General features: G+C 70.9%; 49 protein-coding genes, 1 tRNA gene and 2 pseudogenes (1 of these 52 only partly in view). 24 read left to right on the top strand and 28 right to left on the bottom strand.

What is annotated here, in order from left to right:
- A partial coding sequence (locus tag C3488_RS13395; protein WP_181139002.1) for a uridine kinase occupies nucleotides 1–464 on the bottom strand: 464 nt, incomplete at its 3' end.
- Nucleotides 465–655: 191 nt separating this feature from the next.
- Between C3488_RS13395 and C3488_RS13400 the strand changes: the two genes are divergently transcribed.
- From C3488_RS13400 to C3488_RS13410, 3 genes are all read left to right on the top strand, one after another.
- Nucleotides 656–1,345, top strand: coding sequence for a DUF2293 domain-containing protein (locus tag C3488_RS13400; RefSeq protein WP_103839621.1), 690 nt, complete (start codon nucleotides 656–658; stop codon nucleotides 1,343–1,345).
- A 43-nt stretch (nucleotides 1,346–1,388) separates the two neighbouring features.
- Complete coding sequence (locus tag C3488_RS13405; RefSeq protein WP_103839622.1) at nucleotides 1,389–1,868, top strand: DUF1772 domain-containing protein; 480 nt, start codon at nucleotides 1,389–1,391, stop codon at nucleotides 1,866–1,868.
- Between the two features lie 98 nt (nucleotides 1,869–1,966).
- A complete protein-coding gene (locus C3488_RS13410) occupies nucleotides 1,967–3,457 on the top strand; it encodes a glutamate synthase subunit beta (protein ID WP_103839623.1) in 1,491 nt (496 codons plus the stop codon).
- A gap of 99 nt (nucleotides 3,458–3,556) precedes the next feature.
- Here C3488_RS13410 and C3488_RS13415 read toward each other — a convergent pair whose 3' ends face one another.
- From C3488_RS13415 to C3488_RS13425, 3 genes are all read right to left on the bottom strand, one after another.
- Entirely contained in the window at nucleotides 3,557–4,372 is an 816-nt protein-coding gene (locus tag C3488_RS13415; protein WP_103839624.1) for an SAM-dependent methyltransferase, read from the bottom strand.
- A gap of 87 nt (nucleotides 4,373–4,459) precedes the next feature.
- Nucleotides 4,460–4,714 (bottom strand): DUF397 domain-containing protein, encoded by a 255-nt coding sequence (locus C3488_RS13420; RefSeq protein ID WP_103839625.1) that lies wholly within the window; start codon nucleotides 4,712–4,714, stop codon nucleotides 4,460–4,462.
- Nucleotides 4,715–5,575: a helix-turn-helix transcriptional regulator gene (locus C3488_RS13425; protein ID WP_103839626.1), complete on the bottom strand. Its 861-nt coding sequence runs from the start codon at nucleotides 5,573–5,575 to the stop codon at nucleotides 4,715–4,717.
- A 268-nt stretch (nucleotides 5,576–5,843) separates the two neighbouring features.
- Between C3488_RS13425 and C3488_RS13430 the strand changes: the two genes are divergently transcribed.
- Both C3488_RS13430 and C3488_RS13435 read left to right on the top strand, forming a co-directional pair.
- Nucleotides 5,844–6,593, top strand: coding sequence for an ATP-binding protein (locus C3488_RS13430; RefSeq protein ID WP_374955416.1), 750 nt, complete (start codon nucleotides 5,844–5,846; stop codon nucleotides 6,591–6,593).
- The gene (locus C3488_RS13435) at nucleotides 6,584–7,030 is read left to right on the top strand and encodes a hypothetical protein (RefSeq protein ID WP_103839628.1); all 447 of its coding nucleotides are present in this window, start codon (nucleotides 6,584–6,586) and stop codon (nucleotides 7,028–7,030) included. The genes C3488_RS13430 and C3488_RS13435 overlap by 10 nt, the downstream gene beginning before the upstream one ends.
- A 215-nt stretch (nucleotides 7,031–7,245) precedes the next feature.
- Here C3488_RS13435 and C3488_RS40485 read toward each other — a convergent pair whose 3' ends face one another.
- The 5 genes and pseudogenes from C3488_RS40485 to C3488_RS13455 form a co-directional block, all read right to left on the bottom strand.
- The gene (locus tag C3488_RS40485; protein WP_181139003.1) at nucleotides 7,246–7,419 is read right to left on the bottom strand and encodes a hypothetical protein; all 174 of its coding nucleotides are present in this window, start codon (nucleotides 7,417–7,419) and stop codon (nucleotides 7,246–7,248) included.
- Between the two features lie 279 nt (nucleotides 7,420–7,698).
- Nucleotides 7,699–9,564: an FUSC family protein gene (locus C3488_RS13440; protein WP_103839629.1), complete on the bottom strand. Its 1,866-nt coding sequence runs from the start codon at nucleotides 9,562–9,564 to the stop codon at nucleotides 7,699–7,701.
- A gap of 177 nt (nucleotides 9,565–9,741) precedes the next feature.
- A pseudogene (locus C3488_RS13445) lies at nucleotides 9,742–10,477 on the bottom strand (nucleotidyltransferase family protein).
- A 146-nt stretch (nucleotides 10,478–10,623) separates the two neighbouring features.
- On the bottom strand, nucleotides 10,624–11,334 hold the full coding sequence (locus C3488_RS13450; RefSeq protein ID WP_103839630.1) for an aspartate/glutamate racemase family protein: 711 nt from the start codon (nucleotides 11,332–11,334) through the stop codon (nucleotides 10,624–10,626).
- A 2-nt stretch (nucleotides 11,335–11,336) separates the two neighbouring features.
- On the bottom strand, nucleotides 11,337–12,815 hold the full coding sequence (locus C3488_RS13455; protein WP_103839631.1) for an NCS1 family nucleobase:cation symporter-1: 1,479 nt from the start codon (nucleotides 12,813–12,815) through the stop codon (nucleotides 11,337–11,339).
- A 252-nt stretch (nucleotides 12,816–13,067) separates the two neighbouring features.
- Here C3488_RS13455 and C3488_RS13460 point away from each other — a divergent pair, with 252 nt between their 5' ends.
- The gene (locus tag C3488_RS13460; protein ID WP_103839632.1) at nucleotides 13,068–13,724 is read left to right on the top strand and encodes a GntR family transcriptional regulator; all 657 of its coding nucleotides are present in this window, start codon (nucleotides 13,068–13,070) and stop codon (nucleotides 13,722–13,724) included.
- A gap of 14 nt (nucleotides 13,725–13,738) precedes the next feature.
- On the opposite strand, the gene C3488_RS13465 is transcribed toward C3488_RS13460, so the two are convergent.
- Complete coding sequence (locus C3488_RS13465; protein ID WP_103839633.1) at nucleotides 13,739–14,440, bottom strand: uracil-DNA glycosylase; 702 nt, start codon at nucleotides 14,438–14,440, stop codon at nucleotides 13,739–13,741.
- A 113-nt stretch (nucleotides 14,441–14,553) separates the two neighbouring features.
- Between C3488_RS13465 and C3488_RS13470 the strand changes: the two genes are divergently transcribed.
- Nucleotides 14,554–15,246, top strand: a complete 693-nt coding sequence (locus C3488_RS13470; protein WP_258053402.1) for an RNA-binding S4 domain-containing protein — start codon at nucleotides 14,554–14,556, stop codon at nucleotides 15,244–15,246.
- Nucleotide 15,247: 1 nt separating this feature from the next.
- Here C3488_RS13470 and C3488_RS13475 read toward each other — a convergent pair whose 3' ends face one another.
- Both C3488_RS13475 and C3488_RS13480 read right to left on the bottom strand, forming a co-directional pair.
- On the bottom strand, nucleotides 15,248–15,940 hold the full coding sequence (locus C3488_RS13475) for a bifunctional 2-polyprenyl-6-hydroxyphenol methylase/3-demethylubiquinol 3-O-methyltransferase UbiG (protein ID WP_103839634.1): 693 nt from the start codon (nucleotides 15,938–15,940) through the stop codon (nucleotides 15,248–15,250).
- Nucleotides 15,941–16,023: 83 nt separating this feature from the next.
- Nucleotides 16,024–17,010, bottom strand: coding sequence for an acyltransferase domain-containing protein (locus C3488_RS13480; RefSeq protein ID WP_103839635.1), 987 nt, complete (start codon nucleotides 17,008–17,010; stop codon nucleotides 16,024–16,026).
- A gap of 118 nt (nucleotides 17,011–17,128) precedes the next feature.
- Between C3488_RS13480 and C3488_RS13485 the strand changes: the two genes are divergently transcribed.
- Nucleotides 17,129–17,395, top strand: coding sequence for a DUF6343 family protein (locus C3488_RS13485; protein WP_103839636.1), 267 nt, complete (start codon nucleotides 17,129–17,131; stop codon nucleotides 17,393–17,395).
- Between the two features lie 82 nt (nucleotides 17,396–17,477).
- Here C3488_RS13485 and C3488_RS13490 read toward each other — a convergent pair whose 3' ends face one another.
- The 4 genes from C3488_RS13490 to rpsA form a co-directional block, all read right to left on the bottom strand.
- On the bottom strand, nucleotides 17,478–17,858 hold the full coding sequence (locus tag C3488_RS13490) for a tetratricopeptide repeat protein (protein ID WP_103839637.1): 381 nt from the start codon (nucleotides 17,856–17,858) through the stop codon (nucleotides 17,478–17,480).
- Between the two features lie 50 nt (nucleotides 17,859–17,908).
- Nucleotides 17,909–18,517 (bottom strand): dephospho-CoA kinase, encoded by a 609-nt coding sequence (gene coaE, locus C3488_RS13495; protein ID WP_103839638.1) that lies wholly within the window; start codon nucleotides 18,515–18,517, stop codon nucleotides 17,909–17,911.
- Nucleotides 18,518–18,587: 70 nt separating this feature from the next.
- Nucleotides 18,588–19,526 (bottom strand): PAC2 family protein, encoded by a 939-nt coding sequence (locus C3488_RS13500; RefSeq protein ID WP_103839639.1) that lies wholly within the window; start codon nucleotides 19,524–19,526, stop codon nucleotides 18,588–18,590.
- A gap of 261 nt (nucleotides 19,527–19,787) precedes the next feature.
- Nucleotides 19,788–21,278, bottom strand: coding sequence for a 30S ribosomal protein S1 (gene rpsA / locus C3488_RS13505; protein WP_103839640.1), 1,491 nt, complete (start codon nucleotides 21,276–21,278; stop codon nucleotides 19,788–19,790).
- Between the two features lie 344 nt (nucleotides 21,279–21,622).
- Here rpsA and C3488_RS13510 point away from each other — a divergent pair, with 344 nt between their 5' ends.
- The 3 genes from C3488_RS13510 to hrpB all read left to right on the top strand — a co-directional run bounded on the left by C3488_RS13510 (nucleotide 21,623) and on the right by hrpB (nucleotide 25,480).
- The gene (locus tag C3488_RS13510) at nucleotides 21,623–22,483 is read left to right on the top strand and encodes a class I SAM-dependent methyltransferase (RefSeq protein WP_181139004.1); all 861 of its coding nucleotides are present in this window, start codon (nucleotides 21,623–21,625) and stop codon (nucleotides 22,481–22,483) included.
- A 143-nt stretch (nucleotides 22,484–22,626) separates the two neighbouring features.
- Nucleotides 22,627–22,953 carry a hypothetical protein gene (locus C3488_RS13515; RefSeq protein ID WP_103839641.1) on the top strand — a complete coding sequence of 109 codons (327 nt, stop codon included), beginning with the start codon at nucleotides 22,627–22,629 and terminating at the stop codon, nucleotides 22,951–22,953.
- 25 nt (nucleotides 22,954–22,978) lie between these two features.
- On the top strand, nucleotides 22,979–25,480 hold the full coding sequence (hrpB, locus tag C3488_RS13520) for an ATP-dependent helicase HrpB (RefSeq protein ID WP_103839642.1): 2,502 nt from the start codon (nucleotides 22,979–22,981) through the stop codon (nucleotides 25,478–25,480).
- Here the strand turns inward: hrpB and C3488_RS13525 are convergent.
- The 3 genes and pseudogenes from C3488_RS13525 to C3488_RS13535 form a co-directional block, all read right to left on the bottom strand.
- Nucleotides 25,470–25,874: pseudogene (locus C3488_RS13525) on the bottom strand (porin PorA family protein); the annotation flags it as partial. The gene hrpB and the pseudogene C3488_RS13525 sit on opposite strands and share 11 nt — an antisense overlap.
- A gap of 56 nt (nucleotides 25,875–25,930) precedes the next feature.
- Entirely contained in the window at nucleotides 25,931–26,065 is a 135-nt protein-coding gene (locus C3488_RS13530) for an SPW_0924 family protein (protein ID WP_103839643.1), read from the bottom strand.
- Between the two features lie 158 nt (nucleotides 26,066–26,223).
- Entirely contained in the window at nucleotides 26,224–27,951 is a 1,728-nt protein-coding gene (locus C3488_RS13535) for a lytic transglycosylase domain-containing protein (RefSeq protein WP_103839644.1), read from the bottom strand.
- Nucleotides 27,952–28,225: 274 nt separating this feature from the next.
- Between C3488_RS13535 and C3488_RS13540 the strand changes: the two genes are divergently transcribed.
- Nucleotides 28,226–29,080, top strand: coding sequence for a DUF4184 family protein (locus C3488_RS13540; protein WP_103839645.1), 855 nt, complete (start codon nucleotides 28,226–28,228; stop codon nucleotides 29,078–29,080).
- A 402-nt stretch (nucleotides 29,081–29,482) separates the two neighbouring features.
- Here the strand turns inward: C3488_RS13540 and polA are convergent, their stop codons facing one another.
- Nucleotides 29,483–32,209: a DNA polymerase I gene (gene polA / locus C3488_RS13545; protein WP_103839646.1), complete on the bottom strand. Its 2,727-nt coding sequence runs from the start codon at nucleotides 32,207–32,209 to the stop codon at nucleotides 29,483–29,485.
- Nucleotides 32,210–32,495: 286 nt separating this feature from the next.
- Here polA and C3488_RS13550 point away from each other — a divergent pair, with 286 nt between their 5' ends.
- From C3488_RS13550 to C3488_RS13585, 7 genes are all read left to right on the top strand, one after another.
- Nucleotides 32,496–34,775 (top strand): FdhF/YdeP family oxidoreductase, encoded by a 2,280-nt coding sequence (locus C3488_RS13550; RefSeq protein ID WP_103839647.1) that lies wholly within the window; start codon nucleotides 32,496–32,498, stop codon nucleotides 34,773–34,775.
- A 54-nt stretch (nucleotides 34,776–34,829) separates the two neighbouring features.
- Entirely contained in the window at nucleotides 34,830–35,318 is a 489-nt protein-coding gene (locus C3488_RS13555; protein WP_103839648.1) for a PaaI family thioesterase, read from the top strand.
- Between the two features lie 1,256 nt (nucleotides 35,319–36,574).
- The gene (locus C3488_RS13565) at nucleotides 36,575–37,804 is read left to right on the top strand and encodes a branched-chain amino acid ABC transporter substrate-binding protein (protein WP_103839649.1); all 1,230 of its coding nucleotides are present in this window, start codon (nucleotides 36,575–36,577) and stop codon (nucleotides 37,802–37,804) included.
- A 104-nt stretch (nucleotides 37,805–37,908) separates the two neighbouring features.
- On the top strand, nucleotides 37,909–38,847 hold the full coding sequence (locus C3488_RS13570; protein ID WP_103839650.1) for a branched-chain amino acid ABC transporter permease: 939 nt from the start codon (nucleotides 37,909–37,911) through the stop codon (nucleotides 38,845–38,847).
- Nucleotides 38,848–38,852: 5 nt separating this feature from the next.
- A complete protein-coding gene (locus C3488_RS13575; RefSeq protein WP_103839690.1) occupies nucleotides 38,853–40,634 on the top strand; it encodes a branched-chain amino acid ABC transporter permease in 1,782 nt (593 codons plus the stop codon).
- A gap of 6 nt (nucleotides 40,635–40,640) precedes the next feature.
- Nucleotides 40,641–41,519: an ABC transporter ATP-binding protein gene (locus C3488_RS13580; protein ID WP_103839651.1), complete on the top strand. Its 879-nt coding sequence runs from the start codon at nucleotides 40,641–40,643 to the stop codon at nucleotides 41,517–41,519.
- Nucleotides 41,516–42,232, top strand: a complete 717-nt coding sequence (locus C3488_RS13585) for an ABC transporter ATP-binding protein (RefSeq protein WP_103839652.1) — start codon at nucleotides 41,516–41,518, stop codon at nucleotides 42,230–42,232. Before C3488_RS13580 ends, C3488_RS13585 begins: the two co-directional genes overlap by 4 nt.
- Before the next feature lie 81 nt (nucleotides 42,233–42,313).
- Here the strand turns inward: C3488_RS13585 and C3488_RS13590 are convergent, their stop codons facing one another.
- Nucleotides 42,314–42,964, bottom strand: coding sequence for an ANTAR domain-containing response regulator (locus C3488_RS13590; RefSeq protein WP_103839653.1), 651 nt, complete (start codon nucleotides 42,962–42,964; stop codon nucleotides 42,314–42,316).
- A gap of 102 nt (nucleotides 42,965–43,066) precedes the next feature.
- Between C3488_RS13590 and C3488_RS13595 the strand changes: the two genes are divergently transcribed.
- Both C3488_RS13595 and C3488_RS13600 read left to right on the top strand, forming a co-directional pair.
- Nucleotides 43,067–43,139, top strand: a tRNA-Leu gene (locus C3488_RS13595).
- 107 nt (nucleotides 43,140–43,246) lie between these two features.
- A complete protein-coding gene (locus C3488_RS13600) occupies nucleotides 43,247–44,020 on the top strand; it encodes a helix-turn-helix domain containing protein (protein ID WP_103839654.1) in 774 nt (257 codons plus the stop codon).
- Between the two features lie 4 nt (nucleotides 44,021–44,024).
- Here the strand turns inward: C3488_RS13600 and pyk are convergent, their stop codons facing one another.
- The gene (gene pyk / locus C3488_RS13605) at nucleotides 44,025–45,461 is read right to left on the bottom strand and encodes a pyruvate kinase (protein ID WP_103839655.1); all 1,437 of its coding nucleotides are present in this window, start codon (nucleotides 45,459–45,461) and stop codon (nucleotides 44,025–44,027) included.
- 306 nt (nucleotides 45,462–45,767) lie between these two features.
- Here pyk and C3488_RS13610 point away from each other — a divergent pair, with 306 nt between their 5' ends.
- Complete coding sequence (locus tag C3488_RS13610) at nucleotides 45,768–47,564, top strand: bifunctional UDP-sugar hydrolase/5'-nucleotidase (RefSeq protein WP_103839656.1); 1,797 nt, start codon at nucleotides 45,768–45,770, stop codon at nucleotides 47,562–47,564.
- 70 nt (nucleotides 47,565–47,634) lie between these two features.
- On the opposite strand, the gene C3488_RS13615 is transcribed toward C3488_RS13610, so the two are convergent.
- The 5 genes from C3488_RS13615 to C3488_RS13635 form a co-directional block, all read right to left on the bottom strand.
- A complete protein-coding gene (locus tag C3488_RS13615; RefSeq protein ID WP_103839657.1) occupies nucleotides 47,635–49,044 on the bottom strand; it encodes a lysine N(6)-hydroxylase/L-ornithine N(5)-oxygenase family protein in 1,410 nt (469 codons plus the stop codon).
- Nucleotides 49,041–50,432 (bottom strand): aminotransferase class V-fold PLP-dependent enzyme, encoded by a 1,392-nt coding sequence (locus tag C3488_RS13620; RefSeq protein WP_103839658.1) that lies wholly within the window; start codon nucleotides 50,430–50,432, stop codon nucleotides 49,041–49,043. Before C3488_RS13620 ends, C3488_RS13615 begins: the two co-directional genes overlap by 4 nt.
- Before the next feature lie 200 nt (nucleotides 50,433–50,632).
- Nucleotides 50,633–53,125, bottom strand: a complete 2,493-nt coding sequence (gene pepN / locus C3488_RS13625; RefSeq protein WP_103839691.1) for an aminopeptidase N — start codon at nucleotides 53,123–53,125, stop codon at nucleotides 50,633–50,635.
- Between the two features lie 56 nt (nucleotides 53,126–53,181).
- On the bottom strand, nucleotides 53,182–53,739 hold the full coding sequence (locus C3488_RS13630; RefSeq protein ID WP_103839659.1) for a two-component system response regulator: 558 nt from the start codon (nucleotides 53,737–53,739) through the stop codon (nucleotides 53,182–53,184).
- A 326-nt stretch (nucleotides 53,740–54,065) separates the two neighbouring features.
- Nucleotides 54,066–54,416: a chorismate mutase gene (locus tag C3488_RS13635; protein WP_103839660.1), complete on the bottom strand. Its 351-nt coding sequence runs from the start codon at nucleotides 54,414–54,416 to the stop codon at nucleotides 54,066–54,068.
- A 199-nt stretch (nucleotides 54,417–54,615) separates the two neighbouring features.
- Between C3488_RS13635 and C3488_RS13640 the strand changes: the two genes are divergently transcribed.
- Nucleotides 54,616–55,512, top strand: a complete 897-nt coding sequence (locus C3488_RS13640; protein ID WP_103839661.1) for a hypothetical protein — start codon at nucleotides 54,616–54,618, stop codon at nucleotides 55,510–55,512.
- Nucleotides 55,513–55,666: 154 nt separating this feature from the next.
- Nucleotides 55,667–56,410 (top strand): ankyrin repeat domain-containing protein, encoded by a 744-nt coding sequence (locus tag C3488_RS13645; protein ID WP_103839662.1) that lies wholly within the window; start codon nucleotides 55,667–55,669, stop codon nucleotides 56,408–56,410.
- A gap of 57 nt (nucleotides 56,411–56,467) precedes the next feature.
- Here C3488_RS13645 and C3488_RS13650 read toward each other — a convergent pair whose 3' ends face one another.
- Nucleotides 56,468–56,889, bottom strand: partial view of an MFS transporter gene (locus C3488_RS13650; RefSeq protein ID WP_103839663.1) — the end only. Its footprint extends 1,018 nt past the window's final position; only the last 422 of its 1,440 coding nucleotides appear in the window; its start codon lies off the right edge, out of view; it ends in the stop codon at nucleotides 56,468–56,470.

Consider the following 56,889-nt stretch of genomic DNA (forward strand, 5'->3'; position numbering starts at 1 on the left):
GGGAACCAGTGCCGAAGGAGGAGGGGGCCGTGGAGCAACAGCAGGCCACCGGGCGGAAGGTGGACGTAGGGACTGCGGGTCGCGCGGTCGGTGACCGGGTCCCAGAGGTCGGGCAGGACACGGCCGTCACCACCGGGCTCGAGGGGGCCGAAGACCTCGCGCCACAGGGCGCCGGTGTCGAGCCAGCCGTCATAGTAGGAGTCCAGGTCCCGATGGCCGTGCTCGAGGCGGACCGACGCGGGCCGCAGAAAGCCCTCCGCAGCGACGACGAGCGAGGGCCGCCCACGTATGCGCAGGGCGTCGGACACACGCTGGGCGAGGTCACCGGGACGTGCGGCCGGGGCTCCGTCGAAGGCGATGCGCGGCCAGGGGCTGCCGTCGCCCGGCTTCAGGTCGAGCAGCCGGTCGGCGAGGGTGTCGCCGAGCCGTTCCCAGGTGATCGCTTCGAGTCGCACAGGGCCCATGATGCCGCGCCACACCGGCAAACCCACGTCACGGCCCCTCTCGGGTGGGCGGTACCGCGCTCGGTCGGGAGCGGAGCGTTGAAGCAGGGGCAGGGGCCGTCGACGTCACCCGAGCCACCGGCCGGGAGAGGGCCAGAGGGCGAACGGCGCCTGTGCGGTCGGCGCCGGGATGGAGGGGGAAGGAGACGGGTATGGCACCGCCCCCAACTCCCCCGCCGTACGGCGCACTTCTCGTCTTCCAGCCGGTCAAGCGGCGACACTGTGCCGAGTGCCGGAGGGGACCGTTGCCGTTGCTGGTCCTGGAGGAGGGGAAGCCGTGGTGCCTGGAGTGCGCCGATCTCGGGCATCTGGTGTTCCTGCCGCGGGGTGATACGGCGCTGACCCGGCGGGCGCGGGAGGCGAGCGGCCTGTCGGCGGTGGTGGTGCGGTTCAACCGGCGCCGCGCCCGGTACGAGCGCCAGGGGGTGCTCGTCGAGGAGGCTGCGCTCGCCCTGGCCGAGGAGCGGTGCCTGGCGGACGCGGAGACGCGGCGCAGGCGGCGGGCGCGGGACGCGCGACGGCGGGCGGAGGAGGACGAGAGGTTCGCGGAGGCGTTCGCAGCGGAGATCCGGCGACTGTTTCCCGGATGCCCGGCCGAGCGGGCGCGGGCGATCGCGGGACATGCGTCGGTGCGCGGCAGCGGACGGGTCGGGCGCAGCGCGGCGGGACGGGCCCTGTCACCGGAAGCGGTCACGGCAGCGGTGCGGGCGTCCGTACGGCACCTGGAGACGCCGTACGACCAGCTGCTGATGGACGGCGTGGCGCGGCCCGAGGCGCGACGGCGCATCGCGGGACGTGCGGAGGCGGTCTTGCGGGAGTGGAGTTTGCGGGAGGCGGCGTGATCCGGGCCGTCCGGGTTCCGGGGGAAGCATACGGGGAGTTGACATGATCGATGGGCCTTACTTCGTGCTGATCACGATCGGGGTGCTCGCAGCCGGGCTGGTGGCGGGGGTGTGCTGCGCGTTCTCCACCTTCGTGATGAGGGGACTCGGCTCACTGCCTCCGGCGCAGGGGGTCGCCGCGATGAACGCGATCAACAGGGCCGCGATGACACCGGCGTTCATGATCGTTTTCCTGGGGGCGGCGGCGCTGTCTGCCGTGCTCGCCGTGGTGACTGTCGTGCTCTGGCCGGACGACGGAAAGGCGGCGCTGCTGGTGGGCAGTGCCTTGTATCTCATAGGCGTCTTGGGAGTCACTGCCATGGCGAACGTCCCCCGCAACGACACGCTGCTGCGGATGGACCCCGGCTCGCCCGAGACGGCCGTGTACTGGCGCGCGTACCTCAGGGAGTGGACGTTGTGGAACCACGTCCGGGTGGTCGCCGCGGCCGGCGCCGCGGTGTCGTACGTCCTGGCCCTCACCTGAGGCATCAGCCGTCGCGAGTCCCCGACGGCAGTGCGCGCACGGGACCCTGCGTCGTATCGTGGCACAAGACGATCCGAATGGACGCAAGGGGGACGGCGATGGCCGATCCCAAGGGTTTCATGACCACACCTCGCGAGGAATGGCCCCGCAGGCCGGTCGAGGAGCGGGTGCGGGACTGGAACGAGGTGTACGTCCCGGGTGCGCTGCTGCCGATCATCAGTCGCCAGGCGAACCGGTGCATGGACTGCGGGATCCCCTTCTGCCACGACGCCTGCCCGCTCGGAAACCTGATTCCCGAGTGGAACGACCTCGTCTCGCGCGAGGACTGGCGGGCGGCGAGCGACCGGCTGCATGCCACGAACAACTTCCCCGAGTTCACGGGGCGGTTGTGCCCGGCTCCCTGCGAAGCGGGCTGCGTGCTCGCCATCAACCAGCCCGCGGTCACCATCAAGAACGTGGAAGTGGCCATCGCCGACCGGGCCTGGGAAGAGGGGTTCGCACCACCGCGTCCGCCGGAGCGGCTGTCGGGGCGCACCGTCGCGGTTGTCGGATCCGGACCCGCGGGCCTCGCCGCGGCCCAGCAGCTCACCCGGGCCGGACACACCGTGGCTGTCTACGAGCGGGCGGACCGGATCGGTGGGCTGCTGCGATACGGGATACCGGCGTTCAAGATGGAGAAGCGGCATCTCGACCGCCGGCTGGAGCAGATGAGGGCGGAGGGGACGAAGTTCCGCACGTCCACGGTCATAGGGGAGGACATCGGGGCGGCGGAGTTGCGGTCGCGGTATGACGCCGTGGTGATCGCGACCGGCGCGACGGCATGGCGTGAGCTGGACGTACCGGGACGCGAGCTGACCGGGATCCATCAGGCCATGGAGTATCTGCCGCTGGCCGACCGGGTGTGCGAGGGGGATCTGGACGTCTCGCCCCTGTCGGCGGCTGGGAAGCACGTGGTGATCGTGGGAGGTGGGGACACCGGGGCTGACTGTCTGGGGACGGCGGTGCGCGAACGGGCCGCGTCCGTGACCCAGCTCGACATCTATCCGCAGCCGGAACCGGAGCGCAACCAGGACGCCGAGCCTTGGCCGACCTATCCGAAGATCTACCGGCTGTCCGCGGCGCACGAGGAGGCGCGCGATCTGCGTACCGCGCCGGCGGCGGACGCGGACGCGCGGCTGTTCGCGGCGTCCACGCTCCGCTTCACGGGAGACGCGGGCGGGCACGTTCGGGAGCTGCACCTGGTGGAGGTCGACGAGCGGCGCCGACCGCTGCCGGGCTCGGATCGGACGCTGCCCGCCGACCTCGTGCTGCTCGCGCTGGGCTTCTCGGGGCCCGACCGGAAGGACGGGATCATCGAGCAGCTCGGACTCGCACTCGACGCTCGCGGCACGATCGCGCGGAACGAGGACTTCGAGACGAGCGTCCCCGGCGTGTACGCCGCCGGGGACGCGGCGCGCGGGCAGTCGCTGATCGTCTGGGCGATCGCGGAGGGGCGGGCCGTGGCGGCGGCGGTGGACCGGCGGCTGTCCGGCGGGACGTCACGCCTGCCGACTCCGATCGGGCCGTACGACCGCCCGATGACGGCATGAGCGGGACGGGTCCCGGCTGGACCCGGCCATGGATCCGCCGGGTCCCCACCGGTCACGGCCGCTGCGACGCGCACCCTTCATGCCCGGCCTGCCGTCGGGCTATCCCTTGCGCCCCACCGCCCCGTACCCCGGAATGACTCCGTCGTCCTGGCCCGGGACCGGTTCGCCGAGTTCCGGGTGCCATTTGTGGACCACCTCGACGCCGGGGTCGACGAGGTCGAGGCCGTCGAAGAAGCGGGCGAACTCCTCGCGCGAGCGGAGCGCCAGCGTGACCCCGGCCGCCTTGAGCTTCTCCGTGGCCGCTGCCGACTCCTTGGGTGTGAAGTCGGCCGTGGCGTGGGTCATCACCAGGTAGCTGCCGGAGGGCAGTTCGGACAGCAGGCCGCCGACCAGGTCGTGGGCGCCGTCCTCGTCGGTGACGAAGTGCAGCAGCGCGACAAGGGAGAGCGCCACGGGCCGGGAGAAGTCCAGGACCTTCCTGGCTCCCTCGACGATGGTGGCGGGGTCCCGCACGTCGGCCTGCAGGTACTCGGTGACGCCCTCGGGCGTGCTGCGCAGCAGGGCAGCCGCGTGTGCCAGCACGATCGGGTCGTTGTCGCAGTAGACGACGCGTGCATCGGGCGTGATCCGCTGGGCTATCTGGTGCAGGTTCGGTTCGGTCGGAATGCCCGTACCGATGTCCAGGAACTGCCGCACGCCGTTGTGGGCCAGCCAGCGGGTGGCGCGGTGCATGAACGCGCGGTTGACGCGTGCCATCACCGGCACCCTCGGGTCGAGGGCGAGCATCTGCCGGCCCATCTCCTCGTCGACGGGGTAGTTGTCCTTCCCGCCGAGGTACCAGTCGTACATCCGCGCGGGGTGCGGCTTGCTCGTATCGATGACGACGGCGTCCTGGGCGGGGTCCTGCCCGGTCATGAGGATCTCCGTGAGTGTCTGGGGAACTCAGTGGTCAGCTGAGCGCCAAGTCGGTGATGAGGACGAGAACATGGGGACGACAAGTGGTCAGGACAGCAGGAAGTCCGCCTCCCCCGCCTTGGCCCCCTCGATGAACGCGGTCATCTCGTCGGAGGTGTAGATCAGCGCGGGCCCGTCCGGGTCCGTGGACTGGCGGACGGCGATCCGGCCGTCGGGGAGCTTCATCGCCTCCAGGCAGTTGCCGCCGTTGCCTCCGCTCCACGGCTTGTGCCAGCCCTCGCTGCCCAGTTCACGCGCCGGCATGCCGTTGTAGACGCGTTTGCGCGGCGTGATGCGATCCATTCACAGCTCCTTGCGGAGATCCTCGAGGATCTCCTTCGTGCGTTGTGCAGGGGCGGCCTGGGCCGCCATGCGGTCCATGACCTCGAGGTGGGTCGCCACCTCGGTGCGCGCGTCCAGGTAGACGGCGCCGGTCAGGTACTCGCTGTAGACCATGTCCGGCAGTTCTGACATGGCGAACCGGAACAGGACGAAAGGCCCGTAGGTGCCTGGGTGCGGGCCCGAGGAGAACTCCAGCACCTGCAGCGTCACATGGGGCAGTCGCGTGACCTCCAGCAGCCGTTCGACCTGGGCCCGCATGACCGCGCGGCCGCCGACCGGGCGGCGCAGCGCGGTCTCGTCCATCAAGGCCCAGATACGGGGCGCGTCGTCACGGGTGAGCAGTTCCTGACGCTGCATGCGCAACGCCACGTGACGCTCGATGTCCTCGGGTCTGGTCTGCCCGATGGCGCCCGACTTCAGCACGCCTCGGGCGTACTCCTCGGTCTGCATGATGCCGGGTACGAAGTGGGGCTCGTACTGGCGGATGAGTGCTGCCGCGCCCTCCAGGCTGACATACATCGAGAACCAGCCCGGGAGAATGTCGTGAAACCGCTGCCACCAGCCCGGCCTGTTGGCCTCCTCGGCCAGTTGGACGAAGGCCTCGGCCTCCTCGTCGCTCACCCCGTACGCCTTCAGCAGGAGTTGCAGGTAGGGGATTTTGAGGGCGACCTCGGCGGTCTCCATACGACGGACGGTGGCGGGTGCGACGCGCAGGATGCGGGCGGCCTCCTCCCGCTTGAGGCCCGCGCGTTCGCGCAGGTCCAGCAGGCGCCGGCCGAGGACCACCTGACCGACCGTCGGCGCCGAGCGCGGCTCGCTCACCTCGCACCTCCTCCTGTCCTTGTGACACTGACTGTCCGGGCGGCACCGTTCGAACTCTTTCCGTGGGCCATCCGCATACGTTCGATTACGGTTCACGGACTTTCGACGCGGGTTCCGGACTCGTACGTCCGTACCTCAGGCCCCAACTGGCCTCGCCCGGCGCGCCGTTGCGAGAAGTGTGCCATGCCCCTTCTCGGAGTCACACAGCACTCTGCAATTTTCAGAGTGAGTCTTGCCAAGTGTTCCTGTCACGGCGATAGTGGCAGGCGTGATTCCGCCCGCGTCGTTAGGAACAGACGCCTCCGCAGACCCGTCCGGCCTGGGTGGCGCCTCAGGACCGCGCCCCGTCGCGGCCGCCGAACGCCGTTTCCACTTCGAGCTGGCCGCGCACCCGGGTGCCGTGGCACGGGCCCGGCAGCTCACGCGTGCCCGGCTGGCCGGCTGGGCGGTGTGCGAAGACACGTGCGACACGGCCGTCCTGGTCGTCTCCGAACTGGTCACCAACGCGATCGTGCACACCGCCGGGGAGCACGTCGTGTGTGAACTCCACGCCGAGGACGACCTGGTGCGCATAGCCGTGCGCGACGAGGGCTGCGCTCCCGGCGAGCCGCGGCCCGCGCGGCAGCGCCCCGATGAGGAGCACGGGAGGGGACTGCTCCTCGTCGCGGCTCTGTGCCGCGCCTGGGGAGCCCAGGAGGCGGGGCCCGGGCTGCTGGTCTGGGCGGAACTGGCACACGAGGCCGACCGGTCGGCGCCCGCCCGGCTCCCCCGCCCGACGCAGTCGTCCCGGGACCTGTCGTGTTCCGGCGGCAGGTCCCGGGCGCGGGAGGAGACGACGCGACCCGATCCCAGCAGGGAAGGCGCCATCGCGCGGTCCGACCCGGGCTGGAGCGCCAAGAAGCCGCCCGCGGACGGCGGTGCGCACTTCGATCTCGGCTGGAGCGCCGAGCGGCTCCCTGCCAACGGTCCGGGTTGCAAAACGGAGCCGTCCCTGGGGACGGAGACCGCATGGGTGTGAGGGGGGCGCAGACCGCGGGCCCTGGGGTCACCCGGGTCCTGACCCTGGACTCGCTGGCCCGTCTCGACCGGGCGCGGCGGACGTCCAGCCGGCTCCCTCTGCCCGACGGCATGACCGTCCCGCTCGGCTGTGACGCGGTGGCCGCGCCCGCCCGCTACGGGCCCCTGGTGCTGCCGAGACTGCCGCGGCTGGGCTGCGTGTACGCCGACCGGGCCGACTGGTGGTGGATCGTGCCGTCCGACTCCGACGTCGCCCTGGAGTGGCCGGCGCCTGCCCGCTATGCCCGCGGCGCGCTCGTCCCCGACGCGGAGAGCGTCCCCGAGCTCATCCGCCGGGCGGCCGGCAGCGTGCCGTACACCCCGCCGATTCCCCTCTATCTGGCGCTGTGCGGAGTCACGGGCACCACTCCGGCATGGGCACGCCCGATCAGCGCGTGACCGTACGACCGCCCCATGACATGGGGCCGCGCGCGTAACGGCACGCCGCACGCACGCGTGCCTTGCGGAAATACACGCGGGTGCCTCCGGCGGTTTCCAAGCGCGTCACTGTCGACTGCAGGCGTGTTCCTGGCGACTGCGGGCGTGCCCCCGAGCGCTGCGGCGTTCCGCCCGTGACTTCGCGTACGCGCCCCTGCGGAATCCGGCCGGTGCGGTCACTCGGCGGCGTCGGCCCCCCGCACGACCACCAGGAACGCGTCCGTCATGAGGTCCATCACGACCTCCGCGGGCTGCCCCTCCAGGCGCCGCGCCTGCGCGAACTCCTCCGCTGGCCACGAGCCCCGCGGCCCGCCGGCGGGAAAGCGCGCCAGCACTGTTCGCCCGTTCACCCTGCACCTCCTTGCCACGCCGTGTCTCGGCGAGCCGATCACGGTCGACTCCTAGAGTTAAACGCATGCCCCCGGGTGAACGGCGCGGCAAGTGACGCTACTGAGACGCATTTGACACGTGGTCAATGCGAAATCGGGGTGAATTAACCGGAACAGCCCGATTAGCCGGAGGCTCGGACCTACCGCACGACCGTCGCGACCGCGGGGTCCCACGGCCGCGACCGCGGAGCTGCAAGTGCCAGGTGCCGGTTGGTCACCCTGAATCCGTGACGGCTTGCACTACACGGCGAGGGGAAGCCGCGGGGTGTCCTCCGCACCCAGTCCCGCATGCGCGCGGCGCTCGGCGAGTTCGTCGAGCAGTTCGGCGAGCCGCCGGCGGTGTCGGGGCGTGAGACGTCCGCTGTCGTCCAGGTGCACGGCGCAGGCGGTGGTGGTGTCGACGAGTCGTTCGAGCGTGGCGGCCACCTCGTCCGTGCCCTCGGTGTGGCGGGCGAGTGCGGGGTGCTCAGCGGCGGCGAGGTCGATCGCGAGACGGGCCTCGGCGAGCGCGCGGTAGGCCTCGCGGCGCAGCGCCCAGCGCCCGGCGCGGTCGTCCTCCCGGGTCAGGACGTGTGCGAGGTAGGCGTGTGCGGCGTCCACCGCGCGTACCAGCCGGGCCCGTACGGTGCCGCCCCGCTGCCCCGGCATCGGCAGATGCCCGACGAGCAGTACGATCCCGCAGGCCAGCAGCGTCTCCCCGATGCGGCTCCAAGATGCCTGCGACTCGCCGCCGACCATGACCAGGGCGAGGACGAGGACGGTGACGACGGCGGTCTGCGCGGCGAAGTGCCGTGTGGCGACCGGGATGAGCGCCCCGCACAGCGCCACGATCGTGACGAGCCCCGCGGGCCGGGGCACGACGACGGCGAGGGCGGCGAAGACGAGGGCACCCAGCACCGTCCCGGCCGCCCGGCACAGCACACGGGAGACCAGCGGCCCGAGGTCGGGCTTGACGAGGAAGACGGCGGTGGCGGGCAGCCAGTACCAGTGGGTGTGGGACCCGTACCAGTGGGTGCGGTGCAGGGCCTGCGCGATGCCGGCGCTCGCGCCGAAGCTGAGGGCGACGCGGAGCCCGTACTCGCGTCCCCCGGCGCCCAGGACGGTGCGCAGCACGGAGGAGGCGGTACGGCGCCGGGCGTGCAGGCCGTGTCCGTCGCCGCCGCGGTCGAAGGTGTCGGCGGCGTGCAGGAGGGCGTCGTCGAGGGCGCGCAGCGCGGGGGCGTTGCGGGTCGGTGCGGGCAGCGGTCCGGTGTGTGTGTTGCCGCGCACGGCCGCAGCGAGTCGGCGCGGCCCCTGCGCTGCCCGCGCGGGAACGGCGTCCCCGGCCCAGGCGAGCGCGGTGGCGGCCTCGGCGAGAGGCAGAGCGGCGGCGTACTGCGCGTGCAGGCGCCGTTCGGCGGAGGAGGACGCGTACCGCCGCAGCCGGGGCCCGGCGAGGGCGTCCTGGGCGTGGTCGAGGGCGGCGGTCAGGGCCGCCCTCCGCGCGGTGGCGTCCGGAGTGCCGGTGGCGAGGAGCAGGTCGGCGACGGCGTCGTACACTCCGGCGACGGCGTCGCGTTCCCCGTCGAACCGGTAGTCGCCGGTGGTCGAGCCGGGCGTGGGCAGCACCAGGCGCAGCGCGAGCAGCCAGCCGGCGCCGGCGAGGAAGGCGAGGGCCCGCTGCCAGCCGCTCTCGGGCAGCGGCATCCCGGCACCGATGGCAGCGCCGACGAGGAGTTGCGTACCGGCCCCGGAGGCGACCGGCCCTACGGCGCTGACGGCTCCGGCCAGGAGTCCGAGGGCGGTGAGCGCGAGAGTGAGGAGGAGGGCTTCGGTGTGCTGCCCGGCATACGTACCGGCGAGCAGCCCGCCGGCCCCCGCGAGCGCGGGCGCTCCGAGCCGCTGCACGGAGGCCCGCCGGCTGCCGGGCCGGTCGTTGATCCCGGCGAGCATGGCCCCGAGGGCGGCGAGGACACCGGCCGACGTACGCCCGAGGGCCAGGGCGGACAGGAGCAGCGGCCCCGCGGCGAGCGCGCCCCGGACGACGGCACTCCAGGGCACGGGGCCGCGCTGGGCACGCAGGGCGTGGGCGAGCCAGGGAGGCAGGGCGAACACGGGACGCGACACAGGGCTCCTGTCCGGACGAGGGCGGGGTGTGCCTTCGGGCGACGGTGGCCGGGCGGTGTGGGCTCCACGGTAGGGCGTGTTCTCGGAGCGAAGGGGACTTGAACGTTTCGGCGGTGTGAAAGAGCGAGCGGAAGGCGTGTTCTTTATGAACGCAACCCCGACCGCCCACGTCGTCGCTCACACCCGGATGAGTGCCTCTGCCGCAGCGACCGACCGGGTCAGCGACTCCGGGTCCGGCCCCAGGCCCGCGATGATGTCGTCAGCCGCTCTGAGCCCCGCACGCTCCACCAGTCGTTTTTCGTTGGTCACCCATTCCCCGCGGTGCAGCGAGAACGGCATGTGCCGCTTGGGCGGTCGCCACCGCGACGGCACCGGCGACCTCCGTCCGCCGCCCGGCCGGAGCGTGGTTGGCCTTGGCGTATGCGAGCGTCGCTCGTGCCGTTCCGAGCCATCGCGTGTACGCGCTCGTGCGCAGTTTCTCCGGGTAGCGGGCGGGGCGTGGGACCGCTCCGCGCAGGACGCGGTTGACGGCCAGTTCGGCGACGAGCAGGTACGTCGGGATTCCGGCCAGATGGAACAGCAGAGGCTCGACCTGGAACCGCCCTTCTTCCGCCTCCGCGAGGACCTGGTCGACGACGTCCAGGTCCCGGTAATGGATGTCCACGCGATGGCCCTCGATCGTCAGCCAGGCGCCGCCGTTGAAGACGCCGCCGCCCCAGCCGCCGATCTCCGAGACCTCGCCCTCCCAGCCGACGGACCGAAGGTCGTCGGGGTCGAACGGGCCCCGGTAGTAGACGGCCAGATCCCAGTCGCTGGCCGGGGTGTGGGTGCCCTGGGCGCGGGAGCCGCCGAGGGCGACGGCACGGACCGCGGGGAGGGCGGCCAGGCGGTCCGCCACGGCGTCGAGGAACATGTCGTCGTCCCCGGTCACCGCCTGCGTCACCGAGGCGTTCTCGTCCACCTGGCCCCCTTCATCGCAGGTACGACGCCCACGGTAGCCCCCGTGAGCGGTACGTTCGCCGGGATTTCGAGCGGTTGCGTCGGCGGGGCCGCCCCGCCTCACCCCCGCCCCCACGCCCTCCGTTTCGGCAGTGGCTTCGCCCAGCTGCCCGCCCGGCTCGTCGTCAGGCCGAGGGCGACCAGTGACTCCGCCAGCTTCACCGCCGCGGCCACCCCGTCGACGACCGGAAGCCCCAGCTTCCCCCCCACCGCCCGCTGCAGCCCGGTCATCCCGGCGCAGCCCAGGACGAGGACCTCGGCGCCAGCCGCGCGGGCCCGTTCGGCGGCGGTCACGAAGGCATCCTCGGTGCGGGCCGTGTCGCCGAGGTCGAGGACGCCGAGGCCGGTGCCGACAACGGCGGCGCAGTTCTGCAGGACGCCCGCCGTGTACAGGCTGTCCTCGATCTGGCCGCATGAGCGTTCGAGGGTGGTGACGACCCCGAACCGGCGCCCGAGCAGGCACGCCAGGTGGGCCGCGGCTTCGGTGATGTCGACGACCGGCACGTCCAGCAGTTCCCGCGCGCCCTCGCGGCCGTGCTCTCCGAAGCCCGCCATGACCACGGCGTCGTACGGACCCTCGTAGGTGCGCAGTGCGTCGAGGACGGCGGCGGCCGAGAGATAGCTGTCGAGCCAGCCCTCCGCGGACTCCGGCCCCCACCCGGGGGTCAGTCCGGTCACGGCGGTGCCCGGGCCGGCGGCGGCCCGGGCACCGCGGAGGATCTCCTCGGTCATCTCCTGCGTGGTGTTGCAGTTGGTGACGATGATCCGCACGCTCAGCCCTCCACGACGGCTGCTGCCGGGGCGACGGCCGGAGCCGTGCGCTCGGATCGGCACAGCACCAGGTACAGCGCCGCGGACAGCGCGGTCCCGATGAACCAGGAGTACGGAGCCACGGCGCTGAAGTCCTTGACCAGCGCAAGCACCGCCGCGACCGCCGCCGAGGGCAGGAACGCCCACAGCGCCTTGGGGTTGACGCCCTTGCGGTAGTAGTAGCGGGACCCGGGTTCGGCGCTGAAGAGCTGGTCGACGTCGATGCGGCCGCGCTTCACCCAGTAGTAGTCGAGCATGATCACACCGAACAGCGGGCCGAGGAAGGCGCCGAGGCCACCGAGGAAGTAGTTGACGACGGTGGGGTTGGAGAAGAGGTTCCACGGGGTGACGACCAGCGCGGCGACCGTGCTGATCATGCCGCCGACCTTGAAGCTGATCTTCTGCGGCCAGACGTTGGCCAGGTCGTAGGCGGGTGAGACGAAGTTGGCGACGATGTTGACGCCCATGGTGGCGACGGCGAAGGTGAAGGCCGCCAGGACCAGCACCCAGGTGTTGCCGATCTTCGCGACGAGCATCGCCGGGTCGGTGATGGCCTCGCCGAACACCTTGATGGAGCCGGCCGTGACGATGACCGACACGATCACGAAGGCCGTCGAGTTGACCGGCAGACCCCAGAAGTTGCCGCGCTTGACGGTGGTGTAGCCGGGGGCGAAGCGGGAGAAGTCGCAGAAGTTGAGCATCAGGGTGCCGTAGGTGGCCAGGATGAGCCCGACGGCGCCGAACCACTGCCGCCACTGCTCGCCCACGGAGACCGGGTGAGGCGTGGAGGTGAGCGAGATGCTCCAGTCGGCCTTCGCGAGGATCCAGACCGCCAGGGCGATCATCACCAGCCAGATGGCGGGACCGCAGAAGTCCTGGAACTTCCGTACCGACTCCATGCCCTGGCTGATGATCAGCGCCTGGATCAGCCACAGCGCGACGAACGACGTCCAGCCGAGCGCGTTGAGGCCGAGGAAGGAGTGGTGGGTCCAGGACGTCAGGCCCGGCCAGGCCGCGAGCAGCATGACGTTGACGGCGACGGACGCGAGGTAGGTCTGGATGCCGTACCACATGATGGCGATCACGGCCCTGATCAGGGCGGGGATGTTGGCGCCCCAGACGCCGAAGCTGATCCGGCTGACGACCGGGAACGGGACCCCGTGCCGCTGGCCGATCCTGCCCATCATGTTCATGCCGAGGTAGATGAGGACGAAGCCGACGAGCAGGGAGGTGAAGATCTGCCAGACGTTCATGCCGAGGACCAGCAGCCCGGCGGCGAAGGTGTAGTTGCCGAGGTTGTGGACGTCGGACATCCACATGGCGAACAGGTCGAAGACCTTCCACTTACGTTCGGCGGCGGGTGCGAGATCTTCGTTGGTGAGGCGGGGGTCGGGGACGAACGCTGGGACGCCGGTGGCTTCGGCGCGGTCGGCGAGGGACACGGGGCCTCCATGGGCGAGGGGACGGAGGGGCCTTTCAGTACGGTCCGGTGCGGGGCCGATGGCGGGGAGGGACGTCCGGGTGGGGGCCGGGGTGCCGGTGTGGTCCGGCTGGAGTCCGCATGCGGGTGCTTCTCGAGTAGCAGGGCTTTGGTATACCAAACTGCGGTCATGGTCTCGCCGTCAACCGTTCCGACCGATGTCCGCCCCGTTACGGCTCCGTAAAAGCCTCTCCGAGTCCGCGAAGATGACCCCATGACGAAGATCGAACCTCTGGGTGCGGTGCGCGAGCGGGTGCTGGCCACGCTGCGGCAGGAGATCATCGCCGGGCGGCTGCGCCCGGGCGACCGCCTGGTCGAGCGTGAGCTCGCCGAGCGTTTCGGGGTCTCCCGCGTCCCGGTCCGGGAGGCGATCCGCGCCCTGGTAGCCGAGGGGTTCGTGCTCTTCGAGACACCGCGCAGAACCGTCGTGCGCCGGCTGACCCCGACCGACGTGAAGGAGCTCTTCGAACTGCGCGAGGCCCTCGAGGTCTACGCGGCCGGGCTCGCCTCCGCACGGGCCGATGAGAAGGACCTGGCGGAACTGGCGGAACTGTTGGACCAGGCGGCGGCCGCGACCGCCGCCGGCGACGCCGAGACGATCACAGACGTCAACACCCGTTTCCACGACCGGATCCTCGCCATGGCCGGCAACAGCCTGCTGATCTCGGTCATGGAACCGGTCGACGGACGACTGCGCTGGCTCACCCGCCAGAACGAGGAGTGGCCCCAGCTGCTGACCGAACACCGTGAGCTGTACGAGGCGATCGCCTCCGGCGACCCGGACCGCGCCCGCGCCCACGCCCTCGCCCATGTGCGCGCCAACTACCGCTCCACGGTGCGGCACCTGTTCGCAGACGCAGAGCTGCCCTAGCCCGGCCGTGTCGTCTACGGCCTGACCGGCAGCCCGGCCGTGTCGGCCGCCGTGCGCAGTACGTCCCGCAGCATCCGAGGCGTGAGCCGACCCGTGAAGGTGTTGCGCTGGCTGACGTGGAAGCAGCCGAACAGTTCCAGTCCCTCCAGTGACACCCGGGCCCCGTGCCCGAAGACGGGCCGCGGCCGGGGTACCGACCAGCCGGCCTCACCGAGCGCGGTCAGCGCGGCCTGCCAGCCGAAGGACCCGAGCGCGACCACGCAGCGCAGCGACGGACGCAGCAGCCGCAACTCCTGCACGAGCCACGGCCGGCAGGTGTCCCGTTCCTCGGGCGTCGGCTTGTTGGCGGGCGGGGCGCAGTGCACGGGCGCGGTGACGCGCACGCCGTACAGCTCCAGGCCGTCGTCGGCGGACACCGACGTGGGCTGCGACGCCAGACCCACGTCGTGCAGCGCCGCGTACAGCACGTCCCCGGAACGGTCTCCGGTGAACATCCGTCCGGTCCGGTTTCCGCCGTGGGCCGCGGGGGCGAGGCCGATCACGAGCAGCCGGGCGTCCCGCGGCCCGAAGCCGGGCACCGGCCGCCCCCAGTACGTCCAGTCTGCGAACGCGGCCCGCTTGGTCGCGGCCACCTCCTCGCGCCATGCGACCAGGCGCGGGCAGGCACGGCATCCCGTGATCCGCTCGTCCAGCCGGGCGAGGCTGCTGCTGTCCATGCCTCCACGGTAGGGCCGGTCGGGCGCGACCCGGAGCGGCATCCGGCACTGCCTGGCTCGCACCGCGGAAATGGCGCCCGGTCCACCCGGCTCGGCGAGCTAAGGTCGGGGGCATGGCTTCTGAAGGTGCGGACCGCGAGACGACCGGCGGGACCGAAGGGACCCGCGCTGCTGACACAGGCCGGGACTCCGGGGTGCGCCGCGGTGACGAGGCGGACCGACGGGACTCCGGGACGGGCACGGACGTCCGAGCCACCGACGCGAACCCCTCCCCGGAGCCGGCGGACACCGATTCGACCGCCGTGGACCCGAAGATCGCCGCGGCGGTGGCGGCCGCCGAGGCGGCCGGCCCGGGAAACGGCGAAAGCGTCCGCATCGACAGCTGGATCTGGTCCGTACGGCTCGTCAAGACCCGCTCGATCGGCGCCGCCGCCTGCCGGGGCGGGCACGTGCGGGTGAACGGCGAGCGCGTGAAGCCCGCGTACAACGTGCGCATCGGCGACGAGGTGCGCCTCAAGCACGAGGGCCGGGAGCGGGTTGTCGTCGTGAAGCGTCTGATCCGCAAGCGCGTCGGTGCCCCGGTGGCCGTGCAGTGCTACATCGACAACAGCCCGCCCCCGCCGCCCCGCGAGGCGATCGCCCCGGCAGGTGTCCGCGACCGGGGCACGGGCCGGCCCACCAAGCGCGACCGCCGCGAGATGGAGCGCCTGCGCGGCCTGGCCGCGGCGGGGGGCAGCGGCTTCGCGAGCGGCCTGGGCACACAGGGCCGGCCCGGCGGCCGGAGCCGGAACAAGGGCGGGAGTTGAGCTACCGCGTCCGCACCGCCCTCACCCATATCCGGTCGTCCGTCAGGTACCTGTCCACGCGCAGTCCCGCCTCCACCAGCGCCTCCTCGAACTGCTGCCTGCTCAGGGGCCGGGAGAGGAACGTCTGCGTCCAGGTCGCGTCCGGAAATTCGTACTCCGCGCGCACCGAGTCCACCCCGTCCCCCACCGGCTCCGCGGACACGATCCGCACCGTGAAGCCGCTCGGGTCGACCCGTTCACGTGGCAGGTTCGTGTGGTAGTCCTCGCCCTCCCTCTGGATCAGCACGCAGCCGCCGTCGGCCACATGCCGGGCGCAGGTCCGCAGCAGACCTCTGCGCACCGCGGTGTCCCCGGCGTGCACGAGGAACGACGCGAGCAGCACCACGTCGAACGTCTCACCCAGGTCCAGGGCCTCGATCGGCGTGCATATCGTGCGTGCGCCGCGCACCCGCTCCAGCATCTCCGGTGACTCGTCCACCGCGGTGACGGTGAAACCGCGCTCCAGCAGCGGATGCGTCATCCTCCCCACGCCGCTGCCCAGTTCCAGGATGTGAGCGCCCGCCGGTACGGCCGCGGCGACGATGTCGGGCTCGTCCCCGGGCGGTAATCGTGAGTACAGCTCGACCGCACAGCCGTCGGGGGTGATCACGCCGGGGCCCGTGCCCCTGTAACCGGTACGCGTCTTCGGCTTCATGCCCGTCCAACGGACCGCCGGGATTGTCCCGTTCCCGGTCCGCTGTCACCCGATGGGGTGAAACGTTCGAAGGTCGAACCGCGTCACAGCGCGAACCAGCCGTGGCCCCCGTACCAGTGCCCGCCCGCCCGCAGATGGTCCCCCACCGCCCGCTCCACACTGCTCCTCCGGGGCAGCTCTCCGACCGGCAGCTCCGGGTCGCCGAAGACGAAGCCGACCGGTATCCCGTCGTCCGGTGTCGTGTCCTGGTAGGCGAGTTCGAAGCGGTCCTGGAAGCGGACGATGTTGGAATCCGCCGGGAGGTACCGCTTGAGCTGGGGATCGAGCAGCCAGGAGTGGCACACGGCGATCTCATGGCGCTCGTCGGGGTAGTGCCGGGCGAAGAATGCCCGTGCCAGCGTCAGGGACCGCTCGCAGGCGGACGGCGACAGCGGGCCGCTGAAGTCGGGTATGTGCAGGCTCAGACAGAGGTCACCGGGCCCGGTCGCGCGGCCCGTCGCCGCGACGGCCCGGCCCGTGCGCTGTCCGAGCCGCGCCCGCTGGAACTGCAACCGTCCCAGTTGGAACAGCTCACCGTGAAAGTGGAGGGCGATCCACCAGGGGAAGAGCAGTCCGCCCGTGCCACGGCGCCGGCGGTGCACCGCCATGTGCCGGCCGAGGTCGGCGAGCGTGCGCCGGGACACCTCTTCCGGGATGCCGCGCTCGCGGTGGTACGCCCGCACGTACGGCAGCGCGGCGACGAAGACGTACACGGGGAAGAGCCGTCCGAGCGGCCCCGCCGACGCGGGGAACTGCGGCGGCTCCCAGGCCTTGCCGATCTCCCCCATGTCCCGTACCAGGCGGGCGACGCACCGCTCCAGCAGCGTCGTCGCATCCGGGTCCTGGGCGAGCCGGGCGCGCTGGGCGACGAGTTCGTTGATGTCCTCGTGGGGCACCGACAGGTCGAGCAGGAGGTCGGGCAGCCCGTCCGCGTCGGGCAGTGCGGCCTGGACGCGCGTGTCACCCTCGCTGTCCAGGTCCCTCAGCCACTCGGCGAGCCGCGCGTCCGCCCGCAACGTCTCCAGCAGCACCGTCGCCTCCCCGCACCGACCGGCCCCGCCGCAGTTCGCGGACGCCCTGATCCGGTCGCCGTCCCATGGTGAACGTGCACCACGAAGGGTACTGGTGCCTTGAGGAGCCGTGAGGGCGATGCGTACGGGCAGTGAACCGACGACGGCGCGCAGTGCGCTGCGGGCCCGCTTCTGGCTGAGCCTGTGGGGCCTGGTGTGGGCCACCTTCGGCACCGTCGTGTTCGCGCTCCTCGGCCGGCCTGGCTGGGCGGCCGCGTGCGGTGTGCTGTGGCTGGTCGTGGCCGCGGACATGACCGTGATCGTGCGGCACATCCGTCAGGGCCCTCACTGGCAGCCGGGCCGCGAGGTCCCGCCGTACTCACCGCCGGAACACCACGGCCGGTAGCCACTGAGAGATCATGTCGGCGGTGCCGGCAGTAATGCGCGTGCCAGGCTCCGCCATGCCGAGCCGATCCGGAAGGCAGGCCCTAGGACTCGAAGCGTGCCGCCTTCAGGTACTGAGGGTTCGGATCCAGTGCGGCGGCCAGCCGGAAATGCCGCTTCGCCTCGTCGTGCCGGGCTTGGCGCTCGTAGGTGCGGGCGAGTGCGAAGTGCGCGTACGCGTTGTCCGGCTCGCGTTCCAGCACGATGCTGAACTCCAGCTCGGCCGGTCTGAGTTGCGCGGCGGCGAAGAAGGCACGCGCGCGAAGCAGCCGGGCGGCGGTGTTCTCGGGGTGGGCGGCGATCACACCGTCGAGCAGCTTGACCGCGCCCCGCGGGTCCCGTGCGGCGAGGAGTTGCTCCGCGGCGCGGAAGTCGATGACATGCGTTTCCGGAGTGGGTCCGGTGGAACCGCTGGTCTCGGGCACGGCAGAGTCCTTCCCTTGCTGCACCGGTTCAACGCCCCCGCGGGCGGACGCTATTCCTGCGAACGGTGTGCTCTGCGGACGAGTTCCTCCCATACGTCCCTTACGCGCTGCTGCAGCTGTTCCAGGGGCACATCGTTGTCGATCACGATGTCGGCGACTTCCAGGCGCTTCTCGCGTGGGGCCTGGGCGGCCATACGGGCGCGCGCGTCCTCCTCGGTCATACCGCGCAGGCGGACCAGCCGGTCGAGCTGGGTGGCGGGGCTCGCGTCGACGACGACCACGACGTCGTAGAGCGGGGCCAGCCCGTTCTCGGCGAGGAGGGGGACGTCGTGGACGACCACGGCGTCGTCGGGAGCGGTGGTCTCCAGTTCGCGGGAGCGGACGCCCACCAAGGGGTGCACGATCGAGTTCAGGACCGCGAGTTTGTCCGGGTCGGCGAAGACGATGGAGCCCAGCCTGGGGCGGTCCAGGCTGCCGTCCGCGGTGAGGATGTCCTCGCCGAACGCCTCCACGACCGCCGCGAGCCCCGGGGTGCCCGGAGCGACGACCTCGCGCGCGATGCGGTCCGCGTCGATCAGTACGGCCCCGCACTCCACGAGCAGCCGCGACACCTCGCTCTTGCCGGCGCCGATACCGCCGGTCAGGCCCACCTTCAGCATGCCGGGAAGCTTACGGCCTGCCACTGACGGTACCGATGGCAGGCCGTGGGTCGAGCTGTCCGCCGCGGGCTCAGCCGTCGCCCTCGCGCTCCGCCAGGAAGCGCTCGAATTCCTGCCCGATCTCGTCCGCGGACGGGATCTCCAGGGGCTCGGCGAGCATGTTGCCGCGTGTCTCGGCGCCCGCCGCGGCGTCGTACTGGTGCTCGAGGCCCTGGACGAGCCGCACCAGATCCTCGTCACCCTCCCGGATCTGCCGCTCGATCTCCGTCTGCGTGCGGTGCGCGTCATTGCGCAGGGAGTGCGCGATGCCCGGCAGGACGAGTCCGGTGGCGGCCGTGATGGCCTCCAGGACGGTGAGCGCGGCGTCCGGATACGGGGAGCGGGCGATGTAGTGGGGGACGTGCGCGGCGACACCCAGAACGTCGTGCCCGGCCTCAGCGAGCCGGTACTCGATCAGGGACTCGGCGCTGCCCGGTACCTGCGCCTCCTCGAAGGGGCTGCGGTGGCCGGGTACCAGGTCGGTGCGGTTGCCGTGCGGGGTCAGGCCCACCGGCCGGGTGTGCGGCACGCCCATGGGGATGCCGTGGAAGTTCACGGACAGACGCACGCCGAGCCGCTCCACGATCTGCCCCACGGCCGCGGCGAAGCGCTCCCACTCCACGTCGGGCTCGGGTCCCGACAGCAGCAGGAAGGGCGCTCCGGTGGCGTCCTGGAGGAGACGCACCTCGATCTTGGGGACGTCGTAGTCGGTCCAGCGGTCGCGCCGGAAGGTGAGGAGGGGACGGCGGGCGCGGTAGTCCACCAGCCGGTCGTGGTCGAAGCGGGCCACCACCTGCTGGGGCAGCGCGTCGAGGAGCCCGTCGACGATCAGGTCGCCGGTCTCACCCGCGTCGATGTATCCGTCGAAGTGGTAGAGCATGACCAGTCCGGCCGATTCCTGGGCGAGCGCCATGTCGACGACGGCGAGGCCCTTCGGCTCCCATGCGTACAAACCCTGCGGATCAAGCACTGTAGACCGCTCCTCCTCGTGTTCGTACGGGACAACGCGGGCCGGAACACTGTCATTCCCGGTCCGCGCCCCAACTCCACGCTTTTGAGCGGCCGTCTGTTCGATGTCTGCCGATGCCCATGCGGAGAGTACGCGCGCGTGGAGGGCGGGCAGTCAGGGCCGACGGCCTCGAGGGGCGGCGTCTGGCCCCGAAACGCGTTGAGGGCCCGCCCCCACAGGGGGCGGGCCCTCAGTCATCGGCTAACGCCTAGCGTCGAGCGTTCAGCTCTGGCCGCCGGCCAGCTTCTCGCGCAGGGCCGCCAGCGCCTCGTCCGACGCCAGGGCGCCGGAGTTGTCGCCGCCCTCGGAGGAGTACGAACCGCCGGTCGCGGCCGGAGCGGCGGCCTCGCCACCCTCGGCGGCGGCAGCGGCGTCCGCCTCGCGGGACTTGATGACCTGCTGCTGGTGCTGCTCGAAGCGGGCCTGCGCCTCGGCGTACTGGCGCTCCCACTCCTCGCGCTGCTTCTCGTAGCCCGGCAGCCAGTCGTTGGTCTCCGGGTCGAAGCCCTCGGGGTAGATGTAGTTGCCCTGGTCGTCGTAGGACGCGGCCATGCCGTACAGGGTCGGGTCGAACTCGACGGCGGTCGGGTCGGCACCGAAGGACTCGTTGGCCTGCTTCAGGGACAGCGAGATCCGGCGACGCTCGAGGTCGATGTCGATGACCTTGACGAAGATCTCGTCGTTGACCTGGACGACCTGCTCCGGGATCTCCACGTGGCGCTCGGCCAGCTCGGAGATGTGGACCAGACCCTCGATGCCCTCGTCCACGCGGACGAACGCACCGAACGGAACCAGCTTCGTGACCTTGCCGGGCACGACCTGGCCGATCTGGTGGGTGCGGGCGAACTGCTGCCACGGGTCTTCCTGGGTCGCCTTCAGCGACAGGGAGACACGCTCGCGGTCCATGTCGACGTCGAGAACCTCGACGGTGACCTCCTGGCCCACCTCGACGACCTCGGACGGGTGGTCGATGTGCTTCCAGGACAGCTCGGAGACGTGGACCAGACCGTCGACGCCACCCAGGTCCACGAAGGCACCGAAGTTGACGATCGAGGAGACGACACCGGAGCGGACCTGACCCTTCTGCAGGGTCGTGAGGAAGGTCTGGCGGACCTCGGACTGGGTCTGCTCGAGCCAGGCGCGGCGGGACAGGACCACGTTGTTGCGGTTCTTGTCCAGCTCGATGATCTTGGCCTCGAGCTCCTTGCCGACGTACGGCTGCAGGTCGCGGACGCGGCGCATCTCGACCAGGGAGGCCGGCAGGAAGCCACGGAGGCCGATGTCGAGGATGAGACCACCCTTGACGACCTCGATGACGGTGCCGGTGACGATGCCGTCCTCTTCCTTGATCTTCTCGATGGTGCCCCAGGCACGCTCGTACTGGGCGCGCTTCTTCGAGAGGATCAGGCGGCCTTCCTTGTCCTCCTTCTGGAGGACCAGGGCCTCGATCTCGTCGCCCACGGCGACGACCTCGTTCGGGTCGACGTCGTGCTTGATCGAGAGCTCGCGGCTCGGGATGACACCTTCGGTCTTGTAACCGATGTCGAGCAGGACCTCGTCCCGGTCGACCTTCACGATGACGCCGTCGACGATGTCGCCGTCGTTGAAGTACTTGATCGTCTCGTCGATCGCTGCGAGGAACGCTTCCTCGTTACCGATGTCGTTGACCGCTACCTGCGGGGTGGTGGCGGTGGTCTCGGTGCTGCTCGTCATGTGGAAAAGGGCTCCGGTACGGACATTGAAGTCGTAGGTACTGCTCACGCTGGAGCCCGTTTCGCTCTGCAGAAGCCGGACAGCCAAGGAAGCGCCCCACCAGCCGACTGGTGATGGCGCCTCGACAACCGAGGGGACATACAACAGATGCGAGCGCAGCCTGCTACGTCTGAGGTGCGCAGGCCCGCAGCGCAACTTGTAGCATACGGGGGCAGCCGGACAGGGTCAATGCGCGAACGCGCACACCCGGGGCAGATCGCCGCATTCCCGGCACAAGTCACCGTGCGACACGGCCGCACCCGGCCGATGCCACGAGACCGTGCAGGCCACACGACCCTGTTTCCGTGACACCGCCGCGTCAGGCTGGACGGAAGAGTACGACGAGGGAGCCCATCATCCAAGAGCCCGAACAGTTCGAACCGGAAGCCACCCGACGCACGGCGGGCGTCACGGAGAGTTCCCGGGCCAACCGGGGCTGGTGGGACCGGAACGCGGACGAGTACCAGATCGAACACGGCACGTTCCTCGGCGACGACCGCTTCGTCTGGGGGCCCGAGGGCCTGGACGAGGTCGAGGCCGAACTGCTCGGCCCGCCCGAGGACCTGAAGGGCAAGGACGTCCTGGAGATCGGTGCCGGTGCGGCGCAGTGCTCCCGCTGGCTCGCCGGGCAGGGCGCCCGCCCGGTGGCCCTCGACCTGTCCCACCGCCAGCTCCAGCACGCCCTGCGCATCGGCGCCGGCTTCCCCCTGGTGCAGGCGGACGCCTGTGTCCTGCCCTTCCGGGGCGCCTCCTTCGACCTGGCGTGCTCGGCGTACGGGGCGCTGCCCTTCGTGGCGGACCCGCGGCTGGTGCTGCGCGAGGTGCACCGGGTGCTGCGCCCCGGCGGCCGTTTCGTGTTCTCGGTGACCCACCCGATCCGCTGGGCGTTCCCGGACGAGCCGGGGCCGGAGGGTCTCGCGGTCTCGGCCTCCTACTTCGACCGCACGCCGTACGTGGAGCAGGACGAGGAGGGCCTGGCGGTGTACGTGGAGCACCACCGCACGCTCGGCGACCGCGTGCGGGACATCGTGACGTCCGGCTTCCGGCTGGTCGACCTGGTCGAGCCGGAGTGGCCGGCCTGGAACTCGTCCGAGTGGGGCGGGTGGTCGCCGCTGCGCGGCGCGCTGATCCCGGGGACGGCGATCTTCGTGTGCGAACGGGACTGAGGCGCCGAGGGAGCGGTTCCGGCCAATCTGCGGGGGTGGCGGCCGTGCGTGTATGCCGGTCGCCCCGGCAGGGCACAAACGATGAGTTGACATATCACCCTCAAGGCCGCGCTCCGCGGTGCCAGGCGGTGGGGGGTACGCGCATGCACGTCTGTCCGGTCTGCCGGCGAGGGGACAGGACCACCCGGCTCCGCACGTACTGGAGGACGCTGTCGCCCGAGGCGCGCGCCGGGGCACCGCACCTCGCGCGTCCCGCACTGGACGACGAGCGCTGGGCGGCGCCGTTCGGGCTCCTGACCGTGGGTTGCGCCCTGCTCGTGTCGGAGGTGTGGCTGGGGTTCGTCGGGCTGGCCGGCGGGGGCCTGTGGCTGATGTCCCTGCGCGGCAGCGTCGCGCAGGTGGCGCGGCAGCGGGCCGACTGGCGCAGGAAGCTGTTCTGCCTGCGCTGCCGACACGTCTTTCTTCCGTGACGCGGCCGCCTGGAACACTGGTGCGGTGATCCGCCGCGACGCTCTCGACCGCCTGCCCGTCCGTTCCGCCGTCCCCGCCCTGGCGGCCGCTCTGGGGGAGCACGGTACGGCGGTGCTCTGCGCGCCGCCGGGCACCGGAAAGACGACGCTGGTGCCGCTCGCGCTGGCGGGACTGCTGGACGCCGGTCCCGCTCGGCGGGTGGTGGTGGCCGAGCCGCGGCGGATCGCGGCACGCGCGGCGGCCCGGCGGATGGCGTGGTTGCTGGGCGAGAAGACCGGTGAGAGCGTCGGCTACACCGTGCGTGGGGAGCGGGTGGTCGGGCGGCACGCGCGCGTGGAGGTCGTCACCACCGGTGTGCTGTTGCAGCGGCTGCAGCGGGACCAGGAGCTGGCGGGCGTCGACGTGGTCGTGCTCGACGAGGTCCACGAGCGGCACCTGGACGCCGACACGGTCGCCGCCTTCCTGCTCGACGTGCGTCAGACGCTGCGGCCGGAACTGGAATTGGTGGCTGCCTCCGCGACGACGGACGCGGAGGGCTGGGCACGGCTGCTGGGCGGGGCACCGGTCGTCGAGGCCGAGGGCGTGTCGTACCCCGTGGAGGTGGTGTGGGCACCTCCCACGCGTCCTGTGCGGCCGCCGCACGGGACGCGGGTGGATCCGGCGCTGCTCGCGCATGTGGCGTCGGTGGTGCGGCGGGCGCTGGCCGAGTGCGAGGGGGACGTGCTGTGCTTCCTGCCCGGAGTCGGGGAGATCGCGCGCGTGGCGGGTCATCTGGGGGATCCGGGCGGCACCGAGGTGCTCCAGGTCCACGGGAGGGCGCCGGCGGCCGTGCAGGAGGCCGTGCTGTCGCCGGGCTCGGCGCGGCGTGTGGTGCTGGCGACGGCCGTGGCGGAGTCGTCCCTGACCGTGCCGGGGGTGCGGGTGGTCGTCGACTCCGGTCTCGCGCGCGAGCCGCGGGTCGATCATGCGCGGGGGCTGAGCGCGCTGACGACGGTGCGGGCCTCGCAGGCGGCGGGTCGGCAGCGGGCGGGCCGGGCGGGGCGTGAGGCGCCGGGCCGGGTGTACCGCTGCTGGTCCGAGGCGGAGGACGCGCGGCTGCCGCGTTTCCCGGCGCCGGAGATCCGGCTGGCCGATCTGACGGCGTTCGCCCTGCAGGCGGCGTGCTGGGGCGACCCGGACGCGTCCGGGCTGGCGCTCCTCGACGCACCGCCGCCCGGGGCGATGGCGGCGGCGCGGTCGGTGCTGACGGCGGTCGGCGCGGTGGACGCGGCGGGGCGGGCCACGGAGCGGGGCGTGCGGATGTCCCGGCTGGGACTGCATCCGCGGCTGGCGCGGGCGCTGCTGGACGCGGCCCCGCGGGTCGGCGCGGAGCGGGCCGCGGAGGCGGTGGCTCTGCTGAGCGAGGAGGCGCCGCGGGAGTACGGCGACGACCTGGCGGCGGTGTGGCGGGCGGCCCGGCGCGGGGGCGACGCGTACGCGACGCGCTGGAGGGAGGAGGCGCGCCGGCTGCGGGCCGCGGCGGGCGACGCGCCTGCCGGTGCCGCGGAGGTCGGCGACGACCTGGCGGTGGGACTTGTCGCCGCGCTCGCCTTCCCGGAGCGGCTCGCCCGGGCCGACGGCGGCTCCTGCCTCATGGTGAACGGCACCCGCGCCGAGCTGAGGGAGGGGTCGGGGCTGCGCGGTGCCCCGTGGCTGGCGGTGGCCGTGGCGGACCGGCCCGTCGGTGCCGGGCACGCGCGCGTGGGGCTGGCCGCCGTGGTCGACGAGGACATGGCGCGGCGGGCGGCCGCGGCGCTGCACTCCACGGGCGAGGAGGTGCACTGGGCCGACGGGGATGTCGTCGCCCGGAGTGTCGAGCGGCTGGGGGCCGTCGAGCTGGTGGCGCGGCCGCTGCGGGATCCGGAACCCGCCCTCGTACGTCAGGCCCTGGTGGAAGGGCTGCGGCAGGAGGGCTTCGGTCTGCTGCGGTGGTCCCCTCAGGCTCATCTGCTGCGGCAGCGGCTCGCCTTTCTCCGACTGCATCTGGGAGAGCCGTGGCCGGACGTGCGCGATGACGCGCTCCACGCGCGCGTGGACGAGTGGCTGGAGCCCGAGCTCAGCCGTGCCCGGCGGCGGGCCGACCTCGCCCGGATCGACGCGGGGCAGGCCCTGGCCCGGCTGCTGCCCTGGTCCACCGGCCAGGCCGCCCGGCTCGACGAACTCGCCCCGGAGCGGATCACCGTCCCGAGCGGGTCCACGATTCGGATCGACTACGCCGACCCCGAGCGGCCCGTCCTCGCCGTGAAGCTGCAGGAGATGTTCGGGCTGCAGTCCTCGCCCGAGATCGCCGGTGTGCCCGTCGTCGTGCATCTGCTCTCCCCCGCCGGGCGGCCCGCGGCCGTCACCGCCGACCTCGCCTCCTTCTGGCGGGACGGCTACAGGGCCGTACGGGCGGAGCTGCGCGGCCGCTACCCCAAGCACCCCTGGCCGGAGGACCCGGCCAGCGCGGAGCCGACCCGGCACACGAACGCGCGGCTCAAGCGGTGACCGGCTCGGGCTCCACGGCCGCGGCGGATGCCGGGTCCCCCGGACGACGGCCGCGCGCCTCCAGGTAGAGGGACAGCGAGAGCAGCGCGGCGCCGAGGATCAGGAAGCCCCACGGCAGGGAGGACGTCAGCAGCAGGATCAGCAGGCGGTTGTGCTTGACCAGGGCGACCGTCGAGGCGATGTAGTCCTCGCGCATCTTCACGTGCCCCGCGAAGACCGTGACCCTTTCACGCCCCCCGAGGAGCGTGCCGCCCCTCAGTTCCTCCTTGTGGATCTCCTCGCCGTAGACGGGCGCGCCGGCCAGGGGTTCGACCCAGAACTTGCGGACCGTGGTGTACCAGCGAGTGGTCCCGGTCTTCGCGACCGATTCGGGGGTGATGCCCTTGACGGGCATGACCGAGCAGGATCAGGCCGGCCTTGCGGCGCATCTGCGTCCTCCCTGTGCGCGCGTCACGGACGGCTGGGGACCGTCGTCAGCAGTGGTTTCGGGGACGTCGTGCCGGACGACGAACCCAGGATCGTCAGGCCGAGGACCAGGACGAACGCCGCGGCCAGACCGATCGCGGCGGCGACGAGGGCACGCATACGGGCCTCCCCGGAACAGCAGCCGGCACGCGGAAACTGATGGACTGTCAGGTACGGCACCGTAGCAACGGGCGCGTGAGATGAGAACAGGGCGTACGAAAGGCGGCGGCGCCCCTCCGTGGTGGAGGGGCGCCGCCGTTCGTGCGTTCCCGTCGACCTTACGAGCTGGGGCTCGGGCTCGGGCTGGGGCTCGGGCTGGGGGACGAGTCGGCCGCCGCGACCTTCAGCTCCACCGTCAAAGCGGCCCCGCCCGCGGTGGTGATGCGGAGCAGGAATGTGCCGGTCGTGTCGTCGGCGTACAGCTTCGGCAGTTTCAGCAGGCCGTTCGCGTCGGTCTTGAGGCCCGTGAGGGTGCGTACGGTCTTGCCGCTCGCGTCCTTGAAGTAGGGGCCCTTGTCGTTCTCAGCCGGATCGTCGGGCGACTTGACGAGGGTCGCCGTGGCCGCGACACCGTCCGCGACGGCGCCCTTGTACGTGGCCTTCACCTCGACCTGGTCCGCGAACTCGCCGCCCGGCGTGCAGGTCAGCTCGGTGTCGCTGGTGCGGACGATGGTGTCGGCCTGACGTTCGAGGACGGTGGCCGAGTAGTCGAGACCGGTGACCGTGCGGCCGACGACCAGGGCGCGGACCGTGAAACCGCCGGTCTTCTGGCCGGCGACGAGCGCGGGCGCGGTGGCCTTGCCCGAGCTGTCGGTGACGACGGTCGCGACGGTCTCCCCACCGGTGAAGGCGGCGTCCGTGTCGCCCATGACCGAGAACCGCACGCGGACCTTCGGCACGGCCTTCCCGGCCTTCGTGACGGCCTTCACCACGACCTTCCGGTCGAAGGTGTCGCCCGTCTTCGCGGAGAGCTGTCCGGTGCCGCCGTCGGCCAGGTGGTCCACCGTGTCGGTGGGGGTGGGGGCGGGCGGCGTCGGGGTGGTGGGCTTGCCCGGCGACGGAGGGTTGGGGGTGGGGCCGGTGGTGCCGCGCCCGGGCTTTGAGCTGCCGGGCCTGCTCGTCTTCCTCGGCTTCGGGTCGGGGCTCGCACCGGAGTTCTGGTCGCTGCGGTGCGAGGGCAGGGTGCCGGTGCCGTCCGGGATCGAATGGGTGCCCTTGCGGTAGTACTCGTACCAGGACAGAACGGTGTTCAGGTAGTCCTGCGAGTTGTTGTAGCTGAGTATCGCGGCGTTCATGTCGGCCTGCACCGACAGGTCACGGTCCGCGCGGCACAGGTAGTGAGCGGCGGCCAGAGCGGCGTCGTAGACGTTGTTGGGGTCCTTGACGCCGTCGCCGTTGCCGTCGCGGCCCGCCCACGCCCAGGTGGACGGGATGAACTGCATGGGCCCGACCGCGCGGTCATACGTACTGTCGCCGTCGTAGGCGCCGTTGTCGGTGTCCTTGATGCTGGCGAAGCCGTTGCCGTTCAGGACCGGGCCGAGGATCTTCGTGTACGTGGTGCCGTCCGCGTCGACCCGGCCGCCCTCGGCCTGGCCGGACTCCACCTGACCGATGGCGGCGAGGAGTTGCCACGGCAGATTGCAGCCGGGCTTGGAGCTCTGGAGTTCCGCCGCGGCCTTCTTGTAGGCGTCGAGGACGGTGGCGGGTATGCCGGCCTGTCCCGCGCCGGAAGGGCCCGTGGTGGGCGTGGCGCTGGGGCCGGGCGACTCGGTGGGGCTGTTGAGCGGGGGCAGGTCCGTGTAGTAGCGGCCGTTGCCGGTGGCGGTGTCATCGCCACTCACGTTGCCGGTCGTCTCGGGCGTGGACTGCGCGCCGGTGGCCTGTCTGCCCTGGTCGTCCGTGGTGGACCCCGGAGCCTGGGATGCCGCCAGAGCCGCGACCGCGGCCGCGGCCACAGCGGTGGTTGCCGCCCCCTTGCGCAGCCTCCTGCCGAAACGCGCCGCCATTGAGTGAACCCCTCCCGTCGACGACCTGGTGTGTGCTGCTCTGTTGTGTCCGTGTGTTCGACCACGCATCCGTGCGCGGCGACCAAGTGACCCTACGACAACTTGCGTCGCGTCGACACCGGTTGGTGCCCGGTTTTCACCAGTTGGTCATGACCTCTTGGGCTGGACGCAAAAGCCAGGGCGGGTCGCCTCACCTTTCTCATGCGTCCCTCATACTGGACGTCCGTGATCGCCGGGTGGTTGTGCTCGGTCAACATCTGCGGCGGGAGGCGTCGTGCCGTTCACCCTCAGCCATGCCGCGGCCGTCCTGCCGGCCGTGCGCGGGGACGGGTCCGGACGCGGGCGGCTGGTACCCGCCGTTCTCATCGCGGGATCGTTCGCGCCCGACATGACCTACTTCGCGGCGAGCGTGGTGTCCGGGGGCATGGAGTTCGGTACGGTCACGCACTCCTTCACCGGGGTGTTCACCGTCGATGTCCTCATTGCGTGGGCGCTGGTGGGGGTGTGGCTGGTACTGCGGGAGCCGCTGGTGGCGCTGCTGCCGCCGACGGCGCAGGGGCGGGTGGCCGCGCTGGTGCGCTGCGGTGCACCGCTGCGCAAGGTCTCGTTCGCACTCGCGGCCCGGTGGTACGTCTCCGCGGTGCTGGGTGCCCTGACGCATGTGGTGTGGGACGCGTTCACGCACATCGGCCGGTGGGGGGTACGGCTGTTGCCCGGGCTGACGCGGCCGATGGCCGGTACGCCGCGGTACACGTATCTGCAGTACGGGAGTTCTGCCGTCGCGGCCGTCGTGATCGCGGTGTTCGTGGCGGTCGCGCTGCGGCGGGCGTCCGCCGGTTCGCCGGCGGTGTCGGCGCTGCCGGTGCTGTCGTGGGCCGACCGGTGGCTGGCGGCGGCGGTGATCGGCGGGTGCGCGGCGGCGGGCGCGGTGCAGCGGGCGTCCCGGTGGTGGGCCTACTGGGGAGCCCACGCGAAACCGTGGGAGGTGATCCCGCCGGCGTGCTTCGGCGCGGGTACGGGCCTCGCGGTGGGGATGGCGCTGTACGCGACGGGCGTCAGGGCCCTGCGGCGCACGACCGGGGACGGCCAGGGCACCGACCGTGAACCGGCCCGACCGGTGTCACGCTGACCCCTCGCGGGACAGACGGCCGGGAACGGGCTGCGGGGACACGGTTGCCTGGAAGCCGACAGCTGCGCCCTCAGTCCCCGCTCCGGCGGGCCCCCGGACGCCCCGGTGCCGAGGAGGCCCCGGCGAGCCGGTGCGGTCGGCCGTCCTCGGCAGCGGGCCGCTCGACCGGCCCTTCCAGGCAGTGGCCGACCGGTCACCGGTAGAGATCGCCCGCCGCTCGCCCGGAGCCGTGCCCGGCCCCGCGAGCCCGGCCCGATCCGAACGCGAGGCCTGGTGCCCCAACAGGCGATGTTCGCCCCGTCGCGACGCCCGGCACGCTCCCCCAAGCTCCTCGAGCAGGGGGTACCCCCACAGCACGCACCGGACGCCGCTCCTTGACGGGCGAACGTCGCCTGCCCGGGCCTAGTGCGCCGCCGACTCCCAGTCCGTCCCGTAGCCCACCGAGACGTCCAGTGGTGCCCGCAGCCTCACCGCTGCCGCCATCTCCCGGCGGACCAGCTCCTCCGTCTGCCGGCGTTCGCCCGGGGCGATCTCCAGCACGATTTCGTCGTGGACCTGGAGGAGCATCCGGGACTTCAGGTCCGCCTCACTCAGCGCCCGGTCCACGTTCAGCATCGCGATCTTGACGATGTCCGCCGCCGTGCCCTGGATCGGCGCGTTCAGCGCCATGCGTTCGGCCATCTCCCGGCGCTGGCGGTTGTCGCTGTTGAGGTCGGGCAGGTAGCGGCGGCGGCCGAAGAGCGTCTCGGTGTAGCCCGTCGCCCTCGCCTCGTCCACCACACGGCGCAGATAGTCCCGCACCCCGCCGAACCGCTCGAAGTACGTGTCCATCAGCGCCCGAGCCTCTGCCGCCTCGATGTTCAGCTGCTGGGACAGGCCGAACGCCGACAGCCCGTACGCCAGGCCGTACGACATCGCCTTGATCTTGCGCCGCATCTCCGCGTCGACCGCGTCACGGCCGACCCCGAAGACCTGGGAGGCGACCGTGGTGTGCAGGTCCTCACCGGAGGTGAACGCCTCGATCAGGCCCTCGTCCTCGGACAGGTGGGCCATCACGCGCAGTTCGATCTGGCTGTAGTCCGCGGTCATCAGGGATTCGAAGCCCTCACCGACCACGAAGCCCCGGCGGATCGCCCTGCCCTCGTCCGTGCGCACCGGGATGTTCTGCAGGTTCGGGTCCGTCGACGACAGGCGGCCCGTCGCGGCGACCGTCTGGTTGAACGTGGTGTGGATGCGGCCGTCCGTCGCGATCGTCTTGATCAGGCCCTCGACCGTCACCCGCAGCTTCGCCTGCTCCCGGTGGCGCAGCATGATCACCGGCAGTTCGTTGTCCGTCTGGGTCGCCAGCCACGCCAGAGCGTCCGCGTCCGTCGTGTAGCCCGTCTTCGTCTTCTTCGTCTTCGGCAGGCCCAGCTCACCGAAGAGGACCTCCTGGAGCTGCTTGGGCGAGCCCAGGTTGAACTCGTGCCCCGCCGCCGCGTACGCCTCCTTCACCGCCTGCTGGACGGCGCCCGCGAACATCTGCTCCATCGTCTCCAGATGCGCACGGTCCGCGGCGATGCCGTGCCGCTCCATACGGGCCAGCAGCGCGGAGGTGGGCAGTTCCATGTCGCGCAGCAGGTCCGCCGCACCGACCTCCCGCAGCTTCTCCTCGAACGCCTGGCCGAGGTCCAGGATCGCCCGGGCCTGGATCATCAGCGCCTCGGCCTCGGCGCCCTCGTCCGTGCCGAAGGCCAGCTGTCCGTCCGCCGTCGCGGCGGGCGCCAGCTCACGGCCCAAATACTCCAGTGAGAGCGCGTCCAGCGCGAAGGAGCGACGGCCCGGCTTGACCAGGTACGCGGCGAGCGCCGTGTCCATGGTCACGCCCTGAAGAGACCAGCCGTGCTCGGGAAGGACGCGCATCGCGCCCTTGGCGTTGTGCAGGACCTTCGGCCTGGCCGGGTCGGCCAGCCACGCCGCGAACGCCCTCTCGTCGGCCTCGTCCAGTTCGGCCGGATCGAACCAGGCCGCCGCGCCGTCGGCCGCGGCGAGCGCGATCTCGGCCACCGCGCCCGTGCCCAGCGCCCACGAGTCGACCGTGGCGACACCCAGGACCCGTGTGCCGTGCTCGGCGAGCCACGGCTTCAGCTCCCCCGCGCCCAGCACCGCCCCGTCCAGCTCGACGCCGTCCGCCACGACCGGGTGTGCCTCGGCCTCCTCGGCGCCCGGGTCGACGGCGAAGAGCCGCTCGCGCAGTGAGGGGTTCCTGATCTCCAGGGTGTCCAGAACCATGGCGACGGCCTTGCGGTCGTACGCGGCCCGCCTGAGGTCGGCGACCGCCTTCGGCAGCTCCACCTGCCGCTCCAGCTCGGTCAGCCGGCGGTTCAGCTTCACCGACTCCAGGTGGTCGCGCAGGTTCTGCCCGGCCTTGCCCTTGACCTCGTCGACGCGCTCGACCAGCTCCGCGAACGAGCCGAACTGGTTGATCCACTTCGCCGCCGTCTTCTCACCCACGCCCGGGATGCCCGGCAGGTTGTCCGACGGGTCGCCGCGCAGGGCCGCGAAGTCCGGGTACTGCGCCGGCGTCAGCCCGTACTTCTCGAACACCTTCTGAGGGGTGAACCGGGTCAGCTCCGAGACGCCCTTGGTGGGGTACAGCACCGTCGTGTGCTCGCTGACCAGCTGGAAGGAGTCGCGGTCGCCGGTGACGATCAGCACCTCGAAACCCTCCGCCTCGGCCTGGGTGGCGAGCGTGGCGATCACGTCGTCCGCCTCGTACCCCTCGACCGCGAAGCGGGCGGCGTGCATGGCGTCCAGCAGCTCGCAGATCAGCTCCACCTGGCCCTTGAACTCGTCCGGGGTCTTCGAACGGTTCGCCTTGTACTCGGTGAACTCCTCCGAGCGCCAGGTCTTGCGGGAGACGTCGAACGCCACCGCGAAGTGCGTGGGCGCCTCGTCGCGCAGCGTGTTGGCCAGCATCGACGCGAAACCGTAGATCGCGTTCGTCGGCTGGCCGGTCGCGGTGGTGAAGTTCTCCGCGGGCAGCGCGAAGAACGCGCGGTAGGCCAGGGAGTGCCCGTCCATGAGCATCAGCCGGGGACGGTCGCCGCCGGTGGTCTTCTCGGTCTGCTTCGATGCTGTCTCTGCCACGCCCCCGATCCTGCCACGCCCCACTGACACCCGGCCCCCGCCGTGGGTCCTCCGGCGCCGGACGGGGCCTCGCGGTGGGCGGGCGGTACCGCGGCGCCCCGCGAGGCCGCGTACAGGAACCGGCCGCCGCACGTCGCTGCGGAGATTCCGGATCGTTGCCTGTTCCGCAACCATTGCATGATGCGCAACTATGACCTCGGGCCCTCCACACCCTGCCGTCGCTGTCGGCAGCGCGTGCGAGGATCGGAGACGAAGTTCACGGGTGCTGGTGAAGGAGAGCGCAGCGATGGCAACGAAGCCGCCCACGGGCGATCCGGTGCAGGACGCCCCGCAGGTCGCCGAGCCGAAGCACGCCGCGGCGGGGCTGCCGGCGATCGGACACACCCTTCGGATCGCCCAGCAGCAGATGGGCGTGCGCCGCACCGCGCTGACCCTCCTGCGCGTCAACCAGAAGGACGGTTTCGACTGCCCTGGCTGCGCCTGGCCCGAGCCGGAGCACCGGCACAAGGCGGAGTTCTGTGAGAACGGCGCGAAGGCGGTGGCCGAAGAGGCCACCCTGCGCCGGGTCACCCCCGAGTTCTTCGCCGCGCACCCGGTGACCGACCTCGCCGGCCGCAGCGGCTACTGGCTGGGCCAGCAGGGGCGGCTGACGCACCCCATGTACCTGCCGGAGGGCGCGGACCACTACGAGCCGGTCACCTGGGAGCGCGCCTTCGACATCATCGCCGAGGAGATCGCCGCCCTGGACTCCCCCGACCAGGCCGTCTTCTACACCTCCGGCCGCACCAGCAACGAGGCCGCGTTCCTCTACCAGCTGTTCGCCCGCGAGCTGGGCACCAACAACCTGCCCGACTGCTCGAACATGTGCCACGAGTCGTCCGGCTCGGCGCTCTCCGAGACGATCGGCATCGGCAAGGGCAGCGTCCTGCTCGAGGACCTCTACAAGGCGGACCTGATCGTCGTCGCCGGGCAGAACCCCGGCACGAACCATCCGCGCATGCTCTCCGCCCTGGAGAAGGCCAAGGCGAACGGCGCGCGGATCATCAGCGTCAACCCTCTGCCCGAGGCGGGCCTGGAGCGGTTCAAGAACCCGCAGACGCCGAAGGGCCTCACCGCGGGCGCCGCGCTCACCGACCTGTTCCTGCAGATCCGCATCGGCGGCGACCAGGCTCTCTTCCGCCTCCTGAACAAGCTGATCCTCGACACGGAGGGCGCGGTCGACGAGGACTTCGTCCGCGACCACACCCACGGCTTCGAAGAGTTCGCGAAGGCCGCCCGCGCCGCCGACTGGGACGAGACGCTCACGGCGACCGGGCTCACCCGCGAGGAGATCGAGAAGGCCCTGCGGATGGTCCTCGCCTCGCAGCGCACCATCGTCTGCTGGGCGATGGGGCTGACCCAGCACAAGCACTCGGTTCCCACCATCCGCGAGGTGGTGAACTTCCTGCTGCTGCGCGGCAACATCGGCCGCCCCGGTGCGGGCGTGTGCCCGGTGCGCGGTCACTCGAACGTGCAGGGCGACCGCACGATGGGCATCTTCGAGCGGCCCGCGCCCGCCTTCCTGGACGCCCTGGAGAAGGAGTTCGGGTTCGCGCCGCCGCGCGAGCACGGCTACGACGTCGTCCGGGCCATCCGCGCCCTGCGGGACGGCGAGGCCAAGGTCTTCTTCGCGATGGGCGGCAACTTCGTGTCCGCGTCCCCCGACACCGAGGTGACGGAGGCCGCCATGCGGCGCGCGCGCCTGACCGTGCACGTGTCGACGAAGCTGAACCGCTCGCACGCGGTCACCGGCGCCCGCGCCCTGATCCTGCCCACCCTCGGCCGCACCGAGCGCGACCTTCAGGGCGGCGGCGAGCAGTTCGTCACCGTCGAGGACTCCATGGGCATGGTGCACGCCTCCCGCGGCCGGCTGGAGCCCGCGAGCCCGCATCTGAAGTCCGAGCCGGCCATCGTGTGCCGTATGGCCCGCCGGGTGCTCGGCGCCGACAGCAAGGTGCCGTGGGAGGAGTTCGAGAAGGACTACGCGACCATCCGCGACCGCATCGCGCGCGTGATCCCCGGCTTCGAGGACTTCAACGCGCGGGTGGCCAGCCCCGGCGGTTTCGCCCTCCCCCACGCCCCCCGCGACGAACGCCGCTTCCCCACCGCCACCGGCAAGGCCAACTTCACGGCGGCCCCCGTGGAGTACCCGGAGCTGCCCGAGGGCCGGCTCCTGCTGCAGACCCTGCGCTCCCACGACCAGTACAACACCACGATCTACGGCCTGGACGACCGCTACCGGGGGATCAGGAACGGCCGCCGCGTCGTGCTGGTCCACCCCGAGGACGCCCGTGCGCTCGGCGTGGCGGACGGCTCGTACGTCGACCTGGTCAGCGAGTGGAAGGACGGCGTCGAGCGGCGCGCCCCCGGCTTCCGCGTCGTGCACTACCCCACCGCGCGGGGCTGCGCGGCCGCCTACTACCCGGAGACCAACGTGCTGGTCCCACTGGACGCCACCGCCGACACGAGCAACACCCCCGCGAGCAAGTCCGTGGTGGTCCGCCTGGAACAATCGGCGACCGACTGAGCGTTTGCTCAGCCACAGTCGAGTGACCGATCCCCACGAACGGAGCCGTGCCCCATGGGCGAGCAGCACACCGTGAAGTTCCCCCAGGAAGTCGTCGACGAGTACGCCGCGCTCGGCGTCGACCTGCCCGCCCTCTTCTCCGCCGGGCACCTCGGCACGCGGATGGGCGTCCAGATCGTCGAGGCGTCCGCAGAACGCGTCGTCGGCACCATGCCGGTGGAGGGCAACACCCAGCCGTACGGACTGCTCCACGGCGGCGCCTCCGCGGTCCTCGCCGAGACCCTCGGCTCGGTCGGCGCCATGCTCCACGGCGGCAGCTCCAAGATCGCCGTCGGAGTCGACCTGAACTGCACCCACCACCGGGGGGTGCGCTCGGGCCTGGTCACCGGCGTGGCCACCCCCGTCCACCGGGGGCGCTCCACGGCGACGTACGAAATCGTCATCAGTGACGAGAGCGGCAAGCGCGTGTGCACCGCCCGCCTCACCTGTCTGCTGCGCGATGTGCAGCCCGGCGACGAGGCGCACCTGCGCACGGCCGACTGAGCCGCGAAAGCCCCTGCCCCGCACGGCCGTTGCCCTCGGACACCTGGCGGCTTAGCGTCATGGCATGACAAGGGGAGGAGTTTCCCGGCCGGGCCCGACGGCGCTCGGGGTCTGACGCGCACCGGCGCTCTGACGAGCGGATCGGCGGTCGGCTGCGGCTGGTCCGACTCCGGCTCCGGCTCCGGCTCCGGCGAGGCGACGGGCACCGAGCACACCGTCTCCACTGCGGCGCCACCGCAGGCCCTACAAGTCCATGGGGCTCCACGACCGACCAGTTACGACACCCTCCGGACGGTCGTGGACACCGGGCGGGCCGGGAAGGGGCGTCAAGGTGCCGCAGCGGCCGAGAAGTCGATCGACCGTCACGCCCGCGCGGCTTGCGCCGCCTGACATAGGCCCCGTCGAGCCGGGCGAGGGCGCGCGCGGGGGACGCGAATCCGCGCGACGTCCCCGGTGTCCGTATCGGACCTCCGGCTTGGCCGAACGACCGGCACCGCCGTGCGGCCCTCACGGCCCCGGCAGCCGCCGCCCTCCTCGCGGGCGGCGGCCATCTGCATGCGTCCGGCCTCCACGAACCACCAGCCAGGGCCCCGCTGTACCCCTCCAGGCGGTCGACATCACCTACCTGCGCGCCCCCGGGACGATCTGCCAGGACTTCCGGTTCCGAGGTCGCACTGCGCGTGCAGCCCGGCCCACCGGTCACCGTGAGACGGATGACCCAGCCCTACGCCGGCCTGTCACTGCCCTCCGAGCCCGCCGTCCCCTTCCGGACGGCGGCATACCCCACCGCAGGATCACCACGCACGTAACCGATTACGGGAAACATCGGAGAACGGTGGACTCCCTTTCCGGAACGTAACTCTCCGTAATATGCGCGCAATAAAAGCTCGTAGTTTCGTACCCGGGTCACGGTATGAACAGGACCCGTCAGAAGCCCTGCAAGTCGCCTGCAGCAACCGTTCCGCGTAATCACCAAAACCGCTGAGACACCTGAACACATCCCGGCGGGTCCTGCACATTCTCACTATGCGGACTGGGCGAATCAGTCCGAATTCCGCTCTTCCGCCCACCCAGTACCGCTCTCCATTACCCGATGTCATAACAAGAGCGTCACAGCCTCGCTCAACCTCTCCTTTACCTCCCCCACACCCGCTTAGAGTCACGGCCAGTCACCGCGCGGTCTGAATGTCAGTTCGGCCCAGCGCTCGACTCGGCCGCTTCCAGAGGGAGGCGCCGCGCCAGGGAAAGGACTGATCGTGCGTCAACGTTCGCTCATCGCCATCACCGCCGCTCTGGCGGCGGGAGCGCTCACCCTCACCGCCTGCGGCTCGCGCGACAGCGGCGACAAGGGCTCGTCCGGTAGCGGTAACACCACCGTCGTGATCGGCGTCGACGCCCCGCTGACCGGTCAGAACTCCGCCACAGGGCTCGGCATCCAGTACGGCGCGCAGATCGCCGTCGACGACGCCAACAAGAACAAGACCGTCCCCGGCGTGACCTTCAAGATCCAGGCCCTGGACGACAAGGCGGTGCCGGCCACCGGCCAGCAGAACGCCTCCCAGCTGGTTGCCGAAAAGGACGTCCTCGGCGTCGTCGGCCCGCTCAACTCCGGTGTGGCGACCCAGATGCAGCAGGTCTTCGCGACCGCCAACCTGGTTCAGATCTCCCCGTCCAACACCAACCCCGAGCTGACCATGGGCAAGAACTGGCAGACCAACAAGGTCCGTCCGTTCAAGACGTACTTCCGTACGGCGACCACCGACGCCCTCCAGGGCGCCTACGCGGCCGACTACGCCTACAACGGCGCCAAGAAGAAGAAGGCCTTCGTCGTCGACGACAAGCAGACCTACGGCGCCGGTCTCTCCAAGATCTTCCAGGAGCAGTTCGTCAAGCAGGGCGGCAAGGTCATCGGCACCGACCACGTCAACGTCGGCGACCGTGACTTCTCCACCCTGGTCACCAAGATCAAGAACTCGGGTGCCGACCTGCTCTACTACGGCGGCCAGTACGACGAGTCCGAGGTCCTGACCAAGCAGCTCAAGGACGCCGGCGCCAACATCCCGCTGTTCGGCGGCGACGGCATGTTCACCCCGACCTACATCAAGACGGCCGGCAAGGCCGCCGAGGGCGACCTGGTCACCTCCATCGGCGTCCCGGTCGACACCCTGCCCGCCGCCAAGGACTTCGTGGCCACCTACAAGGCCAAGAAGTACCCCGGTGACTACGGCACCTACGGCTCCTACGCCTACGACGCCGCCACCGCCATCATCAAGGCCGTCGGCCAGGTCGTGAAGGACGGCAAGATCCCCTCCGACGCCCGCGCCCAGATCGTCGACGCCGTCCAGAAGAACTCCTTCGACGGCATCTCCGGCAAGATCGCCTTCGACGAGTACGGCGACACCACCAACAAGCAGCTGACCGTCTATCAGGTCCAGAACGGTGAGTGGAAGTCCGTCAAGAGCGGCACCGCCAACCCCAAGAGCTGACGACCGGAACACCCCGCAACACCCAGGGCCGCGCGGCGCAGACCACCGTCACCGCGCGGCCCGTCCTCTGCCCCTGACTCTCCCCACCACATGGAGGCCATGCGGTGAACACCCTGCCGCAGCAGCTGGCCAACGGGCTGTTCCTCGGCTCGATGTACGGCCTGATCGCCATCGGCTACACGATGGTGTACGGCATCGTCCAGCTCATCAACTTCGCCCACGGCGAGATCTTCATGACCGGAGGCTTCGGTGCCCTCACGGTCTACCTCGCCCTGCCTGACGGCATATCCATGTGGGTAGCCCTGCCACTGATGCTCGTGGGCGGCGCACTGGTTTCCGTCCTCCTCGCGGTCGGCGCCGAACGCTTCGCCTACCGGCCACTCCGCGGAGCACCACGCCTCGCGCCCCTCATCACCGCCATCGGCCTCTCCCTCGCCCTGCAGCAGGCGGTCTTCAACTGGTACAAGTACGGCGGCGACGCCAAGTCCGCCCGGGTCTTCCCGCAGCTGCCGTTCGGGCCCTACCACCTCGGCTCGGTCACCATCCAGAGCGGTGACATCTTCCTGATCATCGCCGCTCCCGTGTGCATGGCGATCCTCGCCTTCTTCGTCCGCCTCTCCCGCACCGGCCGCGCCATGCAGGCCACCGCCCAGGACCCGGACACCGCACAGCTGATGGGCATCGACACCAACCGCATCATCGTCATCGCCTTCGCCATCGGCGGCTTCTTCGCCGCGGTCGCCGGCGTCTCCTACGGCCTCAAGTACGGCTCCGTGGCCTACGACATGGGCTTCATCGCCGGTCTCAAGGCCTTCACCGCGGCCGTCCTCGGTGGCATCGGCAACATCTACGGCGCCATGCTCGGCGGCCTCGTCCTCGGCCTCGCCGAGGCCATGGCCACCGCCTACATCGCCGACATCCCCGGCATGCAGCAACTCGGCGGCCAGGGCTGGGCCGCGGTGTGGGCCTTCGTCCTCCTCATCCTCGTACTGCTGTTCAGGCCACAGGGCCTGCTCGGCGAACGCGTCGCGGACAGGGCGTGACCACCATGACCGACACCATCACCAGCACCACGACCACGGCCGAGCGCGGACCCGTCCCGCTCCCCCGTGCCGCCGCCCGCCTCCTCATCGCCGTCGGTGCCGTCGGAACCATCGCCAGCACCTTCCTGAGCTGGACCTGGACCTCCGACTTCCCCGGCGACCTGACCGTCTACGGCTACCCGGCAGGACTGCAGATCCTCGCCCTCGTGGCCGGCGCCCTCACCCTGCTGTACGCCCTCACCCTGTGGAACGTACCGGGGCTGCGCTGGCTCAACCCGGCGAACGCGACCTCCCCCGTCCTGCTGACGGCCCTGTCCGCCTTCGCCGTCTGCTGGTTCACCGGCATCGCCATCGCCGTCGACCTCGGCGGCCTGGTCAACCTGGAGCCCGGCGGCTTCGTGGCGATGGCCGCCTCCGCGCTCCCGGTCGTCGGCGCACTCGCGCTGCCCCACCCCGCCCCGGGCACCGGATTCCGCGGTTACCTCACCAAGCCCGACCAGCCCCGCCCCGGCAAGCTCTCCCCGCTCTCCGAACGGCTCATCATCACCGCGGGCACCGCCGTCGCGCTGATCGCCTTCACCTACGGCATCGGCATCGACAACGACGCGAGCGAGACCTTCATCGGCTTCCTCCTTCTCTTCATCTTCGCCGCCTGGGGTCTCGTCCACAGCGGACTCGTCGACACCTACGCGACGATCTCCGCCCGGCACAAGGGATTCGCCGCGGCCCTCGCCTTCGCCGCCGCCGTGATCTTCCCCTTCACCCAGAGCGACGACCACAACGCCAACATCGGCGTGAACATCCTCATCTTCGCCACCGTCGCCCTCGGCCTGAACATCGTCGTCGGCCTCACCGGCCTCCTCGACCTCGGATACGTCGCGTTCCTCGGCGTCGGCGCCTACGCGGCCGCCCTGGTCTCCGGCTCCGAGTACTCCCGGTTCTCGGGCGTGCAGTTCCCCTTCTGGGCCGCCGCCCTCACCGGCATGGCCGCCTCGCTGGTCTTCGGCGTCCTCATCGGCGCGCCCACCCTGCGGCTCCGCGGCGACTACCTGGCCATCGTGACCCTCGGCTTCGGTGAGATCTTCCGCATCACCGTCAACAACCTCGACGGCGACTCCGGACCCGACATCACCCGAGGCCCGAACGGAATCACGCAGATTCCCGACCTCAACATCTTCGGGTTCAACCTGGGCGCATCCCACGACATCGCCGGTTTCACCCTGGGCCGGTTCGCCAACTACCTGTTCCTCATGCTCATCGTCACGGCCATCGTCGTGCTCGTCTTCACCCGCGCCGCCGACTCCCGTATCGGCCGCTCGTGGATCGCCATTCGCGAGGACGAGACCGCCGCCACCGCCATGGGCATCAACGGCTTCCGGGTCAAGCTCGTCGCCTTCGCCCTCGGCGCCTCCCTCGCGGGTCTCGCCGGCTCGGTCATGGCACACGTCAATTACAGCGTCAACCCGCAGCCCTACCAGTTCGCCGGCGCCGCCCCGCCCAACTCGGCCTTCCTCCTCGCCGCCGTCGTCCTCGGCGGCATGGGCACCGTCAGCGGCCCGCTGCTCGGCGCCAGCGTGCTCTACCTGGTCCCCGAGAAGCTCCAGTTCCTCCAGAACTACGAGCTGTTCGCCTTCGGCATCGCGCTCATCATCCTGATGCGCTTCCGGCCGGAGGGCATCATCGCCAACCGCCGCCGCCAGCTGGAATTCCACGAAACCGGCCAACTCGACGTACCCGAACAAGCGACGCTGACCGACGAACCGGCCGTCACCAAAGCAGGGGCGTAAGGAACCATGACGACACCTGTACTCGAAGCACGTGACGTCACGATGCGCTTCGGCGGCCTGACCGCCGTCCGCTCCGTCGACTTCACGGTCAACAGCGGCGAGATCGTCGGCCTCATCGGCCCCAACGGCGCCGGCAAGACGACCTTCTTCAACTGCCTCACGGGCCTGTACGTCCCCACCGAGGGCACGGTCTCCTACAAGGGCACCGTCCTGCCGCCCAAGCCGCACCTGGTGACCCAGGCGGGCATCGCCCGTACATTCCAGAACATCCGTCTGTTCGCCAACATGACGGTGCTGGAGAACGTCCTCGTCGGCCGCCACACCCGCACCAAGGAAGGCCTCTGGTCGGCCCTGCTGCGCGGCCCCGGCTTCAAGAAGGCCGAAAAAGCCAGCGAGGAACGGGCCATGGAACTCCTGGAGTTCATCGGCCTCGCCCACAAGCGCGACCACCTGGCCCGCAACCTGCCCTACGGCGAGCAGCGCAAGCTGGAGATCGCCCGCGCGATGGCGTCCGAGCCGGGCCTGCTCCTCCTCGACGAGCCGACCGCCGGCATGAACCCCCAGGAGACACGCGCCACCGAAGACCTGGTCTTCGCCATCCGCGACAAGGGCATCGCCATCCTCCTCATCGAGCACGACATGCGCTTCGTCTTCAACCTCTGCGACCGTGTCGCCGTCCTCGTCCAGGGCGAGAAACTCGTCGAGGGAACCTCCGACGTCGTCCAGGCCGACGAGCGCGTCATCGCCGCATACCTGGGCGAACCCTTCGAGGGCGAGCCCGGGGCGGCCGAGGTCGCGGAGGTCGAGGCCGCCGAGGCCGCCGAGGCCGCGGCACCGGTCGACGCGGAGAGCACCACCGGCACCACCAAGGGAGAGACCCAGTGACCGCACTGCTCGAGGTCGAGGACCTCAGGGTCGCCTACGGCAAGATCGAAGCCGTCAAGGGCATCTCGTTCAGCGTCGAGGCCGGCCAGGTCGTCACCCTCATCGGCACCAACGGCGCCGGCAAGACGACGACCCTGCGCACGCTCTCCGGCCTGCTCAAGCCCACCTCCGGGAAGATCACCTTCGACGGCAAGCCGCTGACCGGTGTCCCCGCGCACAAGATCGTCGCGCTCGGGCTCGCCCACTCCCCCGAGGGCCGGCACATCTTCCCCCGCCTGACGATCGCGGAGAACCTCCAGCTCGGCGCCTTCCTCCGCAAGGACAAGGAAGGCATCGAAAAGGACATCCAGCGCGCCTACGACCTCTTCCCGATCCTGGGTGAGCGGCGCAAGCAGGCCGCAGGCACCCTCTCCGGCGGCGAACAGCAGATGCTCGCCATGGGCCGCGCACTGATGTCCCAGCCGAAACTGCTCATGCTCGACGAACCCTCCATGGGCCTCTCGCCGATCATGATGCAGAAGATCATGGCGACCATCGCCGAACTGAAGTCCCAGGGCACGACCATCCTGCTCGTCGAGCAGAACGCCCAGGCGGCACTCTCCCTGGCCGACCAGGGACACGTCATGGAGGTCGGCAACATCGTCCTCTCCGGCACGGGCCAGGACCTGCTGCACGACGAGTCGGTACGCAAGGCGTACCTCGGCGAGGACTGAGCGCGCGTTTTTGGGCATACGACGAGGCCCGCACCCCGTGGCAACGGGGTGCGGGCCTCGTCGTATGCACCAGCGGGGACGTCAGCCCTTGGCGGCCTTCTTCTCCTCCGCGTCCTGAATGACAGCCTCCGCGACCTGCTGCATCGACATACGACGATCCATGGACGTCTTCTGAATCCACCGGAACGCAGCCGGCTCCGTCAGCCCGTACTCCGTCTGCAGGATCGACTTCGCCCGATCCACCAGCTTCCGGGTCTCCAGGCGCTGCGAGAGGTCCGCGACCTCCTTCTCCAGCTCCTTCAACTCCGTGAACCGCGAGACAGCCATCTCGATCGCCGGAACGACGTCACTCTTGCTGAACGGCTTCACCAGATACGCCATCGCACCCGCGTCCCGCGCCCGCTCCACCAGATCACGCTGCGAGAACGCGGTCAGCATCAGCACCGGGGCGATACGCTCCTCGGCGATCTTCTCCGCCGCGGAGATACCGTCGAGCTTCGGCATCTTCACATCGAGAATCACCAGGTCAGGCTTGTGCTCACGGGCCAGCTCGACGGCCTGCTCACCATCGCCGGCCTCACCGACGACGGTGTAGCCCTCCTCCTCGAGCATCTCTTTGAGATCGAGCCGGATGAGCGCCTCGTCCTCGGCGATGACGACACGGGTCGTCAGCGGAGGCACGTGCGACTTGTCGTCGTCGGGTACGGGCTGGGGCGACTCGGCGGCGGTCACGGGGGCTCCTCGTTCAGGGCAGGGGTACTGCTGACAAGAGCCTACCTAGCTGCGGTAAGGTGGGGACACGACGGGTGGCCGTCGACCTTCGTTTTGAAGGGGGCCCCGGTAGCCCAGCGGTAGAGGCAATGGTCTCAAACACCATCCAGCGTCGGTTCGAATCCGACCCGGGGTACTTTTCCTAAGAATCCAAGGTCACCTTCTGCGAGGCGGATGTTCACGTTCTCGTGAATGTCCGCTATTTGCTGCACACCGTCACATCCTGCAACGCACTGTGGTCACATGTACGACGTGGGCACACGCAGGCGGGCACTGGCCTTGGTGGCACAGGGGCGCAGCCTGAACTCGGTGAGCAAAGAGACCGGTGTATCGCGGGCGGCGATCCGGTCATGGCAAGTACGCCTCGAGCCGCTCGGCCGTTCCGCTCCATGCCCTCGATGCTGCGACATCCCCAACCCGCCTGGCGAGCCCGTCGCGTACACCTATCTGCTCGGTCTGTACCTCGGAGACGGCTGCCTGAGCCTCCTCAGGAGGGGCGTCTACTTCCTTCTTCGCATTGCCTGCGCCGACGCCTGGCCTGGTCTGATCGACGCCTGCGCCGCAGCCATGCAAGCGGTATGCCCCGCGAACAAGGTCTTCCGGGTTCAACGGCAGGGCTGCCAGTACGTCACCAGCTACAGCAAGCACTGGCCTTGCCTGTTCCCCCAGCACGGCCCCGGCAAGAAGCACGAACGCCGCATCGCCCTCGAACCCTGGCAGCAAGCCCTCGTCGATGCCCACCCGTGGGAATTCATCCGTGGCCTCATCCATTCCGACGGCTGCCGTATCACCAACTGGACCACCCGGCTCGTCGGTGGTGAGCGCAAGCGCTACGAGTATCCGCGGTACTTCTTCACCAACACGTCGGCCGACATCGTCAAGCTCTTCACGGACACTCTCGACCAGGTGGGCGCGGAGTGGAAGACACTCAACCAAAGCCGCGCTGCCGTGACCATCTCCATCGCCCGCAAAGCCTCCCTCGCCCTCCTCGACGCCCACGTAGGCCCCAAGTACTGACCGACTACTTCGGGCTGTCGTCCTCGCCGATGTGGTGTACCCGGACCATGTTCGTCGAGCCCGACACCCCGGGCGGCGATCCTGCCGTGATCACGACCACGTCGCCCTTCTGGCAGCGGCCGTACTTCAGCAGCAGTTCGTCGACCTGGTCGACCATCGCGTCCGTGGAGTCCACGTGCGGTCCCAGGAACGTCTCCACGCCCCAGGTGAGGTTGAGCTGCGAGCGCGTGGCCGGCTCGGGGGTGAAGGCGAGGAGTGGGATCGGGGAGCGGTAGCGGGAGAGGCGGCGGGCGGTGTCGCCGGACTGGGTGAAGGCGACGAGGAACTTCGCGCCGAGGAAGTCGCCGATCTCTGCTGCCGCGCGGGCGACGGCGCCGCCCTGGGTGCGGGGCTTGTTGCTGTCGGTCAGGGGCGGGAGGCCCTTGGCGAGGAGGTCTTCCTCGGCGGCCTCGACGATGCGGGCCATGGTCTGGACCGTTTCGACGGGGTAGTTGCCGACGCTGGTCTCGCCGGAGAGCATGACGGCGTCCGTGCCGTCGATGACGGCGTTCGCGACGTCGCTCGCCTCCGCCCTGGTCGGGCGGGAATTCTCGATCATGGAGTCGAGCATCTGGGTGGCGACGATGACCGGTTTGGCATTGCGCTTCGCCAGCTTGATGGCGCGTTTTTGGACGATCGGGACCTGTTCGAGTGGCATTTCGACGCCGAGGTCGCCGCGGGCGACCATGATGCCGTCGAAGGCGGCGACGATGTCGTCGATGTTCTCGACCGCCTGGGGTTTTTCGACTTTGGCGATGACGGGGAGGCGGCGGCTTTCCTCGTCCATGATGCGGTGGACGTCCTTGATGTCCCGGCCGCTGCGTACGAATGAGAGTGCGATGACGTCGAAGCCGGTGCGCAGGGCCCAGCGGAGGTCGTCTTCGTCTTTCTTGGAGAGTGCGGGGACGGAGACGGCGACGCCGGGCAGGTTCAGTCCTTTGTGGTCGGAGATGACGCCGCCTTCGAGGACGGTGGTGTGGACTTGGGGTCCGTCGACGGATGTGACCTGGAGGCAGACTTTGCCGTCGTCGACGAGGATGCGTTCGCCGGGGGTGACGTCGGTGGCGAGGCCGGCGTAGGTGGTTCCGCAGGTCTGGCGGTCTCCCTCGATGCCTTCTTCGACGGTGATGGTGAAGGTGTCACCGCGTTCAAGGAGTACGGGGCCTTCGGTGAAGCGGCCGAGTCGGATCTTCGGGCCCTGAAGGTCGGCGAGGATTCCGACGCTGCGGCCGGTTTCGTCGGCGGCCTTTCGTACGCGTTGGTAGCGCTCCTCGTGTTCGGCGTAGGTGCCGTGGCTGAGGTTGAAGCGGGCGACGTCCATTCCGGCTTCGACCAGTGCCTTGATCTGGTCGTAGGAGTCGGTGGCGGGGCCCAGAGTGCAGACGATCTTTGCTCGGCGCATGGTGTGAGCCTATGACTTACCGGCCGGTAGAGAATTCGTTGTGCGTGACTACTCAACAACCTTTGGGTGAAGCCTTGTTGCCAAGTGTTGAATTGTGCGGTGTCCCGCTCCGATGAGCATCCGTGAGAAATCGCTGCGGCATATTCACCGGCGCCGGGGTCCCGGGTCGAGGGGGCGGGTGCCCCAGGGGGCCGCTCCGCATGCTGCCGAGGTCACCAGATCGAAACCTGCGAGGACTGTTGCCGCTGGTCATGCTCGGGTCAGAATCTACGCGCGTCGTTGACCTTTTCGCGAGGAGTTCGAGAGATGCCGTTGAACCGCCGTAAGTTTCTGAGGAGATCCGCTGCGACCGGGGCGGGGGTGGCGCTGGCGGGTGCCGCGGCGGCTCCGGCGGCCGAGGCCGCGCCGGCGGGGAGGGGTCGGAAGCGGTATGCGCTGACCGTGATGGGGACGACGGATCTGCACGGTCACGTCTTCAACTGGGACTACTTCAAGGACGCGGAGTACGCGGACAAGGCGGGCAACGCCCAGGGCCTGGCCAGGATCTCGACGCTGGTGAATCAGGTGCGCGAGGAGAAGGGCCGCTGCAACACGCTGCTGCTGGACGCGGGCGACACGATCCAGGGCACGCCGCTGACGTACTACTACGCGAAGGTGGATCCGATCACCGCCGAGGGCGGTCCGGTGCATCCGATGGCCCGGGCGATGAACGCGATCGGGTACGACGCGGTGGCACTGGGGAACCACGAGTTCAACTACGGTATCGAGACCCTGCGCAAGTTCGAGGCGCAGTGCGACTTCCCGCTGCTGGGTGCGAACGCGCTGGACGCGAGGACTCAGCGGCCGGCGTTCCCGCCGTACTTCATGAAGACGTTCCGTGTGCCGGGCGCTCCCCCGGTGAAGGTTGCCGTGCTCGGTCTGACGAATCCGGGTATCGCGATCTGGGACAAGGCGTATGTGCAGGGCAGGCTGACGTTTCCGGGGCTGGAGGAGCAGGCGGCGAGGTGGGTGCCGAGGCTGCGGTCGATGGGTGCGGATGTGGTCGTGGTGTCGGCGCACTCGGGTGCGTCGGGCACGTCGTCGTACGGTGACCAGGTGCCGTACGTGGAGAACGCGGCCGCGAATGTGGCGCGGCAGGTGCCGGGTATCGACGCGATTCTGGTGGGGCACGCGCATGTGGAGATCCCGGAGTTGAGGGTCACCAATGAGCGGACGGGGAAGACGGTCGTCCTTTCGGAGCCGTTGTGCTACGCCGAGCGTCTCACGCTCTTCGATATCGACTTGGTGTTCGACAAGGGTCGGTGGGATGTGGAGTCGGTGTCGGCGTCGCTGCGGAACTCCAACACGGTCGCCGACGACCCGGAGATCACCGAGTTGCTGTCGGAGGCGCACGCCGCCGTGGTGACGTATGTCAATCAGGTGGTCGGCAAGGCGACGCAGACGTTGACGACGGTGGAGGCGCGGTACAAGGACGCGCCGATCATCGATCTGATCACCAAGGTGCAGGAGGACGTCGTCAGGGCGGCGCTGGCGGGCACGGAGTTCGCGTCGCTGCCGGTGATCGCGCAGGCGTCGCCGTTCTCGCGGACGTCCGAGATCCCTGCGGGGGAGGTGACGATCCGGGATCTGTCGAGTCTGTACGTGTATGACAACACGCTGGTGGCGAAGCTCATGACGGGTGCGCAGCTCCGGGCGTACCTGGAGTACTCGGCGGAGTACTTCGTGCGGACGGCGGCGGACGCGCCGGTCGATGTGGAGAGGTTGACGAACGCGGGCGGTCGGCCGGACTACAACTACGACTACGTCTCGGGTCTGGCGTATGACATCGACATCGCGCAGCCGGCTGGTTCGCGGATCAGGAATCTGTCCTTCGGCGGTGCCGCGTTGGACGACGCGCAGCAGTTCGTGCTGGCGGTGAACAACTACCGCGCGAACGGTGGCGGTGCCTTCCCGTATGTGGCGTCGGCCAGGGAGCTGTGGTCGGAGTCGACGGAGATCCGGACCCGGATCGCGGAGTGGGTGACGGCGAAGGGGGTCCTTGATCCGAAGGACTTCGCGTCGGTGGACTGGCGGCTGACGCGGGACGGTACGCCCGTCTTTTAGGGCCTGTGAGGCGAGGTGGGCGGCGCCGGCGCGGGGTTCCGTGTCGGCGCCGCCCGGCTTTCGCGGTCTTCTACCGTTCGTCGACGAGCGGGGTGAGGATCTGCGGGCGTCGGCTGGGTGGGATCCGGTCGGCCTGCTGGAGTCCGAAGGTGGTGAAGGCGGTTCGGCGGGGCAGGGGGTAGGGCTCTTTGCCGGTGAGGGAGTTGAGGATGGTGGCGCTGCGCCAGGCGGCGAGTCCGAGGTCGGGGCTGCCGACGCCGTGGGTGTGGAGTTCGGCGTTCTGGACGTAGACGTGTCCGGTGACGGCGGGGTCGAGGATCATGCGGAAGTGGTCGTCGATGCGGGGGCGGCCGCTGGAGTCGCGGTGCAGGTAGGGGTCGAGTCCGGCGAGGAGGCGGCCGAGGGGGCGTTCGCGGTAGCCGGTGGCGAGGACGACGGCGTCGGTGGTGAGGCGGGAGCGGGTGTCCTGCTGGACGTGTTCGAGGTGGAGTTCGATTCGGGTGGTGCCGACGCGGCCGGCGGTGCGGACGCGGACTGCTGGGGTGAGGACGGTGTCGGGCCAGCCGCCGTGCAGGGTGCGGCGGTAGAGCTCGTCGTGGATGGCGGCGATGGTGCCGGCGTCGATGCCCTTGTGGAGCTGCCATTGGGCGGAGACGAGGCGGTCGCGTACGGGTTCGGAGAGGGCGTGGAAGTAGCGGGTGTAGTCGGGGGTGAAGTGTTCGAGGCCGAGCTTGGAGTACTCCATGGGGGCGAAGGCTTCGGTGCGGCCGATCCAGTGGATCCTCTCGCGGCCGGCGGGGCGGTGGCGCAGCAGGTCGAGGAAGACTTCGGCGCCTGACTGTCCGGAGCCGATGACGGTGATGTGGTCGGCGGCGAGGATCGTGTCGCGGTGCTGGAGGTAGTCGGCGGCGTGGATGACGGGTGGGCCGGGGGCTTTGACGAGGGGTTCGAGGGGTTCGGGCACGTGGGGTTCGGTGCCGACGCCGAGGACGATGTTGCGGGCGTGGGTGCGGCCGAGGGCTTGGGCTTGGCCGGTTGCGTCGAGTTGGGTGTAGTCGACTTCGAAGACGTCCGTGTCGGGGTTCCAGCGAACGGCGTCGATCTGGTGGCCGAAGTGGAGTCCGGGGAGGTTTCCGGCGACCCAGCGGCAGTAGGCGTCGTATTCGGCGCGCTGGATGTGGAAGCGTTCGGCGAAGTAGAAGGGGAAGAGGCGCTCGCGGGTCTTGAGGTAGTTGAGGAAGGACCAGCGGCTGGCGGGGTCGGCGAGGGTCACCAGGTCGGCGAGGAAGGGGACTTGGAGGGTGGCGCCGTCGATGAGGAGGCCGGGGTGCCAGTCGAAGCCGGGGCGTTGTTCGTAGAAGGCGGTGTCGAGTTCGGCCAGGGGGTGGGCGAGGGCGGCGAGGGAGAGGTTGAACGGGCCGATGCCGATGCCGACGAGGTCGCGGGGTGCGTCGGGTTCGTGGTGGGCCGGGGTGGTCATCGGGGCGTGCTTCCTTCCACCAGGTTCAGGAGTGCGGCCAGGTCGCCGGGCCGGGTGTGGGGGTTGAGGAGGGTGGCTTTGAGCCACAGGCGGCCGTCGAGGCGGGCGCGCCCGAGGACGGCGCGGCCGTCGTGCAGGAGGGTGCGGCGGACGTCGGCGACGGTGTCGTCGGACGCTCCGGTGGGCCGGAACAGGACGGTGCTGATGGTGGGCGGGGCGTGCAGTTCGAAGGCGGGGTGGGCGGCCAGGAGGTCGGCGAACTCGTGTGCGCGGGCGCAGACCTCGTCGACGAGGGTGCCGAGTCCGGTGCGGCCGAGCGTCTTGAGGGTGACGGCGATCTTGAGGATGTCGGGGCGCCGGGTGGTGCGCAGGGAGCGTCCGAGAAGGTCGGGCAGTCCGGCGTCGGTGTCGTCGTCGGCGTTGAGGTAGTCGGCGCGGTGGTGCAGGGCGTGCAGGTCGTGGGGGTCGCGGACGGCGAGGAGGCCTGCGGCGACCGGCTGCCAGCCGAGTTTGTGCAGGTCGAGGGTGACGGTGTGGGCGCGCTGGAGGCCGGTGAGGAGGGCGCGGTGGCGGTCGCTGAAGAGGAGTCCGCCTCCGTAGGCGGCGTCGATGTGGAGGCGGGCGCCGTGGGTGGCGCACAGGTCGGCGAGGGCGGGCAGGGGGTCGATGAGGCCGGCGTCGGTGGTGCCCGCGGTGGCGGCTACGAGGACGGGTCCGCGGGGGCCGGTCGGGTCGGTGAGGGTGGCGTGGAGGGCGGCGGGGTCGAGGGTGCCGCGCGGGGTGGGCAGGACGACGGGCCGGGGCAGTGCGAGGAGCCAGGCGGCGCGGGTGAGGGAGTGGTGGGCGTTGGCCCCGCAGACGAGGCGGACGGTGCCGTGGGCTTCGCGGGCGAGGAGGAGGGCGAGTTGGTTGGCTTCGGTGCCGCCGGTGGTGACGAGGGCGGCGGCGGGGCTCGCCTCCGGGGCGCCTGTGCCGGCGTAGATCTCTTGGGCGAGTGCGTGGGTGACGAGCGTCTCGAGTTCGGAGGCTGCCGGGGCCTGGTCCCAGGAGTCGAGGGAGGGGTTGAGGGACGAGGCGGCGAGGTCGGCGGCGGTGGCGACGGCCAGGGGCGGGCAGTGCAGGTGGGCGGCGCACAGCGGGTCGGCGGGGTCGGCGGCGCCTTCGGCGAGGGCGCGCACCAGGGCTCGTACGGTGTCCGGGTCGCCCTTGTCCGGCAGGACGTCGCCGACGGCGTCGCGTACCCGGGCGGCGACCGCGGTGGGGCCGCCGGCGGGCAGGGGGCCGCCGCGCGCTCGTGCGCCCTCCTGCAGGGCGTCGAGGACGGTGGCGAGCAACGGCCGCAGGGCGCTCGGTCCGTCGGGTCCTGAGGCGAGGGGCGGCAAGCTCATGGGATGTCCTCCCGGGGGCGCGCGGCAAGGGTAGTCAAGCCTGGCGGCAAGGGGGTTCGACACGCCCGAAGAGGACAACGATCGGACCTGAATGCAGGTACTGCCCCGGTGAGGAGAGGGGCTGGAAAGGGTGGCGGGGGCGGCGCGCGGTCGGCGCCCGGTGGTGAGCCGGGCGCCGGTCGGCGGGGAGGGAGGCCTCCTTACGCCTGGCGGATGCGCAGTGCCCGGGCCAGGTCGTCGAGTTCGTCGACGAGCTTGCGGCGCAGGGCCGGGGTGGGGTCGGCTTCGCGCAGGCAGTGTTCGCCGCGGCGGAGGGTGTCCTCGCTCACGGCGTGGCGGGGGAACGCCCAGCGGCCCGCGGCGATGGCGATGGCGGGGCCGCGGCGGGCGGCGACGGCGGGGGCGTCGGTCCAGTAGCGGTCGACGTACTCCTCGACGAGGTCGGCCTGCTCGGGCTGCCAGAAGCCCTGGGCTGTGGCGGTGAACAGGTAGTTGGACAGATCGGCCTGGTCGTCGGTGGTGAACATCGCCTCCCAGGCGCGCCGCTTGGCCTCCGGGTCGGGCAGGGCGGCGCGGCAGCGGGCGGCGCCTTCCTGGCCGGTGGCGCTGGGGTCGCGGGCGAGTTCGTCGGCGATCGTGGCCTCGTCGACGGCGCCGAGGACGGCGAGGCGGCCGAGGATGCGCCAGCGCAGTTCGGGGTCGAGTTCGGGTCCGCCGGGCACGGTTCCGTCGGCGAGCCAGGCGGCGATGGTGTCGGGGTGGGCGGCGGCGTCGATGAAGTGGCGTACCGCGATCAGGCGCAGCCCTGGGTTGTCGCCGTCCTCGGTGCGGCGGATGAGGTCGCGGCACAGTGCGGTGAGGGTGGCGAGGGCGGTGGGGCGGGCGGCCGGGGGCAGGTAGCGGTCGGCGATGTGGCCGGAGGCGAAGGCGAGGACGCCTTCGACGAGGGCGAGGTCGGTTTCGTGCGGCAGGTGGGTGCGGGCGGTGTCGAGGTAGGTGGTGGCGGGCAGTCGGCCGTCGCGGACGGCGTCGCGAAGGGCGTTCCACACGACGGCGCGGCCCAGTGGCTGGGGCAGCCCGGCGAGGGCGTTCTGGACGGTTTCGAAGGACTCGGTGTCGAAGCGGACCTTGGCGTAGGTGAGGTCGCCGTCGTTGAGCAGGAGCAGGTCGGGGCGCTTGCCCAGGGGTTGGGGCGCGGTCTGGGGGATGTCGAGGTCGAGCCGTTCGCGCAGGGCGAGGGTGCCGTCGCCGGCGATGTGGCGGTCGTAGAGGCCGACGCTGATGCGGTGCGGGCGGCTGCCGTCGTGGTCGACGGTGAGCGTGCAGGTGCCGTCGTCGGTCTGGGTGAGGTGCGGGGTGAGGGTGTCGACGCCGGTGGTGCGCAGCCAGGCGTCGGCCCAGGCGTGCACGTCGCGGTCGGTTGCGCTGGCGAGGGAGTCGATGAAGTCGGCGAGGGCGGCGTTGCCGAAGCGGTGGCGGGCGAAGTGGGTGTTGATGCCGGCGAGGAAGTCCTTCTCGCCTAGCCAGGCCACCAGTTGCCGCAGTGCGGAGGCGCCCTTGGCGTAGGAGATGCCGTCGAAGTTGAGGAGGGCGGAGGCGGTGTCGTCGACCGCTTCGGGGGCGACGGGGTGGGTGGAGGGGCGCTGGTCTGCGTCGTATCCCCATGCCTTGCGGGCGACGCCGAAGTCGGTCCAGGTGTCGGTGAAGCGGGTGGCTTCGGTGAGGGTCTGGTAGCCCATGTACTCGGCGAAGGACTCGTTGAGCCAGATGTCGTCCCACCAGCGCAGGGTGACGAGGTCGCCGAACCACATGTGGGCCATCTCGTGGGCGATGACCATGGCGCGGGTCTGGCGCTGGGTGTCGGTGACGGCGGAGCGGTAGACGAACTCGTCGCGGAAGGTGACGAGGCCGGGGTTCTCCATGGCTCCGGCGTTGAATTCGGGGACGAACGCCTGGTCGTAGGAGTCGAAGGGGTAGGGCTCCTCGAACTTCTCGTGGTAGCGGTCGAAGCACTGGCGGGTGATCTCCAGCAGTTCGTCCGCGTCGGCGTCGAGGTGGGGGGCGAGGGAGCGGCGGCAGTGGATGCCGAAGGGCAGCCCGCGGTGTTCGGTGGTGACGGAGTGCCAGGGTCCGGCGGCGACGGCGACCAGGTAGGTGGAGATGAGGGGGGTGGTGGCGGCACGCCACAGGCCGTCGCCCTGGCGGGTGGTGACGCCGTTGGCGAGGACGGTCCAGTTCTCGGGCGCCTTGACGGTGAGGTCGAAGACGGCCTTGAGGTCGGGCTGGTCGAAGGCGGCGAAGACGCGCTGGACGTCGTCGAGGAACAGCTGGGTGTAGACGTAGGTCTCGCCGTCGGTGGGGTCGGTGAAGCGGTGCATGCCCTCGCCGGTGCGGGAGTAGCGCATGACGGCCTCGATGCGCAGTTCGTGCTCGCCGGCGGTGAGGTTTTTCAGTGGCAGCCGGTTCTCGACGAGGGTGGCGGGGTCGAGGGGCTGTCCGTCCAGGGTGGCGGAGCGCAGCTCGGCGGGCTTGAGTTCGACGAAGGTGTCCCCGGCCGTGCGGGCGGTGAAGCCGATGACGGTACGGGAGTCGAAGGTCTCGTCGCCGCCGGTCAGGTCGAGGGAGATCGCGTAGCGGTGGACGTCGAGGAGCCGGGCACGGGTCTGCGCTTCGTCGCGCGTGAGTACGGACATGGGGGACATGCTGCCCGATGCCGTCGAGCGGGCACAGGGGCGGTCCGGTACACGCCCTATGTCCGTCCGTCGTCGTGTGCGCTGGTGGGTGCGCGGGGCGGCTCGATGGTGTGGTCCTCGCGCTGGCCCGGCAGGCGGGGCTCGGGGTGCGGGAGGGCGCGTGCGGGGGGCGTGGTGCCTTCCTTGAGCCGGGCGCGCAGGGCGCGGACCTCCTGCTCCAGCGTCCGGGAGCGCTGGTGGGCGTTGTAGAGGTAGCGGACCTTGGTGCGCAGGGCCCAGGGGTCGACGGGTTTGGTGACGAGGTCGGCGACGCCGAGGGCGAAGGCGGCGGAGGTGAGTTCGGCGTCGATGCCGAAGCCGGTGAGCAGGATGACGGGGATGTGCTGGGTCTGCTCCACGCGCCGCATGTAGCGCACGACGTCGAGACCGCTGACTTTGGGCATGCGCACGTCGAGGAGCAGAAGGCCGACCTGGCCGCGCAGCACTTCTTTGAGTGCGGCGTCGCCGTTGGTCGCGCGGGTCACGCGGTAGCCCAGTGGGGCGAGGGCGCTTTCCAGCGCGTAGAGCGTGTCCACATGGTCGTCGACGATGAGAATCCTGGCATCAGACGGCATGGCCTGAGGTCCCCTCGCTTGGGCAACCAGCTTATGCCGGAACCGTCTTACCGCGCGCACCTTTGACCGGACAAAGAGCCTTTCGGCCGATTCGGAAGGCGTACGCATGTCCGACGGATGTTCGATCGATCGAGCGTTTGTGCGTCAGTCGGGCGCGGTGGCCGCCCGGACGGCCGACTGCCCACGGCGTCCCTCCGGCGGCCGCGCCCCGGTTGGCACCGCCGGGCAGTCCGCGGCCCTTCCGGCCCGGCGCGGCACATGCGGCGAGGTACGGCCAGGTGCGGCCGGGAGGGGCGCGCCGCGGCACGCGTGGCCGGTCGCGGATGTCAATCCTTGGGGCCGTCCGCCGCCGAGGTGGCGTCCTCGGCGATGCTCTCGTGGTGGCGGATGACCTCCGCGATGATGAAGTTGAGCAGCTTCTCGGCGAACGCGGGGTCGAGTTTCGCGCTCTCCGCCAGCCGGCGCAGCCGGGCGATCTGTGCGGCCTCCCGGGCCGGATCGGCGGGCGGCAGCTGGTGCGCGGCCTTGAGGTGGCCGACCTGCTGTGTGCACTTGAAGCGCTCGGCGAGCATATGGACGACGGCGGCGTCGATGTTGTCGATGCTGTCGCGCAGCCGCGCCAGTTCGGCGCGCACGGCCGGGTCGACGTCTCCGGTGGTGCTGTGGCGGGTGGTCATGGGCGACCACCCTACGGGGCGCGCCCTTCCTCGATCATCGGCGTCCGAAGTGCGGATCGCTTCCCTCCCCCGCTCCCCGCGCACCACTCCCCGCCGAGGGCGCACCACCCCGGTGGCGCGGCGCCGCGCGTACGCTCCGCCCCCGGCCGCGAGCCCGCCTACAGTGGAAGCACAGCCGGCGTCTTCAGGGGGTGCGGACGTGGCGAACGGCGGACCGGTCGAGCACGGCTATCCACATCTGGACACGGTGCGGGCGGCCATCACCGCCCTGTACAAGCGGCTCTCGTACGACACCATCCGCACGTTCGGAACCAGCGTGCTCCCTGCCGACGTGGCCTTCTGCGACCAGGACGACCTGCACCTGGGGGCGCAGCGGGTGGCGCGCGAGCTGGTGCGGCACTACCGGCTGCCGGACGCCCGGATGATCGTCAGCTTCCGTGAGATGACGCACGCGGCGAACGTCGAACTCGCCGCGGGGCCCGAGTACTTCGTGGAGCTCAACGACCGGTTCCGCACCCATCGCCGGGACATCGGCGCGGCCCTCGCGCACGAGGTGATGCACGTCTATCTGCACCGCCTCGGTCTGTCCTTCCCCGGCACGCGTGACAACGAGATCCTCACCGACACGGCGGCGACGTATCTCGGCGCCGGCTGGCTGCTGCTGGACGCCTTCCGTGAGGACGGGGTGTCGTCGCAGAAGCTCGGCTATCTCACCCCGGAGGAGTTCGGCTACGTGCTCGCCAAGCGGGCTCTGGTGTTCGGGGAGGACCCCGCGGTCTGGTTCACCAGCCCGCAGGCGTACGCGGCGTACACCAGGGGCATGGCGCAGGCCCGCCGTGACGAGCAGCAGCCGCCGCTGACGGCGGCAGGCTGGGCGGGCCGCCGCCGCTACGCCAAAGACCGCCGCTCGGCCCAGGACCATCTGGCGGTCGGTCCGCATCCGGGCGTCCCGTACTCGTTCACCGCGTCCGGCCGCGGTCCGCTGGGCGTCTGCTTCCCGTGCCCGACCTGCCACCAGCGGATCCGGGTGCCCGTACGGGGGCGGGTGCGGGCGCGCTGCGGGCTGTGCCGCACCGTGCTGGAGTGCGACACGTGAGGTGCGGCGGCCTCCCGGTGCGACCGGAGCGCGACACATGAGTGCGGCCGTCTCCCGGTGCGCCCGGTGAGGCGACTCGGAGGCGGCGCGGAGGTGGCACAGAACACCTCATATGTCTTTGCGCCCGCGGCCCTCTCGGAGCGAGGGTCGAGTCATGAACACGCACGAGCCGCCGGGGCTGTTCGCGGCGGTGTACGCAGGGGACGAGGACGCGGTCCTTCGGCTGCTGCGCACGGGAACGAGCCCCGAGTCGACGGACGAGGAGGGCCAGAGCGCCCTGTATCTGGCGGCGGTGAGCGACGCGCCGGGCGTCGCACGGCTGCTGCTGGCGGCCGGCGCCGATCCCGACCGTCTCAGCGCGGGCGCCGACGCTCCCCTGTGCGGCGCCGCCTGCGGGGGCCACACGGAGGTCGTACGGACTTTGCTGGCGGCCGGCGCGGATCCGGATCTGGAGGAGGGGTACGGGTTCCGGGCACTGACCTGGGCGGTGCAGCGGGGCCATGCGGAGGTCGTCCGGCAGCTGCTCGCGGCCGGCGCCGACCCGGACCTGCCCGGCCCCGCCGGGGAACCTCCGCTGGTGGCCGCCGCCCGCCGCGGCTCCCCCGCCTGCGTGCGGGCCCTGCTGGACCATGGCGCCCGGGCACGGCGGGAAGCGCTCGCCGAGGCGCGGCGCTGGCTCGCACTGGACGTCGCGGCCGAGCTCCGGGCGGGCCTTGAGGCGGCATACGGCCCGGGGAACGAGTACGTCACGCGCCGCTGGGAGCAGGAGCCGGGCACGGTGACCGTCGAGGTCGCCCTGGTGCGCGATGGCAGGCCGGTGGCGGGGAACGACCGGCAGACGGGCCACCGCCTGATCGTGGACCTGTTGCAGGCGGGGCCCGGCGCCCTCACCGGGTGAGGCGCGCAAGCGGGGACGCGGGCCTCGTGGCCCGCGCCCCCAGAGCTCCTGCGCCGTTCACTCCTCGTGCGCGGCCACCGCCCGCCGGGGCAGGGCCGTGCACAGCGCCGCGCACAGCACGAACACGCCCGTCACCCACGGCATCGCTCCGGTCAGCGCCCGCGTCGGACCGTGTGAGATGTGCTCGAAGAACACGGTGCCGATCACGGCCGCCCCGAGCGCCCCGCCGAACTGCTGAGCGGTGGAGAAGATGCCGGACGCGGCGCCCGCGAGATCGCCGGGGACGGCGGACAGCACGACGTTGACGAGGGGTACGACCAGCAGGCCCAGACCGGCGCCCGCGAGCACCAGGCCCGGCACCAGCGGCCAGGCCCCGGTGTGCGTGGCGGGTGCCCCGTGCGCCGCCGCCCACACCGACCCGAACCCGCCGGCCATGAGCACCGCGCCCGCCGCGAGCACCAGCCGCCCGAAGCGCACCG

This window comes from Streptomyces sp. Ru72 (assembly GCF_002920635.1).
In the GTDB taxonomy this organism is placed as follows: Bacteria; Actinomycetota; Actinomycetes; order Streptomycetales; family Streptomycetaceae; genus Streptomyces.

Excerpts from the sequence above, each read along its gene's own strand:
- coaE (WP_103839638.1), bottom strand. The coding sequence starts at position 18,517 with ATGCTGAAGGTGGGCCTGACCGGCGGTATCGGCGCCGGCAAGAGCGAG.
- C3488_RS13515 (WP_103839641.1), top strand. The coding sequence starts at position 22,627 with ATGCACGTCTGTCCGGTCTGCCGGCGAGGGGACAGGACCACCCGGCTC.
- C3488_RS13575 (WP_103839690.1), top strand. The coding sequence starts at position 38,853 with ATGACCGACACCATCACCAGCACCACGACCACGGCCGAGCGCGGACCC.
- C3488_RS13485 (WP_103839636.1), top strand. The coding sequence starts at position 17,129 with ATGCGTACGGGCAGTGAACCGACGACGGCGCGCAGTGCGCTGCGGGCC.
- C3488_RS13635 (WP_103839660.1), bottom strand. The coding sequence starts at position 54,416 with ATGACCACCCGCCACAGCACCACCGGAGACGTCGACCCGGCCGTGCGC.
- C3488_RS13400 (WP_103839621.1), top strand. The coding sequence starts at position 656 with ATGGCACCGCCCCCAACTCCCCCGCCGTACGGCGCACTTCTCGTCTTC.
- C3488_RS13535 (WP_103839644.1), bottom strand. The coding sequence starts at position 27,951 with ATGGCGGCGCGTTTCGGCAGGAGGCTGCGCAAGGGGGCGGCAACCACC.
- C3488_RS13630 (WP_103839659.1), bottom strand. The coding sequence starts at position 53,739 with ATGCCGTCTGATGCCAGGATTCTCATCGTCGACGACCATGTGGACACG.
- pepN (WP_103839691.1), bottom strand. The coding sequence starts at position 53,125 with ATGTCCGTACTCACGCGCGACGAAGCGCAGACCCGTGCCCGGCTCCTC.
- C3488_RS13620 (WP_103839658.1), bottom strand. The coding sequence starts at position 50,432 with ATGAGCTTGCCGCCCCTCGCCTCAGGACCCGACGGACCGAGCGCCCTG.
- C3488_RS13415 (WP_103839624.1), bottom strand. The coding sequence starts at position 4,372 with ATGACCGGGCAGGACCCCGCCCAGGACGCCGTCGTCATCGATACGAGC.
- pyk (WP_103839655.1), bottom strand. The coding sequence starts at position 45,461 with ATGCGCCGAGCAAAGATCGTCTGCACTCTGGGCCCCGCCACCGACTCC.
- C3488_RS13530 (WP_103839643.1), bottom strand. The coding sequence starts at position 26,065 with ATGCGTGCCCTCGTCGCCGCCGCGATCGGTCTGGCCGCGGCGTTCGTC.
- C3488_RS13410 (WP_103839623.1), top strand. The coding sequence starts at position 1,967 with ATGGCCGATCCCAAGGGTTTCATGACCACACCTCGCGAGGAATGGCCC.
- C3488_RS13580 (WP_103839651.1), top strand. The coding sequence starts at position 40,641 with ATGACGACACCTGTACTCGAAGCACGTGACGTCACGATGCGCTTCGGC.
- C3488_RS13465 (WP_103839633.1), bottom strand. The coding sequence starts at position 14,440 with ATGGACAGCAGCAGCCTCGCCCGGCTGGACGAGCGGATCACGGGATGC.
- C3488_RS13460 (WP_103839632.1), top strand. The coding sequence starts at position 13,068 with ATGACGAAGATCGAACCTCTGGGTGCGGTGCGCGAGCGGGTGCTGGCC.
- C3488_RS13610 (WP_103839656.1), top strand. The coding sequence starts at position 45,768 with ATGCCGTTGAACCGCCGTAAGTTTCTGAGGAGATCCGCTGCGACCGGG.
- C3488_RS13475 (WP_103839634.1), bottom strand. The coding sequence starts at position 15,940 with ATGAAGCCGAAGACGCGTACCGGTTACAGGGGCACGGGCCCCGGCGTG.
- C3488_RS13615 (WP_103839657.1), bottom strand. The coding sequence starts at position 49,044 with ATGACCACCCCGGCCCACCACGAACCCGACGCACCCCGCGACCTCGTC.
- C3488_RS13470 (WP_258053402.1), top strand. The coding sequence starts at position 14,554 with ATGGCTTCTGAAGGTGCGGACCGCGAGACGACCGGCGGGACCGAAGGG.
- rpsA (WP_103839640.1), bottom strand. The coding sequence starts at position 21,278 with ATGACGAGCAGCACCGAGACCACCGCCACCACCCCGCAGGTAGCGGTC.
- C3488_RS13420 (WP_103839625.1), bottom strand. The coding sequence starts at position 4,714 with ATGGATCGCATCACGCCGCGCAAACGCGTCTACAACGGCATGCCGGCG.
- C3488_RS13435 (WP_103839628.1), top strand. The coding sequence starts at position 6,584 with ATGGGTGTGAGGGGGGCGCAGACCGCGGGCCCTGGGGTCACCCGGGTC.
- C3488_RS13600 (WP_103839654.1), top strand. The coding sequence starts at position 43,247 with ATGTACGACGTGGGCACACGCAGGCGGGCACTGGCCTTGGTGGCACAG.
- C3488_RS13405 (WP_103839622.1), top strand. The coding sequence starts at position 1,389 with ATGATCGATGGGCCTTACTTCGTGCTGATCACGATCGGGGTGCTCGCA.
- C3488_RS13550 (WP_103839647.1), top strand. The coding sequence starts at position 32,496 with ATGGCAACGAAGCCGCCCACGGGCGATCCGGTGCAGGACGCCCCGCAG.
- C3488_RS13645 (WP_103839662.1), top strand. The coding sequence starts at position 55,667 with ATGAACACGCACGAGCCGCCGGGGCTGTTCGCGGCGGTGTACGCAGGG.
- C3488_RS13555 (WP_103839648.1), top strand. The coding sequence starts at position 34,830 with ATGGGCGAGCAGCACACCGTGAAGTTCCCCCAGGAAGTCGTCGACGAG.